Source organism: Plantactinospora sp. B24E8 (genome assembly GCF_039871735.1).
Lineage (GTDB): Bacteria > Actinomycetota > Actinomycetes > Mycobacteriales > Micromonosporaceae > Plantactinospora.
This window is the reverse complement of the sequence record NZ_JBDPMH010000040.1, coordinates 1-55,538: the sequence shown is the minus strand read 5'-3', so window position 1 is coordinate 55,538 and position 55,538 is coordinate 1. Positions and strand designations below refer to the sequence as shown.

The following is a 55,538-nucleotide window of genomic DNA, read 5'->3' as shown; positions in this document are numbered from 1 at the left end:
GGCGGGTCTGGCAACCGCCCAGGTGGCGGTGACCCGTGGCCTGTCGCCGGTGGTGTTGGATGCGTCGCCCGGGCCGGGTGGGTCGTGGCCGCGCTACTACGACAGTTTGACGTTGTTCTCCCCGGCCCGGTTCTCGTCGCTGCCGGCGAAGCCGTTTCCAGGCGATCCCGGACGGTATCCGGTGCGGGACGAGGTAATCAGCTACCTGACCTCGTACGCCGCACGGCTGGATGTTGATCTGCGGTGGGGTCGGCGGGTGGCGCGGGTCGCCCGGGTCGGGGACGGGTTCGAGGTGGTCACGGCGGACGGTGGTGTGCTGCGGACCCGGGTGGTGGTGGCGGCCAGTGGGGGGTTCGGCCGTCCGTACCGGCCGCCGTTGCCGGGATTGGAGACGTTCGCGGGTCGGGTGCTGCACTCGGCGGAGTATCGGGAGCCATCGCCGTTTTCGGGGGCTCGGGTGGTGGTGGTCGGGGGTGGGAACTCGGCGGTCCAGATCGGGGTGGAACTCGCGGCGGTGGCGCGGGTGAGCCTGGCGACGCGGGGACCGTTGCGGTGGCAGCCGCAACGCATCCTGGGCCGGGACTTCCACTGGTGGTTGACCCGTACCGGGTTGGATTCCTCCCGGTGGGGGCCGCGGCTGGTGAAGGGCACGGTGCCGGTGATCGACGATGGTCGGTACCGGGCGGCGGTGCGGGCCGGTCAGCCGGATCACCGGCCGGTGTTCGCCCGTGTCGACGGCGACGGTGTGGTGTGGGCCGACGGGGTGCGGGAGCGGGTTGATGTGCTGATTCTGGCGACCGGGTTCCGGCCCGACCTGGCATACCTGGCGGACACGGCGGCGGTGGACGAGCGGGGCCGGCCGCTGCATCAGCGGGGTGTGTCGATTACGGTGCCCGGGTTGGGGTACGTCGGCCTGGAGCATCAGCGCAGTTTCGCCTCTGCGACGATGCGTGGCGTGGGCAGGGACGCTGGCTACGTCCTTCGGCGGCTGGCCCGTTGAGGCCCTGCGCCGCAGGGTCGGTCACGCTGCCCCGGCCGCCGCAGTCTGGGGGCCGCAGCCACGGAACCGGTGGTCACCCTCTGGTCGGGTGGCCACCGGTTCCGTGATCGGCATGAGGTCAGCTGGCGCAGCAGCCGCCGGCGGATTCGTTGCCGGGTGAGGTGGCGACATCGACGAGAGTCAGAGGCGCGGCGAGGAGACCGCCGGAGATTCCGGTGGCGAGCCCGCGTCCGCTGGTGACCGGGGTGGTGTCGGCGGTCGGGGTGCCGCAGCAGCCGCCGCCGCTGTCGGTGGTGTCGTCGAGGATCGGGTTGCTGCTGCAGACGCCCGTTTCGGGCAGGTCGAGTTGGACGTCGCGGGCCGCCGTCCAGTCGCCGGCGAGGGCGGCGACCACGGAGCGGGCCTGTTCGTAGCCGGTGGCCATCAGGAACGTCGGGGCGCGGCCGTAGCTCTTGACCCCGATGGCGTGGTAGCCGGGTTCGGGGTGGGTGAGTTCGTCGACGCCGTGGGGCGGGACGGTGCCGCAGGAGTGCTGGTTGGGGTCGATCAGTGGGGCGAGGGCCCGGGTGGAGCCCATGATCGGGTCCAGGTCGAGCCGCAGTTCGGTGGCGATGGTGTGGTCGGGTCGGAAGCCGGTCGCCGAGACGATCCGGTCGATGGTGAGGGTCCGGGTTCCGTCGGACACCGTCACGGCGCCGTCGGCTGCCGGGGTGAGCTGGTGTACGGAGAATCCGGTGACGAGGTTGATGCGGCCGGCTTCGACGTGTTCGCGCAGCCGGGTGCCGAGGGCACCGCGGGCGGGTAGGGCGTCGGCGGCCTCGCCGCCGTAGGTCCGGGCCGGGCTGGTGGCCCGGATCGCCCAGCTGACCTTCGTGCCCGGTGCCTGCTCGGCAAGTTCGGCCAGGGCGAGCAGGGTGTTCGCGGCGGAGTGGCCGGCGCCGACGACCAGGACCCGCTTTCCGGCGAACCGGTCCCGATCGGCGTCGAGCACGTCGGGCAGCGCGTGCGAGATGACGTCGGTGGCGGTGGCTTCTCCGTGGGCGGGGACGCCGGCGGCGCCGAGGACGTTGGGGGTGTGCCAGGTCCCGGAGGCGTCGATGACCGCGCGGGCGAGCAGGTCCGTACCGGAGGCGAGCCGGATCAGGAACGGGGTGGTGTCCCGTCCGGTGGTGCGGAGCCGGTCCAGGCCGAGCCGGGTCACGGCGACCACTCGGGTGCCGTACCGGATGTTCGGCTTCATCGCGGGCAGGTCAGCCAGCGGGCGTAGGTAGTCCGCGACGAGTTGACCACCGGTCGGCAGGACGTCCGGGTCGGGTTCGACCCAGCCGGCGTCGCGCAGCAGTCCGGCGGCGGTCTGGTCGACGTTGTACCGCCACGGCGAGAACAGCCGCACGTGCCCCCACTGCGTGACGGCCGCGGCGGGTCCGTCGCCGGCCTCGAGCACGGTGAACGGCAGCCCGCGCTGGTGGAGGTGGGCGGCGGCGGCCAGGCCCACCGGCCCGGCGCCGATCACGACCACGGGCAGGTCTTCCAGACGGTCGTTCATGACATCTCCTCTATCTTGAAGATACTCGAAACAGCAGGTCGGGCGGTGCCAAAGCCCGGAAGTCGAGGGCTGGCGGGGTCAGGTGATGGTGGGGCTTCGGCGTTCGATCGCCACGACGTCGCGCCACCTGTTCCGGTGCCGGCCGATCCGCTCCCGGACGCCGATGATCCGGAAGCCGGCCCGCTGGTGCAGCGTCAGACTGGCGACGTTCTCCGGGAAGATCCCGGACTGGATGGTCCAGATCCCGGCGGCCTCGGTCGAGGCGATCAACGCGTCGAGCAGGGCCGCACCGACCCCGGCGCCTTGTGCGGTGGGATGGACGTAGACGGAGTGTTCGACGACCCCGGCGTAGACGGCACGGCTGGACACCGGGGAGACAGCCACCCAGCCGATCACGGTGCCGTCGTCGTCGACGGCGACCATGCGGTGGTCGGGCAGCTTGCCGGTGTCGAAGGCCGCCCAGGTCGGCGCCGTGGTCTCGAAGCTGGCATCGCCGCCGTCCAGACCGGCCTGGTAGATCGCCAACACCACGTCGGCGTCGGCGGGCCGCAACGGGCGGATCCGCATCAGCAGCCGCCGATCGGCGCCGGTGCGGGCCTGGCCATCACGACGTCGGCGGCGGAGGGGAAGCAGCTGATGCAGGCGTTGTTGATCCGGTAGTGGCGGGCGGTGCCGACCTGGTCGACGAGGACGAACCGGACGTCGGCGAGGATCTTCAGGTGCTGGGACACGGTCGACTGCGCGAGCCCGACGGCCGTCACGATCTCTCCGACGCTCATCGGTCGGCCCGCCCGGGCCAGGTACTCCACGATCTGCACCCGGCTCGGGTCCGCTAGGGCCCGGAACCAGGACGCGTACTGCGCCGCGACCGCCCGGTCCAGCAACTCCGCCACCACGAACCACCCTCATCGCCATCATCTATCGTCCATCGCCGATAGACGATTGAAGTGTAGTCGGTGCGGTGGAGGCGAGCCATACGGTCGCGACGACGAGCCGGGTGATCGCGGCCAGGGTGGTGGGCTCGACGCGCTCAGGTGTGTCGGCCGGGCTGTGGTAGCCGGCCATCCCGGCCCCGATGCCGAGCGCCGCGAGGCCGGCGCCGGCGTAGCGGCGGTTGTCCGAGGCGACCGGCCCCGCGACCAGGGGTACGCCGGTGTGCCGGCCGGCCTGGTCGAGGACGGCAAGCAGGCCGTACGCGGGGCCGCCGGCCTCCACGGCGGCGGCCTGGTGAAGGTGCCCGGCTCCGTCGACGTTGACCACGAGCGGAGTCGCGCCGGTCTCGGCCAGTCGGGCGGCGTGGTGGGCGGAGCCGAGCGCGCCGACCTCCTCGCCGTCGAGCAGCGCCACGGACAGACCGGCGCCCTCGGGCAGGGCGGTGGACAAAATCCGGGCGGCCTCGAGAACGACGGCGACACCGCTGCCGTTGTCGGCCGCGCCCGGCTGCCGCAGGCCCGGGTGGTCACCGACGCCGTCGAAGTGCGCGGTCAGCAACAGGTCCGGGTGTCCCGGTGACGGCTGCCGGAGCCGGCCGTACAGGTTCGTCGCGGTGACGTCGACGCGGCGGATCGGGGCGTCGGCCGCGAACCAGGCATCCCCGTCGCGTGCCGCCTCGTGTACCGCCTGGTGGATCGCGGCGGACAGGGCCAGGACCGGCACGGGGCCGGGGTTCGGACCGGACAGCATCGTGAACTGCCACCCGTCGCCGTCGACGTGGCGCGCAAGCAGGAGCCCGGCCGCCCGTTCGGCCTGGGCGTACGCGTCGAACAGGCTCATCCCGGCAGGCGCCACGAGCCAGCGACCGTCGGGGTCATCCGTACCCGCGATACCGAGGGGGCCGCGTCGGGGTGACGGAAGGTCGGCGGAGGCGAGGTGTGGTGCGACGTCACTGCCGAACGACAGATCGGCTGTCATGGTCCCGGTGCCCCACCGCGCGGTCGGCGCGGCGTAGATGACGGGCACCGCCCGTACCGGAAGGGAATCGCCCGTCACGGCCGCGCCGATGTCGGTCAGTTCTGTGCCGAGCCAGCCCCGGGCGGCGATGTTGCCCGGTGTGCCGACCCGGCGTCCGGTGAACGCGTCGCTGGCCAGCGCGGTGACCGTCGCGGTCAGCCGGTCCCGCGACACCCTGCCCAGCGTCGCGTCCAGGTCGGCGGTGGGCGCCGGACGGGCGGCAGGATTGGGGCGGGTGGTCATCCGCAGCACCCCGTCGCGGACGCGACGGCCTCGGCCTTGGCCGCCGGCGCGCAACAGGAGTTCGCGGCGACGGCAGCGGCCGGGGTACCGCAGCACGTGCCACTGGCCGGGTCGGCGGGGTCGGGCAGGGCCATCGTCGCCTGGGCGGGGTTGCCACAGCAGCCGGCGGAGCCGGCGACGTTCAGCGCGGCGGCCGGGTCTCCGGCGAAACCGCCGGTGCGCTCGTTTCCGGTCATGGCGGGACTCCTCAACTGTCAGCGGGGCAGGGTCAACGGGTAGATGTCGGTGTGGCCGCGGTCGTAGCGGCGCCGGGCGCGCTGTTCGGCGGTGGTCACCTCGGCGCAGCCGTCGCAGAAGCGGACCCCTGCGGCACGGAAACGTCGGCGGAACAGGCGGAGCATGGCGTCCTCCTCACGTCGAATCTGTCTCGACGTTCTTCGAATCAGAGAGTTGCACGCTGATTCGAGATCTGTCAACCTAGACGCATGTCGAAGCAAATGCCGGCGCTCACCCTGGCGGACCTCAACGCCGGGAAGCCCTGCTGTGCGCCGATCAGCGAACAGCGGATCCCGGCGGAGACCGCCGCCGTACTCGCCCCGGCCTTCAAGGCTCTCGGAGACCCGGTACGCCTCCGGTTGATGTCGATGATCGCCTCGGCGCCCGCCGGGGAGATCTGTGTCTGCGATCTCACCCCGGCATTCGACCTGTCCGGGCCGACGATCTCCCACCACCTCAAGACCCTGCGGGAGGCCGGCCTCGTCGACGCCGAGCGCCGAGGGACCTGGGTCTACTACCGGGCGTGCCCCGGGATCATGCGGCAGCTCGCGAGCCTGCTCCACGTCGGGACCCCGGCGGGCGTGTGACCGGCCGAGTCCCTGGTCGCGTCGGCGGCTCGTCGGGTTGCGTTCCGATGGCCCGTACACCTGATGTTCACTCCGGGCGACTGGACGGTTCCCGACCGCGTATGGTTGCATCAGGCCGTGCTGATATCAGACACGCCTGATGTGATCAAACTTCTGGCCGACCCGCTCCGGGCGCAGATCGTCGACCTCCTCGCCCAGGGACCGGCCTGCACCTGCCACCTGGTCGCCGACACCGGCGCGAAGCAGCCCAACGTCTCCGGACACCTGCGGCAACTGCGCGACGCCGGCCTCGTCGTCGCCGAACCACACGGCCGGTTCACCTACTACCGGCTACTGCCCGACGCCCTGGAAGCCGCCGCCACCCAACTGGCCGACCTCGCCGCCCAGGCCCGCGCCAACGCCGAATCCCGCCGGGAGTGCTGATGACCACCACCGCCCCCACCGCCGACGCGGCACCCGCGGTCGTCGCCCGGCTCTCCCGCCTCGACCGGTTCCTGCCCCTCTGGATCGGCCTCGCCATGGTCGCCGGACTGCTCCTCGGCCGCGTCATCCCCGGCCTGAACACCGCCCTGGAAGCGGTCAAGGTCGGCGGAATCTCCCTGCCCATCGCCGTCGGCCTGCTGGTCATGATGTACCCGGTACTGGCCAAGGTCCGCTATGACCGACTCGACACCGTCACCGGTGACCGCCGCCTGCTCATCTCCTCCCTCGTACTGAACTGGCTGATCGGCCCGGCGGTCATGTTCGCCCTGGCCTGGATCTTCCTGGCCGACCACGCCGAGTACCGCACCGGCCTGATCATCGTCGGACTCGCCCGCTGCATCGCCATGGTGATCATCTGGAACGATCTCGCCTGCGGCGACCGGGAAGCCGCCGCCGTCCTCGTCGCCCTCAACTCCGTCTTCCAGGTCCTCGCCTTCGGCGTACTCGGCTGGTTCTACCTGTCAGTCCTGCCGGACTGGCTCGGCCTGTCCGGAGCGGCGCTGCAGGTCTCCGGCTGGGACATCGCCGGCAACGTACTGATCTTCCTCGGCATCCCGCTGCTCGCCGGCTACCTCACCCGCCACCTCGGCGAACGTACGAAGGGCCGTACCTGGTACGAGGGCAAGTTCCTGCCGAAGATCGGCCCGGTCGCCCTCTACGGGCTGCTGTTCACCATTGTCATCCTCTTCGCGCTGCAGGGCGACGCGATCACCAGCCAGCCGTGGGATGTCGTGCTGATCGCCGCACCGCTGTTGGCCTACTTCGCGATCATGTGGGCCGGCTCCTACGGCCTCGGCCGGGCGATCGGGCTGAGCTACGAACGGACGACCACCCTCGCCTTCACCGCCGCCGGGAACAACTTCGAACTGGCCATCGCCGTGGCGATCGGCACCTTCGGCGTCACCAGCGGCCAAGCCCTCGCCGGTGTCGTCGGACCACTGATCGAGGTACCCGTCCTCGTCGCACTGGTCTACGTCAGCCTCGCCCTGCGCCGACGTCTGTTTCCGGCCTCGCCCGCCGAAGCGAGAAGTCCGTCATGACGAGGCTCCCGGGCCCGATGTGCAACGAGGCCACACCGGCCGGCCGGGCGTCCGTTCGGGTGAAGGACGACGTCACGGTCCACCTCCGCTCCGAAACAGTCGGCCGTCACATCAACGAGCCCTACGTCCCGCACTTCCGTACGGCGCGGCTGGATCAGCACCTGCCGCCGCTGCCTGAACGGGGTGCCGCGTGTCGAGACACCGTCTCGGCCGAGCCCCTCGCAACCATCGGCGACGGTCCTACCCGCCGTCCTCACCGCCTGATCTCGAAGGAACCGATCATGTCCGACAAGCCCAGCGTCCTGTTCGTCTGCGTTCACAACGCCGGCCGTTCCCAGATGGCCGCCGGCTGGCTGCGCCACCTCGCCGGAGACACGGTCGAGGTCCGCTCCGCCGGCTCCGCACCCGCGAACCAGATCAATCCCGCCGCCGTCGAGGCGATGCGCGAGGTCGGCATTGACATCACCGACCAGACCCCAAAGAAGCTCGAATGGGAAACCGCTGAATCCTCCGACGTGATCGTCACCATGGGCTGCGGCGACGCCTGCCCCGTCTTTCCCGGAAAGCGGTACGAGGACTGGCAGCTGGACGATCCGGCCGGCCAAGGCGTCGAGGCGGTCCGCCGGATCCGCGACGAGATCCGTACCCGGGTCGAGAAGTTGGTGGCCGAACTGGCAGCGGGGCGGGTAGCAGGCTGAGCCTGCTGCTGGTTGTTCAGCAGCAGGTGAGGAGGTACGTCCGGAGGTCGTCCAGGACCCCGAGGACGCCATCGCGGTCGGCACGGTAGAGGACGATCTTGCCCTCCCGGCGGGAGGTGAGGATGCCGCCGCGTCGTAGCAGCGTCAGCTGCTCCGAAGCTGTGGACTGTCCGATGCCGGCCCGCTCGGCGACCTCACCGACCGACAGTTCCGCACCCTGGGAGAACAGCAGCATGATGCGTTGACGGGACGAGCTGGCCAGCGCCTTGAGGAACTCGTGGGTCTTCTCCGACAACTCCGGCGGGCCGCCATCCTGAGCGCCGCACGCGCCGGGCTGTGCCTTGGACGCCTCCTGGCTGCCTGGTTCTGCCATGCCATCAGCCTAGAACAGACAGTCATATCGCGATTTCGCGAGATAACGATATGATCGACCTCATGAACATCGAATCACGACCCGTGGTCGTTGTCGGTGGCGGCCAGTCGGGTCTGGCAGCCGCCCGCGCGATACAGCAGGCAGGACTGCGTCCCCTGGTGCTCGAAGCCGCAGACCGGGCCGCAGGATCCTGGCCCAGCTACTACGACAGCCTGACCCTCTTCTCCCCCGCCCGATACAGCGGCATGCCGGGCATGCCGTTCCCCGGCGACCCGGATCGCTACCCGACTCGGGATGAGGTGGTGGCCTACCTCGAGCGTTACGCCGCCAGCCTGGACGCGGAGATCCGCACCGGCACCCGGGTCGAGACTGTGCAGCGGGGCGAGGGTGCCGGCGCGGGGTTTGTGGTGCGGACCGTCGGCGGCGAGAGCATCGAAGCGGCCGGCGTGGTGGCCGCCAGCGGCTCCTTCGGCAACCCGTACCTGCCCGTCCTGTCTGGTCACGAGGACTTCGCCGGTGAGGTGCTGCACGTGGCGGCCTACCGGGATCCGAAACCGTACGCCGGCAAGCGGGTCGTGGTGGTCGGGGGCGGCAACTCCGCTGTCCAGGTCGGCTACGAGTTGGCCGAGGTCGCGACCGTGGCTCTGGCGACCCGGCAGCCGGTCCGGTTCGTCCCGCAGGTCCACGGCGGCCATGACCTGCACCACTGGCTGGGGGTCACCGGGTTCGACTCGTTGCCACCGGCGTGGTTGGCGCACTTCGTCGACCAGACGCTGGTCCTCGACACTGGTACCTACCAGGACGCGGTGAACTCCGGCCGGCTCGCGCGGCGGCCGATGTTCACCGCGTTCACGCCCGAGGGTGTCCTGTGGCCGGACGGGGCGTCGGAGAAGGTCGACGTGGTGATCTTCGCGACCGGGTACCGGCCCCGCCTGGACTACCTGCGTCCGCTCGGCGCTCTGGACGCCTCCGGTGCACCTCTGCACGCGGGAGGCGTCTCGGTCACCCACCCCGGGCTGGTGTACGTGGGGCTGGAGTTCCAACGCTCCTTCTCCTCAAACACGCTGCGCGGCGTGGCCCGCGACGCCGAACACGTGACGGCACCGCTGGCGGCGTACGCCAGCGGCGCCGCCGCCCTCGTTGGCGCCTGACCGCTCTGTCACTCGTCGGTGCCATCGTCACCCGGAGTTTGATGTGTCCTTGGCCGCCGGGCCGGAGCCGGTGGCCAAGGACCGCATTGTGCCGGCAGGAAAGGCTTCGATGCTGGGGGGACCTTTTCGGGCCGTCGTGGGTCAGTCCTCTGGTCCGGTCGCTGCCGCATGCCGCCCGTGTCTTGTCCGCTGTTCCACCGTGGTGCTGACCCGTAGGGTCCGGGCGATGCACAGGCACCGCGGGCCGGACGCCGCCGAGCCGTTCGTTCATCGCTGCCGCTGGCGTTCACGGCCGGCGCGGTCGGGGTACTCGGCGGCATGATCGGCCTCGGCGGCGCCGAGTTCCGGCTGCCGCTACTGATCATGCTGTTCGGGTTCGCCGCCCTGCAGGCCGTCATTCTCAATAAGGCGCTCAGCCTGGTCGTGGTCCTCACCGCCCTGCCGGCCCGCCTCGCCGCAGTTCCCGTCTCGGCGCTGACGCCGCACTGGACCGTGGTGGTCAATCTGCTGGTCGGCAGCGTGGCCGGGGCATGGGTTGGCGCGTCGTGGGCCACCCGGATGCGCGTCCACCCTCTACCGCCTCCTGGCCGCGCTCCTGGTGCTCATCGCTGTGGTGTTGATCGGCAATCACGCCGGCACGTTTCGTGCTCTCTCTGGCCCCAGCTGCGGTCATCGCGGCCGGCGTGGTCGCAGGCTTCTTCATCGGCGTGGTAGCCGCGATCATGGGCGTTGCTGGCGGCGAACTACTGATCCCCACGATCGTGCTGCTGTTCGGCACCGACATCAAGATCGCCGGGAGTCTCTGCCTGATCGTGTCGCTGCCAACGATGCTCGTCGCGTTCGCGCGCTACAGCCGCGATGGAAGCTTCATCGTTCTGCGGCGCCACGCCCGCCTCGGCGCTCGCCTCGCGGTTGAGACGGATCAGACTCGGATCGAGTCCAGCGACGAGCGACAGGCGGACCTGACTACTCCATCGCCTCGTTGACTTCTGATGATGCCTCAAGCATCATTGACTCAATGAATACTGAGCTATCATCTCTGGAGTTGCGTGCCCGAGTGCATGCCGCCTTGGGGGACCCGGCCCGGTTGGCGATCGTCGACACTCTGATCTTGGGCGACGCGTCACCAGGCGAGGTCGGCGAGGCACTGCGCATGCCGACCAACCTGGTCGCCCACCACCTGAAGGTCCTCCAGGACACCGGGCTGGTCGTCCGTACCCGCTCGGAGGGCGACCGCCGTCGTACCTACCTGCGACTCGTCCCGGAAACCCTGGCGGTGATCGCGTCGTCGACTGTTCCAACCGTCCCACGGGTGGTGTTCGTCTGTACCCACAACTCGGCCCGCTCGCAGTTGGCCGCCGCCCTGTGGGCAACCCGCAGCCGGGTGCCGGCCGAGTCTGCGGGTACGGAGCCGGCCGAGCGGGTCCACCCCCGGGCGTTGCGGGTGGCCCGCCGGCACGGCCTGCACCTGGACCCGGCCCGCACGGCCCACGTCGGCGACGTGGTTCGGGACGACGACCTGGTGATCGCGGTGTGCGACAACGCGCACGAGCATCTGCCCGCCCCTACCCGACCGCGGCTGCACTGGTCGGTGCCGGATCCCGCGCGCGCCGACACCGACGCCGCGTTCGAGGCCGCGTTCGCCGACATCGCCGCCCGCGTCGAGCGGCTGGCGCCCATCCTGCCCAGTGGAGGCGACCATGACTGACCTCACCGCTAACCGCCGCCCCGGCGTCTCGATCGACCAGCAGCTCGCCCTGCACACCGCGGCCGTACGGCTCGGCGACGAGTTCACCGGCGTCTACGGCGTCGAGACGATCGAACGGTTCCTGTACACCAGCTACGACCAGTTCGCGCTGGCCAGCACCGTCCCGCACTTTCTGCCGCTGCTCGCCGAACGGTTCGCCCGGCAGCGGCTGTACGCCCTGGCCCGGATGGAGGGCCTGCATCAGGACGGTCGGCCCGTTGTGCTGTTCCTGTGCGTCCACAACGCCGGGCGCAGCCAGATGGCCCTGGGGTTCTTCCAACACCTGGCCGGCGACGGCGCGGTCGCCTGGTCCGGCGGCTCCGAGCCGGGCATCGAGGTCAACCCCGCCGCGGTCGCCGCGATGGCCGAACGCGGCATCGACATCGCCACCGAGTACCCGAAACCGTGGACCGACGAGGTTGTCCGGGCCGCCGACGTCGTGGTCACCATGGGCTGCGGGGACGCCTGCCCGATCTTTCCCGGCGCCCGCTACGAGAACTGGGACCTCGACGACCCCGCCGGCAGGACCGCGGAACAGATCCGCCCGATCCGTGACGAGATCGAGCGCCGGGTCCGCCGTCTGCTCGACCAGCTTGCCGTACCCACCGAGCACTGACCTCTGCCGCAGTCCGAACGGACCTCGGGCGCCCGATGAGGCACCTCGCGCCCAGGATCTAAGGCCGGGGCAGTCCAGACTGCGGTCCGGATTGGACGGTGTCCACATCTTGCCAATCGGGGTTCCACGAGACGGGTCTGAGTGTGTGCTCGCCAGCACCCCCGAAGAGTGAATCAAAAATGAACGAACAATGACTTCAAGTGAAGTAGCGCGTCTCTGACCTGGTGATATAAACGGGTCTTTATGTTCACGTGCCGTTCATCTGGCAGCTGGAATCGGATCACATAAGCACCTTCTTATGAGCGGTGTCGGCGGGTCACTGCCGGCCACGAGGAAGCGTCCGGCAGGGACACTGCCGGACCGTCTGAAGAGGACTGATTGTGATCAAGACGGTGCGTGGACTGGGCGTCGCATCAGCCGCGCTGGTCCTGACGGTGGGTTTGGCCGCCTGCGGTAGCGGTGGCGATGACAACGCGGCGGGCGGAGACACCGGGGCCGAGTTGTCCGGTGAGGTGAAGGTCGACGGCTCGAGTACGGTCGGCCCGTTGAGCAAGGCGGCGGCGGACATCTACGCCGATGAACAGCCGAAGGTGAACGTCACGGTGGGTATCTCCGGCACCGGTGGCGGGTTCAAGCGGTTCTGCAACGGCGAGACGGACATCTCCGACGCCTCTCGTCCGATCAAGGACGAGGAAAAGGCCGCCTGTGAGGCCAACGGCGTCAAGTACGTCGAGCTGATCGTCGCCAACGACGCCCTGTCAGCGGTGGTCTCCAAGGAGAACACCTGGGCCGACTGCCTGACCGTGGACCAGCTCAAGAAGATCTGGGAGCCCGGCTCGAAGGTCAACAACTGGAACCAGGTGGACCCGGCGTTCCCGAACGAGCCGCTGAAGCTGTTCGGGGCGGGCACCGACTCGGGCACCTTCGACTACTGGACCGACGCGATCAACGGTGAGGAGGGCGCCCACCGCACCGACTACACCCCGTCCGAGGACGACAACGTCATCGTTCAGGGTGTCAGCGGGTCCAAGGGTGGCCTCGGCTACTTCGGCTTCACCTACTACGAGGAGAACGCCGACAAGCTTAAGGTCCTCAAGGTCGACGGTGGCGCGGGGTGCGTCGAGCCCAGCGTCGCCACCGCCCAGGACAACTCCTACAAGCCGCTGTCCCGGCCGCTGTTCATCTACGTCTCCGACAAGGGTGTGGCCAAGCCGCAGGTCAAGAACTTCGTCGACTTCTACATCGCGAACATCGACGAGGTGGTCAAGGAAGCCAAGTACGTGCCGCTGACCGAGGCGCAGAAGACCACGCTGAAGTCCGAGTACGACTCGCTGCCGAAGGCTTGAGATAAGTGTCCATCCTGTCCGGTTCCAACGTCCCCGCCGCCGCCGTGCGGCGGGGGCGCCGCCGAGTCGGCGAGCGGATCATCGAAGCCCTGCTGGTGATCGCGGCGGTCGTGTCGATCGCCACCACCATCGGGATCGTGATCTCCCTCGCGGTGCCGACGGTGGAGTTCTTCGGCGAGGTCAGCATCGTCGAGTTCTTCACCAACACGCAGTGGACCGCGCTGTTCGCCGACAAGAACTACGGCGTGGCCCCGCTGCTGGTCGCCACCCTGTGGGTGACCGCGATCGCCACGCTGATCGCCGTACCACTCGGGCTCGGTGCCGCGATCTACCTGTCCGAGTACGCCCGCCCGGGCACCCGCAGGCTACTCAAGCCGATCCTGGAGATTCTCGCCGGCATCCCGACGGTGGTGTACGGGTTCTTCGCCCTCACCTTCCTCAACCCCGGCCTGGTGGAGCTGTGGCCCGGCGCCACGAAACCGGAGTTCCAGAACCTCCTGGTCGCCGGAATCGCCATGGGCATCATGATCGTGCCCACCGTGGCCAGCCTCTCCGAGGACGCGATGAGCGCGGTGCCGCACGCGCTGCGGGAGGGCGCCTACGCCCTCGCCTCGACGAAGATGCAGGTCGCCACCCGGGTGGTCGTACCGGCCGCGCTGTCCGGGATCGTCGCCGCGATCGTGCTCGGGGTCTCCCGGGCCCTCGGGGAGACGATGATCGTCACCATCGCCGCCGGTCTGAAAACCGCCGGGATCCCCGCCTCCCCGACCGAGGGAGCGGCGACGATGACCGGCTACATCGCTGGCGCCGGTCAGGGCGACCTGCCGGTCGACTCGCTGGACTACCTGACCATCTTCGCCGTCGGCGCCACCCTGTTCGCGTTCACGTTCGTGCTCAACGCGATCTCCATCCGGCTGGTTCGCCGCTTCCGGGAGGTGTACGAGTGAGCACCACAACCACCACCGGCACGCCCGCTGCCGTCGGCGACGACGTCGCCCGGGTCCACGCCGCCCTGACCAGCCGCCAGAACCGTCCCGCCGAAGTCCTGTTCAAACTCGCCCTGCAGTTCTGCCTGCTGGTCGCGTTCGCGTTCCTGATCGCACTGATCACCTTCGCCCTCTACAAGGGCTGGCACCGGCTCGACGCACGGCTCTGGGAGAACATGCCCACCGGCCGGGCCTCCCGCGCCGCGCAGGCCGGCGTGCAGTCCGCGATCACCGGCACCCTGTGGGTGATCGGCCTGACCGCGCTGATCTGCCTGCCGGTCGGGATCGCCTCCGCGATCTACCTGGAGGAGTACGCCGACAACACCCGCTGGTACAACCGGCTGCTGGAGCTCAACATCCAGAACCTCGCCGGCGTGCCGTCGATCGTGTTCGGCATCCTCGGCCTCGGCCTCATCGCCCGCGTCATCGGCCTCGGCTTCACCGTCATCACCGCCGCGATCGTCCTGTCGCTGCTCGTGCTCCCGACCGTGATCATCGCCTCGCGGGAGGCGCTGCGGGCGGTACCACAATCGATCCGGCACGCCTCCTACGCCCTCGGCGCCACCCGATGGCAGACCATCTGGCGCCAGGTCCTGCCCGCCGGCGTGCCGGGCATGGCGACCGGAGCGATCCTCGCCCTGTCTCGCGCCCTCGGGGAGGCCGCCCCGCTGATCCTGCTCGGCGCCGTCACCTTCATCCGCTTCAACCCCGACAGCCTGCTGTCCAGCTACACCACCCTGCCGATCCAGATCTACAACCTGATCAAGGAACCGCAGGCCGAGTTCCAGGAACTCGCCGCCGCCGCCATCGTGCTGCTGCTGGTCATCCTCCTGCTGATGAACTCCGCCGCGATCGGAATCCGCAACCGGTTCCAGAAGCGCTGGTAGCCGCGATGAGCAGCCACGACCCGAAGGACCCCGACATGAACGACACCACGGTGAACACCCGGCCGGCGGCAGGGCCCGTCACCCTGACCATCCCCAACCCGAGCCAGCGCGAACGCGCCAACAGCGAACCCGTACTGCAACTGCAGGGCGTCTCCGTCTCCTACGGCGACTACCAGGCCGTCCGCGGCGTCGACATGACCATCGGCCGCAACGAGATCACCGCCCTGATCGGCCCGTCAGGCTGCGGCAAGTCAACCGTGCTCCGCTCCCTGAACCGGATGAACGACCTCATCCCCGGCGCCCGCGTCGCCGGCCGCATCGCCTACCACGGCCAGGACCTCTACGCCCGCGACGTCAACCCGATCGACGTACGCCGGCTCATCGGCATGGTATTCCAGAAGCCGAACCCATTCCCCAAGTCGATCTACGACAACATCGCCTACGGTCCCCGGATCCTCGGCTGGCGAGTCCCCGACATGGACGCCCTGGTCCAGCAGGCCCTGACCAGCGCCGCCCTGTGGGACGAGGTCAAAGACAAGCTGAAGACCTCCGCCCTCGCCCTGTCCGGCGGACAGCAGCAACGCCTGTGCATCGCCCGCACCATCGCCGTACGCCCCGAGGTCATCCTTATGGACGAACCCTGCTCCGCGCTCGACCCGATCGCCACCGGCAAGATCGAAGACCTGATGCACGAACTGTCCCGCAGCTACACCATCGTCATCGTCACCCACAACATGCAGCAGGCCGCCCGGGTCTCCCACCGCACCGCGTTCTTCACCGCCGAGGTCGACCCCGCCGGCGTCCGGCACGGCCGCCTCGTCGAGTACGACGACACCAACAAGATCTTCACCAATCCGGCGGAGAAGCGTACCGAGGACTACATCACCGGACGGTTCGGCTGATGCCCGTGACCCACGACAGCCACGGCACCCCCGTGCAGTCCCAGACCGAGAACCCACCCGCCTGTCGGCCGCTGGCTCCCCGCACCGTCCGGGCCCGATTCCTGCTTCTCATCGTCGACCCCGACGTCACCGCGGCCAAAACGGTTGCCGCCGCCCTGCAGGACCGGCAGATCGACGTCGTCTGCACCGACGACCCGGCCGACGCCCTATTGCAAGCCGGTGCTCTGCTGCCCGACGCCGTCCTCACCGCCGCCGACGTCCCACCCATGCGAGGCTCCGCCATCGCCCGCGCCCTACACAGCCGCAGCTGCATCCCCACCCTCGTCGGCGTCGGCGAACACGACGGCCCCGAAGCCAGCCTCGCCCTCGCCAACGGCGCCACCGCCTGCGTCCCCCGCCCCTACCGCATCGGCGACATCCTGCCCATCCTCCGTGCGATATCCCCCGACACCGCCGCTGACTTCCACGCACCGATGCAGGTCGGTGCCCTACGTCTCGACCCCGCCGCCGTCGAGGTCCGTTTCCACGGCCGGCGCGTCGACCTACCCATGCGCGAGTTCCAACTCCTGCACCTGCTCATGCTGCACGCCGGACGGGTCGTCACCCGCGCCCAGATCAACCAACTCGTGTGGAGCCGCGACGACGAGGCCTCCAACACCCTCAACGTCCACATCCGCCGCCTCCGCACCCGCCTCGGCGACGACCTCCGCGACCCGAAGATCATCGTCTCCGTCCGGGGCCTCGGCTACCGCCTCGACGCCCCCGGCCGCAAGACATGATCAGCGTCATTCTCTGTTCACTCGGCGGTCACTCCACCGGCGTTGGACGGTTCCTACACTCGCCCCATGCCCGCCGCTGACCAGGCCACACCACCGCACACCTGCCTACCCGACCCCATCCGCCCACCCCTGGCCCGCGCGGACGCCGAACAGATCGCCCGACTCCTCAAAGCCCTCTCCGACCCCACCCGACTGCAAATCCTGTCGATCATCGAGGCAACCGGCGAGGCCTGCGTCTGCGACCTCACCGCACCATTCGACATGACCCAACCCGCGATCAGCCACCACCTCAAGATCCTCGTCGACGCCGGAGTCCTGCAACGGGACAAGCGCGGCAGCTGGGCCTGGTACTCACTCAACCCCAGCCAGCTCGAACCGGTCCGGCACCTGCTGCCGGGTCCCCAGTTCCTGCAACCAGCCGCCGTCTAACCAGCAGGCGACACCCGCCGACCGTGGATGGCATCGGTGTCCGCCTAGAACCACTGGTCAAAGCCTCCACCCGTCCAGCAGTTCCGCCAGCCACCCATCGCGAAGCGGCCGAGGGTCTGCGCCCCTTCCCCGGTGGGAGCGACGCACCGACGGCAGCACGTCAGGCGGTTGCCAGGCACGTCCGACCGCCCTGAACGCCCCCATCGACTCGCAACGGCCTCGGCCGGACTTGCGTGCCAGCGAGCCCTCCGAATCTTCGGATCCCTTCGGTGAGTGGTGACAGGCTGCCCCGCGAAGCTGCGATGTCGGGGCCTCAATGAGCCGATAGGCGGGCGCGGATCATCCGATCTACCGTTCCTGCGGTGACCGGAGGCCCTGCGTCGTGGCCGAGGCTCCGGATGGCTGGCCAGGCATGTACAAGGTCGTACTCACCGAAGCCGTCACGGTTGGCGACCTGAACACCTGGCTCAACGCGGACCTGCTGCTGTGGTTCTGGCCCGACCTGTGGCTGCCACCCCGGCTACGTGAGCGGTGGAAGGAAGCCTTTCCCGAACTCGCCGCGACCCGCGCGAGTGCCGCAAAGGCATGGATCCCTTTCACGAGTCCGGTACTCAAGATCGGCAAGGTCATTGGCGCGTACCTCGGCCCGTACCCCTGACACGACTTTGCTGTTCGTGGGATCCCGCAGCGAAAATACATCTATGATTGTCAATGTGTTCGCGCGTGTGTTCCGTCCCATCCATCCGAGTCAGGACAGGCCCATGAAACACATCCCACTGAGAGCCATCCTCCCCGTCGGGCTCGCGACCGTTTTGATCGCCGGTCCGCTGGAGGCGTCGGCCAGCGCGCAGGCGACCGTTCCGATCACGCTGACCGGCGCCACTGCCACCAGCCCCAGCGCCGACGTCAGCATCGCCGGGCGGGTCGTGACCATCACCGCGCCAGGCACCTACGAGATCACCGGCACCCTCAACGACGGCTACCTGACCGTCGACACCTCCGCCTCAGGCACCGTCGAACTGATCCTCAACGGCGCCACCATCACCAACTCCAGCAACGCGCCGCTGCAGGTCGCCGACGCCGACCAGGTCGTGATCACACTCGCCGCCGGCACCACCAGCCGACTCACCGACGCGGCCAGCTACGTCTATCCGGACCCGAGCACGGACGAACCGAACGCCGCCCTGTTCAGCACCGCCGACCTGCGGATCACGGGAACCGGGGCGCTGGCCGTACGGGGCAACGCGTACGACGGCATCACCAGCAAGGACGGGCTGGTCATCGAGTCGGGGACGATCACGGTGAACGCGGCCGACGACGGCATCCGGGGCAAGGACTTCCTCGACATCGCCGGGGGAAGCGTCGACGTGACCGCCGGCGGCGACGGCATCAAGTCCGACGACACCGAGGTCGACCGGGGCCGGCTAGCCATCACGAACGGCACCGTGCGGGTGAACGCGGGTGACGACGCCGTCAAGGGCGAGAACACCGTCAACATCTCCGGCGGCAGCGTCACCGTCACCAACTCCCTGGAGGGGATCGAGAGCCGGCAGGTCACCATCGGCGGAGGCACCGTCAACGTCACCGCCCGGGACGACGCGATCAACGCCGCCGAGGACGGGTACGGCGACTTCGACGTGGCGCCGAACGCGTTCGTCCGCTTCACCGGCGGGACGACCGTGGTCAACTCCACCATCGACGGCATCGACTCGAACGGCTCGGTGACCTTCGCCGGTGGCACGGTCGTGGTCAGCGGGCCGAGCACCGGCAGCCCCGGCGAGGGTGCGATCGACTCGAACGGTCCGGTCCACTTCACCGGCGGCACGGTGCTCGGGGCGGGATCGACCTCGATGGCGGTGCTGAGCCTGCCGCCGACCTCGGGTCAGGGCTGGGTGGCCCCCCAGCTGTCCAGCGGCCAGCCGGCCAATGCCCTGCTCCACCTGGTCTCCGGCGGCCAGGTGCTCGCCTCCTACCGCGCCCCGAAGAACTTCCGGGAGGTGGTCTTCTCCTCCAACCGGATCCAGCACGGGCAGACCTACGAGGTCTACCTGGGCGGCAGCCTCTCCGGCTCGACGATCGGCGGCATGGCCACCAGCGGGGGCAGCATCGCGGGAGCCACCCGACTCATGACCGTCACCGCCGGGCAGTACCGTGGCGGCCTCATCGGCTGGCCGCCCGGCGGACCCGGCTGGCCGCCACCGACCACGCCAGCACCCACCACCCCACCCCCGAATCCGACCGCGCCGCCGCCGAACCCGACGACCCCGCCGCCGGGCGCCGGCGGTTGCACGGCGACCTACTCCGTCGCCGGCCAGTGGCAGGGCGGCTTCCAGGGTGACGTACGGGTCACCGCCGGCTCGTCCGCGATCAACGGTTGGCGGGTGACCTGGAGCTTTGCCAACGGCCAGACGATCAGCCAGTCCTGGAACGCGACCATCAGCGCCAGTGGTTCGGCGGTGACCGCGACCAACGTCTCCTTCAACGGCGCACTCGGCGCCGGGGCCAGCACCACGTTCGGATTCCTCGGCACCTGGAACGGCAGCAACACCGTCCCGACGCTGACCTGCACCGCGACCTGACCGGGTAACCCCGTTTCCCGATCGCGGCGCCCCGGTGGAGCCCGGTACCAACTGGTACCGGGCTCCACCGGTGATGTCGGCGACCACGACGACCGCGCCGGTCCGTCGAGCGGGCGGCCCGATTATGCGTACGTCGATGTTAGCGCCAACAACACGGCTGGCTCGGCGATCGACGCCGCATCTGGGTCGGCGGATCGCTGGCGGACCGCTCGATGACCACGGGAGGGGTGGGCGCGTCCCGAGCCGTGGTGCGTCAGCGGTGGATCGACGTTGAAAGTTACGACTTGACGAACGACATGTTATCGCTCACAGTCGATGGTCAAGGACGGCGATTCCGGTTGCTCACCGGGCGAGCCCGGATCGCCGGACCGTGGATCAGGCGTGCGTCCCGGGCGTGGCGGACGCTTTGTTAGCGCTAACACTTCGGATGCACGCGCCTGGCCGTGCGTCCCGGTACGCCCGTCTCCGGCCAGGCGGTTCGGTTCCCGGTCTGGAGGAGGATCATGTCTGCCCTCGATAGGTCTCCGTCCATCACCTCGCCGCCACGGCGACGCGGGTGGCGGCGGTTCGCCGCCGCCGGCCTGATGACGGTGGTGGTCGCCGGCGCGGCCGCAGCGGTGGTGTCGACCCCGGCCGCCGCGGCCACGGTCGATACCAGCGCGTGGTACGTGCTGGTCAACCGCAACAGTGGCAAGGCGCTGGACGTGTACAACCTGGCCACGAACGACGGCGCGCGGATCGTGCAGTGGGCGCGGAACAACGGCAACCAGCAGCAGTGGCAGTTCGTCGACTCCGGCGGCGGCTACTACCGGTTGAAGTCGCGGCTGTCCGGCAAGGTGCTGGACGTATACAACTGGTCGACCGCCAACGGCGCCAGCATCGTGCAGTGGGCCGACACCAACGGGGCGAACCAGCAGTTCCGGCTGGCCGACTCCGACGTTGGCTACGTCCGGCTGATCAACCGGAACAGCAACCGGGTGGTGGAGGTGCAGGGCGCCTCGACCGCCGACGGCGGGAACATCGTGCAGTACGACGACTGGAACGGCAGTAACCAGCAGTGGCAACTCGTCCGTGTCGACGGCGGGGGCAACCCGACCACGCCACCGACGACGCCACCGCCGACCGGCACGTGTGACCTGCCGTCGACCTACCGTTGGTCGTCGACGGGTGCGTTGGCGCAGCCGAGGTCGGGGTGGGTGTCGTTGAAGGACTTCACCCACGCCCCGTACAACGGTCAGCAGTTGGTCTACGCGACGACGCACGACACGGGTACGACGTGGGGGTCGATGAACTTCGGCCTGTTCTCGAACTGGAACCAGATGGGTTCGGCCAGCCAGAACCAGATGCCGTTCGCCGCTGTCGCGCCGTCGCTGTTCTACTTCGCCCCGCGCAACGTCTGGGTGCTCGCGTACCAGTGGGGTGGGCCGGCCTTCTCGTACCGGACCTCGACCAACCCGACCAACGTGAACAGTTGGTCGGCGCACCAGACGCTCTTCACCGGCAGTATCTCCAACTCGGGTACCGGGCCGATCGACCAGGCGTTGATCGGTGACGACCAGAACATGTACCTGTTCTTCGCCGGGGACAACGGTCGGATCTACCGGGCCAGCATGCCCATCGGGAACTTCCCGGGCAGTTTCGGCTCCAACTACACGACGATCATGACCGACTCGACAAACAACCTGTTCGAGGGTGTTCAGGTCTACAAGCTCCAGGGCCAGAACCGGTACCTCATGCTGGTCGAGGCGATCGGCGCGAACGGGCGCTACTTCCGTTCGTTCACGGCCACCAGCCTGGGCGGTTCGTGGACGCCGCAGGCCGCGTCCGAGAGCAACCCCTTCGCCGGCAAGGCCAACAGCGGCGCGACCTGGACCAACGACATCAGCCACGGCGAACTGATCCGCAGCAACGCCGACCAGACCATGACCGTCGACCCGTGCAACCTGCAGCTGCTCTACCAGGGACGGTCCCCCAACTCCGGCGGTGACTACGGGCTGCTGCCGTACCGGCCAGGGCTGTTGACGCTGCAGCGCTGATGGTGTGACGGAGTCCGGCACGGGGGCAACCGGAGCGGCGGGCTCGGCGCAGGCCGAGCCCGCCAGCCCGGGCTCGGCCCGGCTCAGTCCGGGGCGGTCCGGGGCGGGCCGAGGGCCTGACCGCTGAGGGCGATGCCACCGAAATAACCGCCGATGACCAGGCCGACTGCCAGGTAGAACGGCACCACGCCCCGGGGGTCGTCAGGGTCGACGGGTACGGCGTCGGTCACGGTGAGCGGCACCTGGGTGCGTTCTGCCGCGATCGTCAGGGTGCGCGTGATCAACTCACCGGCCAGCGGTGCGGCGGCGCTGGCGGTGGTCAGGGTCAGGCCGGGCGTTCTCGTCTGGCCGGCCAGCACCGCGTAGACGTCACGTCGGTCCAGGGCCCGGTCGGCGTCGGCGTGGCTGTGGTACTCGACTGCCTTGAGCTCCCGGCCCTGGGTCCGTACGGCGGCCAACAGGCCCGCTGCGACCTGCTCGCCGCGCACCACGCCGACCGGCACGTCCTTCGGCCTGGGGTGGTGCAGGGCGCCGACATAGGCGGCGACGAACCCGGTCCCGATGACCAGCGCGACGAGCAGCGGGCCGACGGCACTGGTGATCGCGCGGCGCAGGGGCATCGGTGCGGGCGGCTCGCGGTGCGGGCGGACGGTCTCCTCCACACGCTCCCGCTGGCCGTCGGGCCGCTCCGGCTCCGGATCGGCTCTGTGCATATGGTCATGCTATGGAGCTAATTATCCAATCAGCTGATTAATGCGAATCATCCGACTTCGCATCGCGTCGCGGATGCGTGGGGAGGGTCGACTCGGCGCGCTGGCGGGACCCGTGCTCACCGGGTGGTACGCGTGCGCCGTGCGGCGACGTAGCGCCGGATCTTCTCGGCGGTTCCGCAGTCGTCCATGCTGCACCAGCGGCGGCTACGGTTCTTGCTCTCGTCGACGAAGACGAAGCGGCAGCCGCCGCATCCCTTGATCCGGTCCAGGGTGCCGGTGGTGAGGAGTTGGACCGCCGCGTGCACCACCGGGCGTAGCGGTCGGACCAGCGTCCGGTCGTCGTGCCAGGTCCAGGCGTACGGGGTTCCCGGGTCGAGTTCTGCGTGCGCGAGCGCGTCCGCTTCGTCGTCCCGTAGTCGGGCCAGTGCGGAGGTGCTCGGGTTCCCGTCGGCGGCCAGTGCCCGGAAGATCTCGTCGAGGAGGTCGCGGGTGCGCAGCGACCGCGCGAAGACGGCCTGGGCGGCGTCGGGATCCTCGCCGGCCAGTCGGTCCAGCGTCGCTGCGGCTGTGGTGTCGAGGACGCCCGCGTACCGGCCCCAGGCGACCAACTCGGGGTAGCCGGTGAGCGTGTCGTCGTCCGGTGGGCCGTCAGGCGGTCCGCTGCGGGTGTTGACGAAGTCCAGGGCGGGGTTGCCGCCCACCAGGCGCATCCGTCTGACGTCCCCGACTGTTTCCATCAAAACTCACTTTACCAGTTGCCCCGGATCGGAGGGCGTCACTACGATGTTGCCATCGTAAGCGATTTAGGGGGTAACTATGGCAGGGTCGGGTCCGCGCTGGCGGGCGGTGGGGGCACTGATCGGCCTGTCCGCCGGGACGTTCCTCTACACCACCGCCGAGGCGCTGCCGATCGGGTTGCTGCTGCCGATGGCCGGCGACCTGGCGGTGCCACCGTCTCAGGTGGGCATGCTGGTCACCGTGTACGGCGCGGTGGTCATGGTCGCCTCGGTCCCGTTGACCGCGCTGGTCCGGCGGGTCCCACGTCGATGGCTGCTCTCGGCGCTCCTGGCCGGCTTTGTGGTCAGCAACGCGGTCACGGTCTTCGCGGACACGTTCACACTGATGCTGGTGGCCAGGATGGCGACCGCCGCGACGCACGCGTTGTTCTGGGCGGTGGTCGTGCCGGCCGCCGCCGAACTGTTCCGACCCGGACTGCGCGGGCGGGTGGTCTCGGTCGTGTTCGCCGGGGGCACCGTCGCGCTCACCCTGGGCGTTCCGGCCGGCACCTGGCTGGGTGAGCGGGCCGGTTGGCGGGCGTCGTACCTGGCGGTGGCCGGACTCGGTGCGGTCGTGCTGGTCACGGTGGCGTCGCTGCTGCCCTCGGGACGGCCGGAGGAGGGCCACGCCGCCCGAGGAGCGACCCCCGACGTCCGTCGATTCTGGTTGCTGGTGACGGTGGCCGTGCTGGCGACCGCCGGTGCCATCGCCGCCTACACCTATGTCGCCCTGTTCGTCACCGAGGTGAGCGGGTTCTCCGCCTCGTCGATCGGGGCCATCCTGTTGGCGCGCGGCATCGCCAGCGTGCTCGGCATCCTGGTCATCGGCGCAGCGGTGGACCGCAACCCGTGGCTCGCCCTGACCGCGACCGTGGCGGTGCAGTCGGCGGCGCTCCTCGGGCTCTACACGTTCGGTCAGACACCGGCGGTCGCCGTGGGCCTGATAGCGCTCGCCGGGCTGGCGTTCGCCGCCTTCACCGCCACGCTCGGCGGTCTTGTGCTGCAGGTGGCACCCGGGCGCTCCGACCTCGCCGCCGCCACGGTCTCCGCGGCGGTCAACGTCGGCATCACCGGTGGCGCCTTTGTCGGTGGCCTCGCGCTGCCGAGGCACGGCGTGGCCAGCACGGTGCTGATCGGCGCGCTGATCGGCGCCGTCGCCCTGGCGCTGGCTCTCGGTGAACGACTCGTCCGACCCGCCGCCCCTCACCGGGCCGGGTCCGACGCTGCCGACGTCGACGCCGGCATCAGCGTCGACGCCGGCATCAGCGTCGACGCCGGCATCAGCGTCGGCGTCGGACCTGCCGGTGGAGACGCCGGCGTCGGACCTGCCGGTGGCGGTCGGCCCGGGGCGTCGGTCGAGGAGCGGGGGCCCGGCCGGCGGCGGACAGTGCGGCCACCGGCCGTCGGACCACGTTCTGTCGGGACGGACGCCCGCAGCCCGGTCAGCCGGTGACGGCGGGGAAGCGGTGGATGTTCTGCTCCACCCACACCCGCAGCCGGGTCAGGGGTTCGCAGGCGTCCCGGCCGAGCGGGGTGAGGGCGTACTCGACGTGCAACGGGACCGCCGGATAGACGGTGCGTTCGACCAGACCGTGCTGCTCCAGGCGGCGTAGCGTCTGGGTGAGGACCTTCGGACTGATCCCCTCCAGCCGGTCCCGGATGGCGCCGAACCGGCGCGGACCCTCCTCCAACGCGCCGAGGGCGAGCGCGCTCCACTTGTTGGCGAGCAGGTCGAGCATGTCCCGGCAGGGGCAGGCGGCGGCGTACACGTCGCGGGGTCCGCAGGTCTCGGGCATGTCCACCACCGTACTACCCGTTGGGAACTACTGTCCCTTGACGGTAACCACCAATCGGGGCATACCGTGCGGGTATGACCGAACTGATGCCGGCGGTCGGCTACCGCCGCAGCCTTCCTGTGAACGATCCGGAGAGTCTCGTCGACACCGAGCTCCCGGTGCCCGTACCCGGCCCGCACGACCTGCTGGTCCGGGTCGAGGCGGTGTCGGTGAACCCGGTCGACACCAAGGTCCGGGCCAACGTCGCCCCGGCGGGCGACGAGATCAAGGTGCTCGGCTACGACGCCGCCGGTGTGGTGGTGGCGGTCGGGTCCGAGGTCACCCGGTTCCGGGTCGGCGACGAGGTCTACTACGCCGGCTCGATCGGCCGACCGGGCAGCAACTCCCGCTTCCACGCCGTCGACGAGCACGTGGTGGGGCACAAGCCGACGAGCCTCAGCTTCGCCGAGGCGGCGGCGATCCCGCTGACCGCGATCACCGCCTGGGAGGCGCTGTTCGACTCGTTCGCCCTGACCAGACAGAGCACCGGCACCCTGCTGGTGCTCGGCGGGGCCGGCGGCGTCGGATCGATGGCGATCCAGCTCGCCCGTACCCTCACCGACCTGACCGTGGTCGCCACCGCGTCCCGGCCCGAGTCCCGGCAGTGGGCCACCGACCTCGGCGCGCACCACGTGGCCGACCACCGGGACCTGGTCGAGTCGGTCCGCGCCGTCGCCCCGGCCGGGGTGGACTACCTGATCAGCCCGTTCACCGCCGGCAACATCGAGCGGTACGCCGAGATCGTCCGTCCCCGGGGCCACATCGTCGCCCTCGACGAGCCGGCGGGCCTGGAACTGCTACCGCTCAAGGCCAAGAGCATCGGCTGGCACTGGGAGTTCATGTTCACCCGACCGCTGTTCCTGCCCACCGACCCGACCCAGCACGACCTGCTGGAGCAGGTGGCGCGACTGGTCGACGAGGGGCGGATCCGGACCACGCTGACCACACAGCTCGGCCCGATCGACGCGGCGAACCTGCGTCACGCGCACGAACTGCTGGAAAGCTCCACGACGATCGGCAAGGTGGTCCTCGCCGGCTTCTGACCGCCGGCGCCGGGCGTCACCCGCCGAATCCCCCGGACGAGTGTCGTCGGGCAACCGTGGTGGTCGATGCGACGTACCATCCGGGTGTCCGACGAACCTCCGCCCGGCCGAAGGAAGACCGTGGACTCGTCCCTCGTGATCCTTGTCGGCGGCACCGCCCTCTTCGCCGGCGCCGTCGCCTACCTGGGTCTGCTGCGTGACCTCGGCCGGCGGCGGGCGGGGTGGGCCGCCGCCGGTGCGACGGCGGCCGTCGCGGTGCTCTTCGCGCTCATGATCTATCTCGCCCACCTGGCGCTGCCCGCCGTGCTGGGCGTTGTCGCCCTGTCCAGCAGCGCGCTCGCCTACCTGGTCCTGCAGCGTGACCTCGGCCGACGGCGGGCGGTGCTGGCCGCCGTCGGCGCGGCGGCCGTGGTCACCGCCAGTTTCCTGCTGGTGCTCTACCTCGCGGTCATCGCCTTCATCGGAGCCGTCGGCGTCTACCTGGTGGCGCGGACCCGGCTCCGGACCGCCCCGGCACTCGCCTTCATGGGCAGCACCCTCGGTGGCCTGCTCGCCGCCTCCGTCCTCGTCTTCTGGGCGAGTCTCACCTACATGATGTGAGCCCCACGCCGAAAGGCCGGGTGGGGGCACCGCGCGGCGATGCCCCCACCCGACGCCTCAACCGGCGCGTACCTCGCGTGCGGCGGCGACCAGGTGTCGCAGTGACGCCTCGACCTCGGGATAACCACGGGTCTTGAGGCCGCAGTCCGGGTTCACCCACAGTCGCTGCGCGGGCACGGCGGCGACCGCCCGGCGTAGGGCGTCGACCACCTCGTCGGGCGACGGCACCCGCGGTGAGTGAATGTCCCAGACGCCCGGACCCACGCCCCGGGAGTAGCCGACCGCCGCCAGGTCGTCGAGCACCTCCATCTTCGACCGGGACGCCTCGATGCTGGTGACGTCCGCGTCCAGGGCGTCGATGGCGGTGATGACCTCCCCGAACTCGCTGTAGCAGAGGTGGGTGTGGATCTGCGTGTCGTCGGCGACACCGCTGGTGGCCAGCCGGAACGCGCCGACCGCCCAGTCCAGGTACGCCTTCTGGTCCGCAGCCCGCAGCGGCAGCGTCTCCCGCAGCGCGGGCTCGTCGACCTGGATCACCCCGATTCCGGCGGCCTCGAGGTCGTGACACTCGTCGCGCAGGGCGAGGGCGACCTGGTCGGCGGTGTCGGCGAGCGGCTGGTCGGTACGGACGAACGACCAGGCCAGGATGGTGACCGGGCCGGTGAGCATGCCCTTGACCGGCTGCTCGGTCAACGACTGGGCGTACCGGGACCACTCGACCGTCATCGGAGCCCGGCGGGCCACGTCGGCGTGGATGATCGGCGGGCGGACGCAGCGCGAGCCGTACGACTGCACCCAACCGTGCTCGGTGGCGGCGAACCCGGCCAGTTGCTCGCCGAAGTACTGGACCATGTCGTTGCGTTCCGGCTCGCCGTGTACCAGCACGTCCAGGCCCAGCCGTTCCTGCAGCCGGATCACCTGTTCGACCTCGGTACGCATCCGCTGGCGGTAACCGGCCTCGTCGAGCCGGCCGGCCCGGAACTCGGCGCGGGCCCGACGCAACTCGTCGGTCTGCGGAAACGAGCCGATGGTGGTGGTCGGCAGCGGCGGCAGCGCGAGCCGGGCCTGCTGGGCGGCAGCCCGCTCCGGGTACGGGCCACGTCGCCGGTCCGCCGGGGTCAGGGTGGCCAGCCGCGACCGTACCGTGTTGTCGCGCCATTCGGCCGGAACGGCCGGCAGCGGCTCGGGCAGCAGGGTGGTGCCGTCGCGCAGCGCGCGGCTGAGCAGCACCACCTCGTCGACCTTCTGCCGGGCGAAGGCGAGTCGCCGGCGCAGGTCGGGGTCGAGTGCCGTCTCGGTGGCGAGGTCCACCGGCACGTGCAGCAGCGAGCACGAGGTGGCGACGGCGACGTGGTCGGCGAGTCCGGTGACGACAGCGCCGGCGGTGATCGCGGCCCGCAGGTCGGTACGCCAGATGTTGCGGCCGTCGACGAGTCCGGCGACGATCGTCCGGCCGCGCAGCGGGCCGGCACCGGCGAGCCTGGTCAGGTTGCCGGGGCCGCCGGCGACCAGGTCCAGGCCGATCGCCTCGACCGGCGTGTCGAGCAGGGCGGGCAACGCGTCGCCGAGTTCGCCGAAGTAGCTGGCGACGAAGATCTTCGGTCGGTGTGGCGCGGCGCAGAGTCGGGTGTAGGCGTCGCGCAGCGCGCTGATCTCGGCCGGGCTGCGGTCGGCGACGTAGCCGGGCTCGTCGAGCTGCACCCACTCGACGCCGGCCCCGGCCAGCACCCGCAGGATCTCGGCGTACGTCCCGACCAGGTCGTCGAGCCGGTCGAACGGGTCACCGTCCGGGGCGGTGGGCTTGGCGAGCAGCAGGAACGTGGCCGGCCCGACCAGTACGGGCCGGGTTCGTATTCCCAGCTCCCGGGCTTCGGCGTACTCGGCCAGCGCCTTTGCCGGGTTCGCCGCGAAGACGGTCTCCGGGCCGATCTCCGGCACGAGGTAGTGGTAGTTCGTGTCGAACCACTTGGTCAGCTCCAGCGCCGGCTCGGCCGCCACCCCACGAGCCATCGCGAAGTACGTGTCCAGCTCGCCCAGTCCGAGCCGGGCGAACCGGTCCGGCACCGCGCCGACCGCCACCGCGGTGTCGAGCACGTGGTCGTAGTAGGAGAACGTGTTGGACGGGATCGAGTCGAGGCGCGCGTCACGCAGCGTCTGCCAGACCTCGGCACGCAGCCCGGCCGCGGTGCGCTCCAGCGCGGCGGCGTCGATCCGGCCCGCCCAGTACGCCTCGACGGCTCTCTTGAGTTCGCGGTTCCCGCCGATGCGCGGGTAGCCGAGCACGGTGCTCTGTCCGAATCCGGTGGTCACAAAGGATTCCCTCCCTCGAAGTGCCCGACGGTCGCTCGGCACGGGCACGGGGGAAGGGCACGCCAGGCGCGCTTCCGCCCTGGCCCTCCCGAGAGGCCGTCGGCGGCGCACACCCTCGGTGTACGCGGTGCGGGCAGGTCTTCGGACTCGTGGGCGCGACCGGCGTACCGGTCTCCTACTGGCCGTCGCTTCCCAGACCCCGTACGGGGTCCAGTGCTCGATGACGGCGGTCGTTCCCACTCACCGCTGCGGGGCAGTCCCGGACTCGCACCGGGTTCCCTCTTACGACGCCCCGACTCGGAAGACGGGGCGAACCAGCACTGTCGAGCATCGTACGTCGTCGCCGTACCGGAGTCGGTGAACCGCACCGAGGTCGGTGAACCGCACCGAGGTCGGTGAACCGCACCGAGGTCGGTGAACCGCGCCGAAGACAACGGTCATCCGGCGGAACCGTTGTCCCGTGAGGGAGGGTTCCGCCGGATGACCGTGGTCCACCGCTGGTGGGTGGGGTGCCGGTTGTCGTCGGCACCCCACCGCACGCGTCAGGTCAGCCGGACGCGCAGGTCGCCGTTGGTGTGGTGTTGTTGCCGTTCTTGTAGAGCGTGATGCCGAAGTTGTTGCCGTTGCCGTTCGGGCGTGCGGTGAGCGTGCCGCTGGTGCCGCTGATCGACGCGTTCCAGCTGTTCTGCAGGCTCTGGCCGCCGTTGGTGCGGATGGTGACGACCCAGTTGTTGGTGCCGCTGACCGAGAAGGTCGTGTTGAACCGGTCGCTCCAGTCCTCGGCGCGGCTCACGCTGACCGAGCAGCTACCGCCACCGTTGCCGGGCGGCGTGGTGGTCGGGTTCGGGTTGGGGTTGCCGCCGCCGCTGCCCTCGCGGACGGTGATGTCGGAGCTTCCCTGGCTCTGGTAGCCCTCGGTCGCCATGACCTGGTAGGCCCAGCTGCTGCCGAGGTTCAGGCCGGCGCGGGCCCAGGCGTCGAAGTGGTTGGCGAGGGTGATGGTGCCACTGCTCCGCTTCGACTGGCGGACGCTCCAGAACTGGTAGAACGTGGCGGTGCCGTCGATCGACGGCTGGTTGACCCGCTGGCTGCGCAGGATGTTGTAGGTGCCGCCGTCGGTGGTCACCGTGCCGAACTGCTGGGCGCCGCTGCTCGGGTTGTAGTTGCCGAAGTTCTCGACGACGTAGTACTCGATGAGCGGGTTCCGCGTCCATCCGTACAGGGCGAGGTAGGTGTTGTTGTTACCCGGGTTGTAGGTGCCCGAGTAGCTGACCGTCCGGCGGCTACCGGTGGCCCAGCCCTTGCCGCCGACCCAGTTGTTGGTGCTCCTGCTCCACGAGCTGGAGTACCGGCCGTTCTCGCGCAGCACCATGCAGGCGTCGCCGCTGTCTTTCCAGAACGAGAAGTAGAACCCGTTGTGGTTGCCGGTGGTGTTCGAGCAGACCTGCCGGTCGGCCTCGGCCTGGGCGGGGCTGCTCACGAGCGTGGTCATGCCGGCGGTGACCAGCGCGATGGCGCAGGCACTGCCGATGAGCATCCTGAGGCGTCCGCGTCTGCGTCCGCTGGACTGGACGGGGGGTGCGTTCATGTACTGCCTTCCTCCTCGTGACGGCTGGCCGGGGCCAGCAGCGCGGGCGACCCGCCGAGGGGCTGCCGGTGGCCGGGGCGACCGCCGGATGTCGGCGTCGTACCGCGCGGTGGTGGTGGGGCCGGTCGCCCTGCTCGACGACCGGAGGAGTAGGTCGCGGTGGGTGGTATCGGCGGTGATTGAGAGCCGTCGATGGCGACAGTATTGGCTTCGCCTCGTTGCCTTGTCAACAACTATCGGAAACGTTGTGGAAACCCGGCCCTGGCCTCGGAATTTGTCCTGAGTGGCAGCTGACCTGGTCAGCAGTCGTGCGGAGCCGGGTCGGACCCGGGGTCGGAGCGCCGAGACTCCGGGGGACGGATCCGGGGTGGTGCCGCCGAAAGTTCCGGAGATCTTCCGGAGCGTGGTTGCCCGGGTGCTGTCGCCGGGGACCGCACCCGTCCGGTCCGGGGCACTCCTCCCGTCGTACCGCATCGCAGGTGCCGGCGGCAACGCCGGCAGACGGGTCCGGCCCCGACACCGGGGGTGTCGGGGCCGGAAAATCTGCCGTGCGGCCGGGACGGGGCTACCAGGTCGCCCGGTCGAGCCAGGACCGGATGCGCCCGGCGGTCTCCCGCCACCGGGGCTCGAGGATCATGCTGTGCCCGCGGTCGTTGAGGGCCAGGTAGTCGGCGCCGAAGTAGCTGGCGCCGCCAGGGCGCCCATGCTGTGCGCGACCAGCACCGGTGGTTGTCCGGCCTGTCCGGCCACGATCTCCAGTTCCTCGGTGACGGCCGCGATGGACCGGGCCAGGAACTGCTCCTCCGGCAGCTTCCGCGACCCGTTGTGGTTGAACCAGCTGAACGCGAGACAGGTCCGGCCGGTGGCGGCGAAGTACGGCAGCCAGTTGTCCCAGAGCCAGGTGCCGTGGCTGCCGCCGTGGATGAAGACGATCGGCGGCGCCGTCGGCTCGCTGTCGGGCCGGGCCCGTTCGATGTGGACCCCGTCCACGTTCAGTTCGTCACGAGTGAACACAAGACACCTCTGGTTGAGCGCTGGGACGGCGCCACCGCCAGCCTCGCGATCCGGGCGGGACCGGGCCGAACGGTGGCGCCTCATGTGCGGCGGGGCCGGCCGGGCGGCCGCTCGTCGCGCGTACCGGTTCAACCGGTACGCACTGACGATAGTGTTGCCCCGCCGGTGCGGGTGCAGCGGCCGGACCTGCGGGCGGAGCGGCGACTACCAGGCGCGGGCGGCCCGGAGGATGACGTCCCGGACCCGGGTCGCCGCCGGATCGGGTACGGAGTTGGCACGTTCGACAATGAAGCCGGTGTTGATCGGCGGCTCCTCGGGTTCGAGGAGCGGGACCAGGGCCCCGGTGCGCAGTTCCTCGACACAGAGGTACCGCGGCAGGACCGTGACCCCGGCACCCGCCACGGTGGCGGCCAGTACGCCGCGCAGGTCCGGGACCACCAGCGCGGGCGGGCTGGTCAGCCGGTTGCGAAACACGTGTCGCCAGTAGCGGCGGAGGATCGGCAGATCCTCGGCGTAGGCGATCAGTGGTACGTCGTCCAGCGGCGCCGGATCGTCGGCGGCCAGCGGGCCGATCCGGGCAGCCCAGGTCGGGGCGGCCACCAGCACGAACTCCTCGTCCATCAGTGGAGTGGCGACGACCGAGCGCCCACGCGGACGGATCGCGGACAGGACGAGGTCGAGCCGACGGGCGCGGAGACCGTCGAGCAGGTCGTCGGCGAGCCCGGCGCTGACCCGTATCCGTACGCCCCGGGCGACCAGCGGAGCGAGGACCGGCAGCACTCGGACGGCCAGCAGCTCGGCCGGGCCACCCAGGTGCACGGGCTCGGCCGGTGCCGTGGTGGTCCGGTCCGCCACCAGGGCGAGCTGGTCCATCGGCGCCGAGATCCGGGCGGCCAGGTCGTGTGCGACGGCGGTGGGGGCCACGCCGCGCGGCAGCCGTTCGAACAGCTGGTGGTCGAGCTGCTGCTCGAGCGAGCGGATCTGACCGGTCACCGTCGGCTGGGCCAGCCCGAGCCTGCGGGCCGCCTCGGTCAACGAACCGGCCCGGTAGACCGCCAGGAAGGTCCGCAACTGGGTCAGATCGAGCGGCCGGCGGCTTGCCGAGCCATCGGAATTCCTTGGGTCCACGCCAGTAATCCTATTGGTTTGCCGAGGGGGCGCCGGCCTACCGTCGGGACCGTCAGACCGGCGTACGCGTACCTGCGCCGCTGGTCAGGAACCCTCCGGCCACCCCGGCCGGAACCGACCGACGGAGTACACGACATGGCCAAGATCCTGTTTGTGATGACCGGCGCCGACCACTGGACGCTGGCCGACGGGCATCGGCATCCCACCGGCTTCTGGGGCGAGGAGTTCGCCGCCCCGTACCGGGCCCTCACCGACGCCGGATACGAGGTGGTGGTCGCCACCCCGGGCGGTGTCGTCCCCACCGTCGACCAGGCCAGCCTGACCCCCGACCGCAACGGCGGTCAGCAGGGCGCCGACGCGGTCGTCGCACTGCTCGACGAGACGGAGGCGCTGCACCGGCCGATCAACCTGGCCGACGTCGACCCCGCCGACTACGTGGCGGTCTTCTACCCCGGCGGCCACGGTCCGATGGAGGACCTGTCCGGCGACGCCGACTCGGCCCGGGTGATCACCGAGACCCTGACTTCCGGCCGGCCGTTGGCGCTGGTCTGTCACGGGGTGGCGGCGCTGCTGGCGACCGGGACGCCGGACGGCGGGTCGCCGCTGCGCGGCTACCGGGTGACCGGTTTCACCCGGATCGAGGAGACCCAGGCAGGTCTCGCCGACCGGGCCAGGTGGGTGCTCCAGGACCGCCTCGTCGCGCTCGGTGTGCAGTTCAGCGAGGGCGCCGCCTGGGCGCCGTACGTGGTCGTCGACCGCAACCTGATCACGGGGCAGAACCCCGCCTCGTCGGCCCGACTGGCCGCCACCCTGCTGGAGCGGCTCGGTAGGGCCGACTGACCCCGGGGCCACCCGGCTCCTTCCGTGGCCGGCGGTCGCGCCTTCTCGCGTGGCCGGCGGTCGCGTCGAGCCCGTCGAACATCGCGAAGGTCCGAACTCTCATGGCAACCGAATTGGAAACCACGCGCCGGACCCGGGTACCCGGCCTGGTCGAACCGCCGCACCGACGGGTACCGCGGTGGACCACTGGCCCGGGCACGTTTGTCATCGAGGTCGTCTCGGCGGTGGCCCGGCAGATCGGCGGCTCCCGGGTCGGGATCCGGCTGTCGCCCGGACTCAACATCCAGGACGCCCCGGAGCCCGACCCGGTGGACCTGCACGCGACGTACGGCGCCCTCGCCGACGGGCTCGCACCACTGCGTCTCGGCTATCTCAGCGTCGTGCACCCCCGGCCCGCCGCCGCGATCGTCCAACAGTTACGGGCGCGGGCCGGCGTACCACTCGTCGCGAACACGGGATTCTCGACGACGAGCACCAGGGACCGGGCGGCGGCACTCGTCGCGGAGGGTGTGGCTGACGCGGTCGCGGTCGGCCGTCCGGCGATCGCCAATCCCGACCTCGTGCGGCGCTGGCGCGACGACCTGCCGGAGACCGAACCGGACACGGCGACCTTCTACACCGGCGGCGCCAGCGGTTACACGGACTATCCGACCCACCGACAGCAGTCGCTCAGCCGAGCCAGACCACGATCCCGGTCAGGTCGTTGAGTACGGCCGCGACGCCCGCCCTGATCGCGTCGGCGCAGCGCTCGGCGGTGAACGAGGCGGGGTCGTAGGTCGAGGACATGCCGAGGCCCTCACCCCGGAACGACGCGCCGGACCAGTCGACCGCCGTGACATTGTGGGTCGGCTCGGCCAGTTCCGCCCCGACCACGAGGAACTGCTGCGCCAGGTGGCTCGCGGTGACCAGCGCGAGGGGGTCGACCAGGTTGTTGCCCGCGCTGACGATCAGGTCCGGCCGCATGTCGATGGCCTGGGTGATGCTGGGCACCAGGTCCTGGTCATCCTTGGCGACCACCGTCCGGAGGTCGACCTCCTCGTCCTCGGCCCAGTCGCCGACCGCCGCCACGACGGCCTTTGTCGGGGCGTCGTCGCCTGTGGTCAGCAGCACCACCCGGTAGTGCTTCGACGGGTGGACCCCGTTCCAGGAGCCGGGTTGGGGCGTGACCGTCGCCTCCGGGGTCGGTCTGGTGGTGGGGTGGACGAATCCCGGGCCGAGCGTGCCGACGGCGCTGGGCTTGGCATGCGGCCGGGACCAGTCGTCACCGGAGCCGCAGCCGGTGATCAGCACGGCGGTCGCCGCCAGTACGGCGACGGCCCGAAGCGGGGGGCGCAAGTGGTCGTCCTCTCGGGTGGTGCGGAAAGCATGCGTGGCTCTCCGTATTCCTATCCCAGTTCGGAGTGCACTCCATACGCCGGGTGCCGTCCCGGACCTTTGTTCTCCAGCGGTTCGCCGACGGTCGGGTTGCTGTTCACCCGGGACGTGCAACGTGCACTGGCTGAATCGAAGGAGCCGCAATGTTACCGCGCGTTCGTCGTGCCGTTATCGGCATCATCGTCGGAATCGCCGCCGCAGTGGTCGCTTTTCTGGGCGCCGCTCCGGCCTATGCCCACGGCTTCACGTCGACCGTTTACGTCGATGTGACCGGAGGCGACGAGGATCACATTCGTACGAAGCTGGAACTCGAATACGACCTCTTTGTCGTCTCGGCCGCCGACTACGAGGACGACGACCCGCTCTTCCGGGCCGGCACCGCCGCGTTCGACGCCGACGACGCCGTCGCGGCGGCTGCGGCGCTGAACACCCACGCGGAGACGGCTGTCCGGTACGTCACCGAGCGCTTCTCGGTCGCCTCGGCCGGCACCGTGTGTACGCCGACTCGGGTCGGTGACTTCACGATCGGCCAACGGGACGGCGTCCCCTACACCGACCTGCTGCTCGACTGGGCCTGTCCGGCCGGAGGTGACTCGCACGAGGTGCGCAGCGGGCTGTTCCCCGACGCCGAGGGCTACGTCAAGGGCACCAAGACCATCGTCACCTACCAGCTCGACGGCCACTCCGGCAGCGCCGCGATCGACGCCGAGCATCCGTCCTTCTCCACCGCCCAGGCGTGGTACGAGCGGTTCTGGGAGTTCTTCCGACTGGGCGGCGAGCATCTGCTGACCGGGATCGACCACATCCTGTTCCTGCTGGCGCTGATCGTCGGCTCCCGGCGGCTGCGGGAGATCGTGCTGGCCGCCACCAGCTTCACCCTCGCCCACTCGGTGACCTTCATGCTTGCCGCGCTCGGGCTGGTCGACGTACCCGGTGCGGTGGTGGAGCCGATCATCGCGTTCTCCATCGCGGTGGTCGCCGGCTGGCACCTGTGGCGGGTCTGGCGGCGCGGCGACCACGCCGCCGACCTGGAGCCGGTTGGGGGTGGCCACCTCAGCCTGGACCGGGCCGGCTGGATCCGGCTCGGAGTGGTGTTCTGCTTCGGTCTGGTGCACGGCCTGGGCTTCGCGGGCGCGCTCGGGATCAACGAGGCGTGGTCCTGGACCCTGCTTTGGTCCCTTCTGGTGTTCAACATCGGCATCGAGACCGTTCAGTTGGCGATCATCGCGATTGTCTTCCCGTTGTTGTTCGTATTGCGCCGCCGTTCGCCGAAACTCGGCACCTGGGCCACCGGCGTTGTTTCCGCAGGGGTGTCCGTTATGGGGCTGGTCTGGTTCGTGCAACGCCTGGTCGGCGCCTGAGAACGCCGCAGGAATTGCGTGAAGTGCAACCGGCCGCAAGATCGCGTTCATGGCGGGTTCATCATGCGGCGAAAGGTTGAGAACGCTTCTCCGCAAAATGGGAAAGCTTTTCCATATCTCTTTATCGGAAGAGGGAACAAAGTCGATGGCATTGAGTGACTCAATGCGGACCCCCGGGCTCACGCGGCGCCGCATCGCCGTCGGAGCCAGTGCGGGATTTCTGGGCCTGTCCCTGGCCCTCGGCAGTGGTCTGTCGGCCACCGCCTTCGCCGCCGAGCCCGCCACGTTCACCGGCATCGTCCTCGGCGTGGGCGCCGACGAGACCCAGCGCATCGTGACCTGGTACACCTCGGCCGACATCGCGCAGAAGGTCCAGCTCGCCCCGACCTCCTCGATCGTGGACGGCGAGTTCCCGGCAGACGCGATCACCTTCGACGCCGTCGGTGCGGCGAACACCTCCACCACCGGCTTCAACCGGCACGCCACCCTCACCAACCTGCGGGAGAACACGGCGTACTCCTACCGGGTCGGTGGCGAGGGCAACTGGTCCACGGCGTACTCGTTCAAGACCCACGACTTCGAGGGCGACTACGACTTCCTGTTCTTCGGCGACCCGCAGATCGGCTCGTCCGGCGACATCGCGAAGGACCAGGCCGGCTGGGCGGAGACCCTGCGCTACGCCACCACCGCGAACCCGGACATCGAGCTGCTGGTCTCCGGTGGTGACCACGTCGAGTCCGCGAACAACGAGGCCCAGTGGGACGCGTTCCTCGCCCCCGACCAGCTGCGGCAGTACCCGGTTGCGGCGACCATCGGTAACCACGACGTCGGCGGCAAGTCCTGGGAGCAGCACCACTTCACCCCGAACACGGACCGGTCGAGCCAGTACTACAACGGCGACTCGGCGACCCGGTCCGGCGGTGACTTCTGGTACATCTACAAGGACACGCTGTTCATCGACCTGAACAGCAACAGCTACGTCAACCCGACCGACGGCTCGCTGGGTGGCGACAAGGCGCACGTCGCGTACGTCACCGACGTCGTGAAGAAGCACGGCGCCGAGGCGAAGTGGACGGTGCTGGTCTACCACCACGCGATCTACTCGGCGGCCAGCCACTCCACCGACGGGGACAACAAGCAGCGGCGGAAGGACTTCACCACCGCCTTCTCCGACCTCGGCGTCGACCTGGTACTGCAGGGCCACGACCACGTCTACACCCGCAGCTACTCGATCAAGAACGGCCAGAAGGAGAACCCGGACGAGCAGCCGGGCGCCGACGAGGTCTTCCCCGGCCCGGGTGGCGTCATCTACGTGACGGCGAACTCGGCCTCCGGTTCGAAGTACTACGACATCAAGAAGCCGGACAACTCCGGTACCGGTGTCGAGGGCCTCGGCCCGGACCCGCTGAACCCGGACAACTACTGGTTCAACTCCGCGCAGAACCAGGAGCACGTCCGCAGCTACGTCAAGGTGGGCGTCAAGTCCGACAAGCTGGTCGTCGAGAACATCCGCAGTGGCACCTGCGCGGCGCCGAACGCCGCCGTCGAGAAGGGCCTCTCCTGCGTCAACACCCCCGACGGTCAGCCGGTCGGCTCGATCGTCGACAAGGTGACGGTGCACCCGTACCACGGCGACGGCCAGGACATCCAGGTCAACGTGCCGAACGCCGCGCCCGGTGAGTTCGGCTGGACGATCGACGGCTACAACGGCCTGGTCGACCTCGGCACCGCCAGCGAGCACAACGGCGAGTTCTTCGAGGCCACCGGCAAGATCAACCCGATCCTGGTGACCGACAGCCGCCGCTCGCTCGCCCCGTGGTCGATCTCGGCCAGCGTCGGCGACTTCACCGACGGAGCCAAGACCCTCTCCAGCACCTACCTCGGTTGGACGCCGTACCTGCTGGACGGCGGGGCCGGTGCCGAGGCCGGTGCGCCGGTCCTCTCGGCCTACGACGACCAGGGCAAGGGCCTCTCGGTCGCGAGCGCGCTCGCCGCGGCCGCCCAGGGCCACGCCAAGGGCGGCGCCAAGCTCGGTGCCGACCTGGACCTGAAGTTCCCGACCGAGATCGAGAAGGGTAGCTACCGCGCCACCCTGACGATCACCGCGCTGAGCAGCTGAGCAGCCGAGCGGCTGACGCGGATCTGTGCCACCCGGTGGGGCAGGTGCCTTCGGGCGCCTGCCCCACCACCGCTCCGACCCTCCCCAAGATCACGCAAGGAACCGAGATGCACGCGCCCACCACGCGCTGGAAGACCCGGATCGCCACGGTGCTCCGTACCACCACCCTGTCCCTGCTCACCGCCGCCACGGCGGTCGGCGTCGGGATCGGGCCCGCCCACGCGGAGGACGGCGACGTCGGCTGGGCGGTCCGTACGGCCTCCAACAGCTACGGCGCGTCCCGGTCCAGCTACAGCTACTCCGTCAACCCCGGCGGCACCGTCGAGGACGCGATGGTCGTCGTCAACCGCGGCCCCGTGCCGCTGAACCTCACCGTGTACGCCGCCGACGGCTTCACCACCGACGCGGGCCAGCTCGACCTGGTCACCAAGGACCAGAAGTCGGTCGCGGTCGGCGCCTGGGTGCACGCCGACCAGGGCAGCGTCACGGTCCAGCCCGGCAAGACCGCCCAGGTCCCCTTCACCGTCACGGTCCCGACCAACGCCACCCCCGGCGACCACGTCGGCGGCATCCTCACCTCGTTGACCCAACCCGACCAGGCCGCGGGCATCAACGTGGACCGCCGCCTCGGGATCCGGATCAAGCTGCGGGTCGGTGGCGAGCTGACCCCGCGCCTCACCGTCGAGGACCTGCACGTGGCGTACGCCGGCACCGGCAACCCGTTCGGCAGGGGCGACGCCACCGTCCGGTACACGATCCACAACACCGGCAACACCACCCTGTCGAGTCAGCAGGCCGTGTCGGTCTCCGGCCCGTTCGGCTGGCTGCGGACCGGCGCCGGCGAGGTCCCCGCCGCGCCCGAACTGCTGCCGGGGGAGAGCTGGCAGGTGAGCGTGCCGGTGCACGGGGTGAACCCGGCGGTCCGGCTGGCCGCGACCGCGACCCTGACGCCCCTGCTCACCGACGCGTCGGGGTCGATCACCCCGCTCCCGGAGGTCCGGGCCACCACCCACGGCTGGGCCGTCTCCTGGACGTTGCTGCTGCTGGTCGTCGTACTGATCGCGGTTGTCGTCGGGGTGATCCTCCTGCGGCGTCGCAACCGGGTGCGCCGGGCGCGGCGCGAGGACGCCCGGGTGGAGGAGGCCGTCAAGCAGGCGCTCCGGGCCAAGGAGACGCGAACCAGCTGACCGTCCGTCCGTCCGTCCGTCCGCCCGGTCGGGACGGCGGCGGAACTGGCGGAACCGGTTGCGGGTCAGGACCGGTTCCGGGCCGGTTGCCGCTGCCAGGGCGCCGGGTACGGAACCCGTCGCCACCACCACCGGTCACGTTCGACGGGTACGGGGTGCGCCGCACCCAGCTCCGTCGACAGGGCGGCGCCCCCGTCGTCCCCGGTGCGGGTGACGAACCGTCGGTCGAGGTCGGCGAGGGCCGCCGCGAACGGTGCCCGGACCGGCTCCGGCAACTCCCGGTCGGCCCGGGCCAGCTCGTCCCGGAGTTCGAGGTCCTCCCGGTAGTGCTCCGCCGGATACCAGCCGTCCGGTGGCCAGCCGTCGGTCATCCGGGCGACCAGGCCCTCCCAGGCGCCGAGCCGGTTCCAGACCCGCCACGTCACCTCCGCCACCGCCGGTACGTCGACGCCGTCCACCTCCGCCGGTAGCCAGGGCCGCAGCTGCGTCCGGAGCCGGTCGGTGACCGGGGTGGGCATCCGGTGGTCCCGGATCACCTCGGGTATCGCCGCGAAGGGCAGGTCCGGAAGTTCCGCCACCGGATGTTCGACCGCGTCGATCCGGTACACCGGTTCATCCTGGTCACCGTCCCCGTTCTCCCAGCCGTCGTCGTAGAGCCGGGCCCGGATGTGCCGGCCGTCCGGACCGACCAACCAGTACGCGCTCGGCCGCAGCTCCTGTCCCGGATAGAGCACCACCGTGCGGAGTTGCTGGGCCAGCCATGCCGCGACCGCTGCCTCGCTGTGCGTGGTGACCCGCTCGGCGAGGTAGATCTCCAGCTGCCAGTCCGGTTCACCGGCGACCGGCCAGACGGTGCAGAGGACCGCCGCCGACCAGTCCCGGTCCACAACGCCCTCGTCGGCGATGCTGACCTCGTCAATGGGCCGGGACACCAACTCCGCCAACGCCGCGCGGAGCCGGTCCCGGTACAGCGGTCCGAAGATCAGCAGGTAGTACGGCATGCCTGGCACATCCTGTCCATGAGGTCCGTCGCCTGCACGCCCCGGCCACTGCGGTCGGCCCGGTGCACCGCACGCTCCCGGGTCACCGCGCTCGGCCCGGTGCAGCGGGGGACACCGCCCCGGCGATCCGGAGGAACTGTCGGGCGACCGGGCCGAGCGGGCGGTCGACGGCGGTGGCGATGGCGATCTGGTACGTCGGCCGGTTCGTCCGGATCCGGAGGAAACGCAGGTCGGCGGTCTGGTCGGCGATGGACCGGGGGACGAAGGCGACGCCGAGCCGGAGCCGGACCAGGTCCAGGATGGTGGAGAGGTCGTTCATCTGGACGGTGATCCGCCGCTGCTGGACGCCGGCCGAGACGAACGCCTGGTCGACCGCGTTCCGGACGCCCCAACCCGGCGGGAACTCGATGAACGGCTCCTCGACCACCTCGGTGAGGTCGACGCCGTCCCGACCGGCCAGCGGATGGTCTGGGGTGCAGGCCAGCACGACCTCGTCGGTGGCCAGCACCTGGCGGCGGATGCCCGGCACCGAGCCGTGGGTGATCACGACCGCCAGTTCCAGGGAGCCGTCCCGGAGGCGTTCCAGATGATCGAGGGAGCCGCCGGTGCCCGGCGCGGTCAGCCACATTTCCACCAGCGGAAACTCGGCCCGGAAGGCGGCCAGCGCCTCGCGCACCCGACCCGGGGTCAGGCCGTAGAGGATGCCGAGGCGCAGCCGACCGCGCAGTCCCTGCCCGGCCTGGGTGACCACCTCCCGGGCCGCCTCGACGGCCGCGAGGATCCGGACCGCCTCGGGCAGCAGGGCCCGTCCGGCCTCGGTCAGCTCGACCCGTTGGGTGGTCCGGGCGAACAGTGTCGCGCCGAGTTCGCGTTCGAGTACGCGTACGGCGGTGGAGACGGCCGACTGGGCGACCCGGAGCCGCTCGGCGGCCCGGGTGAAGCTGCGTTCCTCGGCGACGGCGAGGAAGACCTCGATCCGGCGGATCTCCACCGGCCAATCATCTCACAGACAGATAAACCCATCCGGTTTTTATATTGGAGAGGGATGGTTCCCGGACCAGACTCGGCGCCATGTCTCGCACCACCCACCGGGTCGGATTCGCGCTGGTCGCCACCGCGTACGGCGCGACGATGGCGGCCGGCTCCGTACCGACCCCGCTCTACGTCCTCTACCAGCACCGGAACCACTTCGGTACGACGATGGTCAGCGTCGTCTCCGCCGTCTACGTGGTCGGCGTGGTGGTCGGACTGCTGCTCGCCGGAGCCCGGGCCGACCGGGTCGGACGCCGTACGGTGCTCGGCGTCGCCCTCGTCGTCCAACTGCTGGCCTGTCTCGTTTTTGTGCTCTGGCCGGCGCTGTCCGGCATCCTGCTCGCCCGGGTCCTCTCCGGGTTGTCGATCGGCCTGCTCTCCGGACCGGCCACCGCGTACCTGATCGAACTGCACCGCGCCGCCCGCCCGGAGGCCGCCCGGGAACACGCCGAGATCGTCGCGACCGCGGCCAACCTCGGCGGCATCGCGGCCGGCCCGCTGCTCTCCGGTCTGCTCGCCGAGTGGGCCCCGGCGCCGCTGCGGCTGCCCTTCGTCTCGATCGGTGCGGTGCTGGCGCTGGCCGCGCTGCTGGTCGCCGTCGTACCGGAAACCGCCCGGCCGGTCGTCCGGCCCTGGTCCCGGCCGCTCGCCCTGGCCCCGGAACGCCGGCTGCTCTTCCTCGCCTCCTGCCTGGGCGGTCTCGTGGCGTTCGCGATGTTCGGCCTGTTCAGCGCGCTCAGTCCGTCGTTCCTCGCCGGCACGCTGGGGCACACCTCGCACGCCCTCGCCGGCCTGGTCGCGTTCCTCGGCCTGGGCGCCGGTGCCGTCGCCCAGCTCGGCCTGCGCCGACTGCCGCCGCGCCGGGCGATGACCACGGTGGTGGTCCTGATGCCGCTCGGCCTCGGCCTGGTGGTCGGCGGGGTGTGGGCGACGGCGCTCGTCCCGTTTGTCCTCGGCGGGGTGCTCACCGGTGCCGGCGCCGGGCTGCTGTTCCGGGCCTGTCTCACCACGGTCGTGCAGCTCAGCCCGGTCGAGCGTCGGGCCGGAACGCTCGCTACCCTGTTTGTCACCAGTTATGCCGGTCTGGCCATTCCGGTGATCGGGCTCGGGATCGCCAGCCAGCTCGCCGGACCGCGTGGCGCCCTCGCCGGCTTCGCCGCGCTCGCCCTGGTCGGCCTCGCCGCCGTCGCCACCGTCCGGCTCCGTCCGGACCCGCCACCGCTCTCCTCCGCCGGTGCCGCGCTCTAGCGGCATCCGGCAACCGATCCCACCTCACAACTGGAGTTCCTCCGTGTCCCGTACGGTCATCCGCAACGCCCACGTGGTCACCCTCGACGACCAGCTCGGCGACCTGCCCCGCGCCGACATCGCCATCGAGGACGGCACGATCACCACGATCGGCGCCGATCTCGACACCACCGGTGCCACCGTGATCGACGCCGCCGGCAAGGTCGCGCTGCCCGGCCTCGTCGACTCCCACCGGCACGTCTGGCAGGGGGCCATCGGCGGCGCCGGCGGCAAGGTCTCGCTCGGTGGCTACTTCGGGATTGTCCTCGCCGGCCTGCTCGACAGGTACGAGCCCGCGGACGTCTACGCCGGGGTGCTCTGGGGCGCCCTGCAGGCGATCAACGCCGGCATCACCACCGTCGCCGACTGGTCCCACATCGTCACCACCCCGGAGCACGCCGACGAGAACGTCCGCGCGCTGCGCGACTCCGGCATCCGGGCACTGTTCCTCTACGGTCCGCCGGTCGGCCAGGGCGTGATGCGCTGGTTCCACGAGAGCACCGAACGGCACCCGGCCGACGTACGTCGGATGCGGAACCTGCTCGCCGACGACAGCGCCCGGGTCACCATGGGCCTGGCCCTGCGCGGCCCCGAGTTCGCCACCCCGGAGACCACCGAGTACGACTTCCACCTCGCCCGCGAGCTGGGGGTGCCGATCAGCATCCACTCCGGCATCCCGGGCTACTTCCTGAAGTACCGCACCATCGAGACCCTGGACCGGCTGAACCTGCTCGGTCCCGACGTACACCACGCGCACGGGGCGCAGTTCGGCGACGCCGACCTCGCCCGGATCGCCACCACCGGCGGTGCGATCACGCCGTGCCCGACCGTCGACATGTCGATGGCGATGGGGACCTTCCCGGTCACCGGCCGGGCACTCGCCCAGGGTCTGACACCCGCGCTCGCCACCGACACCGTCGCCGGAGCCGGCACCGACCTGTTCAGCGAGATGCGGGTGGCGCTCGCCGCCGAGCGCAGCCGGGCCAACGCGGCGGCCCTGGAACGGGACGAGCCGCCGGCCACGGTCGACCTGGACCAGCGTGACGTGCTGCGGTTCGCCACCGTCGCCGGCGCCGCCGCCTGGGGCATGCAGGAGCGGATCGGCACGCTGAGCCCCGGGAAGCGCGGCGACGTGATCCTGATCGACGTGGACCGGCCGCACCTGGCGCCGCTGAACGACCCGGTGACCACGATCGTGCTCAACGCCGGTCCCGCCGACGTCGACACCGTGCTGGTCGACGGGGTGGTGGTCAAGCGGGCCGGCCGGCTGGTCGGCCCGATCGCCGAGCGGGCCCGGGAACTCATCGCCGACTCCCGCCACCGGCTGTTCGCCCGGGCGAACCTCGCCGACGTGCTCGGCCCGAACTGGGCTGCCTGAGCGGCGAGCTTGTGGCGTCGACGACGGCGGTCGGGGCGCGCAGCCCGCGTACCCGTAACCGCAGCACCGCCTCCCGCATGGCGGCACCGTCCACGAAGAACGACACCCGTACCGCCCCGATCCGTTCGGGTACCGGAAGATGGAGCACGCCGCCCCGCTGGCGGCGGGTGGCCTCGATCGCCTCCTGCACCAGTTCGGGGGTGAGCAGTTCGTGGCAGAGCGGGGCCCGGACCGCGCGGATGGTCTCCTGCGCCCGTTCCCGCTCGTGTTCGGCGAGCAGGCCGAGGACGGCGGCGTACTCGAGCATCAGGGCCAGGTCGATGCCGACCGCGAGGCCGTGCGGCAGCCGCGCGCGCATCTCCAGTGGCCCGACCAGCAGGTGTCCGAGGTCGACCGGCCGGCTCAGCTCGTGCTCCCGCAGGTTGGGCTGCAGGTGCCCGAGCATCGCGGTGATGGCGGCCCGGGTGACCGGCACTGCGTTCGGGCCCTGGAATCCGGTCGCCAGGAGTTCGGGTGACCACCGCTCGTACAACTGCCAGAGCTGGCCGCCGTCGATGAGGGCCATCTTCATGACCTCCATCAGCCCGGCGCGGGTCACGTCCGGCGGACAGCCGCGTAGCAGCGCGAGGTCGAGGGCGACGAGCAGGGGTGGGTGGTAGACGCCGATGCTGTTCTTCCGGTCGTCGAGGTTCAGCGCGCCCTTGACGCCGATGCCCGCGTCGACGTACGCGGTCGGGGTGGTCGGGACGACGGCCAGCGGCAGGCCCTTCCACAGCCAGGCGGCGACGCAGCGGGCCAGGTCGGCGACCGCGCCGCCACCGACCACCACCACCAGGTCGCGACGGTGTGCGTGGACCTGGATGGCGTCACAGAGCCGTTGCAGCTCACCCAGGGTCTTGCAGCCCTCGCCGCCGCGTACCGGATAGCTCCGGTGCACGACGCCGTGCTCGTCGAGCAGTCGGGCCAGCGCCCGCCCGTGGTGTTCCGCACCGGAGTCGACGATCAGGTGCTGCCGGCGGGCCAGCGCGGGGATGTCGTCGCGGTGCAGCAGGCCGGGTGCCTCGCGGATCGTGTATTCCATGCCCTCGCCGCGGTGCCGTACGCACCATTCGCGTTCCGGACCCGATCGGATGTGTACGCCGTCCGGACCGCGTACGGGTGCGCCGAAATTCGCCGCGTCAGGGACGGAAAAACGGCGGCGAAAATTGATCCGCATCATTGCGCGGATGCTAACACCGGCCCGTGTGAGACGTCCAGAGGTGGTTGTCGATGTCATTTCTGGTGGCCTCTGCGGCGCGAATGCGGCCGGAACGAACACGGCGGACGGTTGTACCGGGTGGTTGCGGGTAAGCAGCGGCGACCCCGAGTCGGACAGGAGATCCAGCATGCGGACCAGACAGCTCGGCGACAGACTCGAGGTCTCCGCTCTCGGACTGGGCTGCATGGGCATGAGCGACTTCTACGAGCCAGGGGACGAACAGGAGGCGATCGCCACCATCCACCGCGCGTTGGACGCCGGTTGCGTCTTCCTCGACACCGCTGACGCGTACGGGCCGTTCCGCAACGAGCGGCTGGTCGGCCGGGCCGTCACCGGACGGCGGGACGAGGTCGTGCTCGCCACGAAGTTCGGCATCGAACGCGACCCGGAGAGCGGCACCCGGAACATCAACGGCCGGCCGGTCTACCTCCACGCGGCCTGTGACGCGAGCCTGCGACGGCTCGGCGTCGACCACATCGACCTCTACTACCAGCACCGGGTCGACGTCACGGTGCCGATCGAGGAGACCGTCGGCGCGATGGCCGAGCTGGTCCGGCAGGGCAAGGTACGGCACCTCGGCCTCTCCGAGGCCTCGCCGAGCACCATCCGGCGGGCGCACGCCGTGCACCCGATCACCGCCCTGCAGACCGAGTACAGCCTCTGGTCGCGCGACCCGGAGGACGAGATCCTGGCGACGGTACGGGAACTCGGCATCGGCTTCGTCGCCTACAGCCCGCTGGGCCGGGGCTTCCTGACCGGCCGCTGGCGCAGCCCTGACGACTTCGCCGCCGGCGACTTCCGGGCCGGCAACCCCCGCTTCCAGGGCGAGAACTTCCAACGCAACCTCGACGTCGTGACCCGGGTCCACGAGATCGCCGAGGAGAAGGGCTGCACACCGGCCCAACTCGCGTTGGCCTGGGTGCTCGCCCAGGGCGAGGAGATCGTGCCGATCCCGGGCACCAAGCGGATCGGCTATCTGGAGGAGAACCTCGGCGCGCTCGACGTCACGCTGGCCGCGGCGGACCTGGCCCGGATCGAGGAGGTCGCGCCGAAGGGCTTCGCCGCCGGCACCCGCTATCCGGACATGACGTCGGTCAACGGCTGACCGCCGCCCGGCGGGCGGTACCCCGTGACGCCGCGCAGCCGGGTCACCTCGTGACGGAGATCGTCTGCTTCGCCAACTGGTACGCCGGGAGCATCGCCTCGAACTCCTCGGTGTCCATGCCGCCCAGGGTGATCAGCACCGTTCCGTACCGGGTCGCCGCCACCAGGGCCCGACCCCGCTTGGACTCCCCGGTCAGCTCGCTCCCCTCCAGGTACGTCGCCTCGGTGGCACGCAGCGGACCGGCCAGTGTGTCCCGGTACTGCAGGTCGGTGAGCTTGCCCTGGGCGGCGAGGAACTCCTCCAGTCCCTTGCGGGCCCCGATCACGGCGCCCCGGTCGACGATCCAGACCCGCAGGAAACCGATGTTGCCGGCCGGCTTGGCGTCGATCTCACAGACGGCGGTGGAACCACCCTGCTGGATCAGTTCGGCGAGCTCCGGGTGGAACTCGATCGGCTTCGGCTTCCACTGCGCCGGCAGGTCGAAGGTGACGGGCAGTTCGCAGCCCGCACCCTTGGGGCCGACCTTGGTCGCGGCGGCGGCCGGGGCGACATCGTCGTACCAGGGGGCTCCGGGGGCTGTCGAGGTCGCGGTCGGGTTCGCCGCGGCCGCCGCGTCGCCCGGCGACGGTTTCGGATCGTCGGCGCAGCCGGCCACCAGCCCGACGGTGAGGGCGGCCAGTACGGCCACCCGGAGATTTCTCGGCACGCTCTGCGCTCCTTGTCGAGTTCGGCCGGGAAAGCAAACCCGAGCGCTTGTCGCCGAGTCAAACGGGTTGCCCGGAGATCAACGGGTGCCCGGAGACCCGACGACGGCGACCACGGCGACGACGGCCGGCCCACCCCCGGGACGATCGACGGCGGCGGCTACCGGTCCTGCCCGTTCCCGGACGTGCCGGTGGCGCGGGGACCGCCGGGCCGGGAGTCGCCGGTCGGCCACGCCGCCCGGGTCAGGGCCGGCAGTTCCCGACGGCGGTGGACCAGCAGCACCAGGGCCAGCGCGGCGTACGCGATCGCGACCAGGTACCGGACCGTCTGGGTCGGGATCGCGAACTGCACCGCGAAGAGCACGAACAGCAGTGCCGCCTCCAGGCGGGAGATCCGCAGGTTCATCAGGATCGCCACCCCGAGCAGGGTCTGTGCGGTGGTGAGGTACAGCTCCTCGGTCTGCCGGGCGTCCAGCGGCAGCCCGTCGAACTCGCCGCCGCCGAGGTAGAAGGCGAGCGGCAGGCAGGCGATGAGCAGCGTCCACTGGTTGAGCTTCGCGGCCAGCAGCGCACCGAGCCCGTCGTCGGCCCGCCCTCGCAGCGCGAACGCCACCGCCACGATCACCTCCGGTGCCTCCGAGGCGACCGGGGCCAGCCACTGCACCAGCAGGAACTCGTCGATGCCGAGCGCCGAGCCGGCCTCGACGAGGGACTTGCCGAACGGCTCGGCCGCGCTGAGCACCACCACGGCGGCCGCGACGAACAGCACGATCACCGTCGTCCGTCGCCGTACCGTCGGCTGGCCGGCCAGGGTGGCGGCCACTCCGACCAGTGCCTCCTCGGTCTGCGCGGTCCGGCCGATCCGGGACAGGTAGAGCGCGAACAGGCCGCCGAGCACGATGCTGTCGTACCAGGCGAGCCTTCCGGTGATCGGGATGACCAGGGCGTAGACGGTCGCGATCAGCAGGTAGACGGTCTCGGTCCGGCGGTGCGGCGCGAGCCGTACGCCGTTGCGGTCGCCCGGCTGGCCGCGTCGGCGTACCGCCCAGATGGCGAAGAAGACCAGCAGCGGCCAGGCCACGCCGATCAACAGCCGGTTGGCGCCGGTCATGTTCGCCAGGGCGAAGGCGGAGTACGCCGGGTCGGAGCCGGCCACGTAGGCGAAGTAGATGTCGATGGCGTACTCCGGAAGCACCGCCACCAGCGCGAGCAGGGCGAGCGCGAGATTTCCCGGAAGGTCGACCCGGGCGATCTCGGACGCCCACATCAGCAGGGCCACCGCCGAGAGCACCGCGATCCCGAAGACCGCCATGCCGACCAGCGCCGGAAGGTGCCGACCGGAGAGCCGGAGGGCGACGGCGGGTACGGCCACCGCGACCGCGATGCCGACCCGGAGCAACGCCGTCCGGTTCGACATCGTGACATCGAGCCTCACCCGCATCGCCGCCACCCCCGTCGGCATCGAGCCTGCCGGACCGGGCGGTCGGGTTGTGGCGGAATCGGCCAGATCGACGGTTGACCCGGGTGTCAGGCGCCGAGCCGGGACCGGTTGGCATCCCGGCCCCGTCCCGGCGCGGTCGTCCCGGGTTCAGCTCTGCGACAGTTCGGTCACGTCCCGGAGGTTCGCACCGGTCGGCGGCGCGAACGCCTTGCCGTCGACCTTGTCGGAGTACCTGACCAGTTCGAGCGAGACCTCCTCGCCGGTGTTCGCCGTGCCCCTGAACGAGGCCAGCACCCCGGACTCGGTGACGCAGACCGAGAAGTCCCGCAGCGAGCCGACCTGATCGCCCTCGGCCTCGCTGATTCCGGTGACGGTGGCACAGAGCGACGGTTGACCCGCGATCGTCTTCTCACCGGTGTCGACGTCGGTGCCGGGCACGATCGCGGCGGCGGCGACGAGGGCGAGCGCGAGTTCCGGGGTGAGATATCCGGGCCCGCCGACCGTGGCGACCAGTTCGGCGTCCGGGCCGGTCGTGCCGCCACCCTGGTTCGCCAGCCGCTGGCACTCGTCGGCGGCACAGACGGTGACGTGTTCCGGTGTGTGGATCAGCCACGAGTCGCCGTTGCGGGTCGCCGAGTTCGGCGGCTGCTGGGCGTACGTGACCTTCTCCGTCCGGCCGGTTTCCCTGTCGGTGGCCCGGTACTCGGCGGTGTAGGTCAGCTCGGCGGCCCGGCCGAGCCGGTCGGCGAAGCTGGACAGGGCGTTCGCGGTGTCCACGACGTTCTGGACGGTGTCGATGACGCCGCAACCGGCGCCGAACAGGACGAGGGTCGAGAGGGCGACCAGGTGGCCGGCGACGCGGCGACGGAGCCGAGTCATGCGACGTGGCGAAGTCATGGCATCACTGTGTGACCGGTCGGCCGGCCGGGGGTGTGGTCGACGACGCAGACGGCACGAATCCGGTAGGTGCCGGTGCCGTACCGCCCCGGGTCGGCCGTGCGGTAGGTTGTCCGGGTTCGGCCGCTACGACCCGAGGAGGTGGGACCGATTTTTGCCGTGACCGGCGCGGTGCTCCCACCACGCGGGCCGCTGCCCCTTCGGGGTTGACCGGGCCGCGGTGACGCAGGAGTGCCGCCAGGCCCCTAAGGATCACCCATGTACCGAACCGGTTCTGCCAGTTCCCGCGGTTGTCGCACCGCCGGACCCGACGTGTCCGCCGACCCGCGTGTCGATCCCGTTCCGGCCACGGCCGCCGCCGACCTCGGGCTGACCGCGGCCGTCGTCGACCGGCTGCGGGCCGCCGGGTGTGTCTTCGCCGAGGACGAGGCCCAGCTCCTGATCGACGCCGCGTCGAGCCCGGCGGTGCTCCGGCAGATGGTCGACCGCCGGGTCGCCGGCCTGCCGCTGGAACACATCGTCGGCTGGGTCGACTTCTGCGGTCTGCGGATCGCCGTCGACCCCGGGGTCTTCGTACCGCGTCGCCGTACCGAACTGCTCGCCCGGCAGGCGGCGACGCTGGCCAGGCCGGGTGCCACCGTACTGGATCTGGGCTGCGGGTCGGGAGCGATCGGGGTGGCGGTGGCCAGCCTGGTCGCCGGTGTCGAACTGCACGCGTCGGACGTCGAGCCGGCCGCCGTACGCTGCGCGGCGCGCAACCTCGCCCCGCTGGGCGGTCAGGTGTACGCCGGCGACCTGTACGACCCACTGCCCGCCGGACTCCGTGGCCGGATCGACGTCCTGGTGGCGAACGTCCCGTACGTGCCCAGCGGCGCGGTCGGGCTGCTCCCGCCCGAGGCGAGGATCCACGAGCCGCTGGTGGCCCTCGACGGTGGCCCGGACGGCCTCGACGTGTTGCGTCGGGTGGCCGCCCGGGCCCGGGAATGGCTCGCGCCCGGCGGTCACCTGCTGCTGGAGACGAGCCGGGCCCAGGTGGAGACCGCACTCGGGGTGCTGACCGCAGCCGGGCTCGCCCCGCGGATGGTCGACGACGAGGAACTCCTGGCGACCGTGGTCATCGGCCGCCACTGACCCGCGACCGGCATCCGGCCGGCACCCGGGGCGCCCGCCGCCGGGTGCCGGCCGCCGGGTGCCGGCCGTGCTCGTCGAGAGGACCGTGGTCGGCCGCCCCTGACCAAAGGCCGCGTCGGCCCGTCCTCGGTCAGCCGGCCGTCGCCGGTGCGCCCTCGGCGGCGCCGAGGGCGGCCAGGACTGTCGAGATCGTCGCCGCGTCTCCGGCGAGGTGCGCGGCGAGCAGTTCGGCGAAACGTTCCGCCGGCAGCACCGGTACGCCGAGTGTGGTGGCCTTCTCCGCCTTGCTGCCGGCACCTTCACCGACCACGACCAGGTCGGTCCGCTTGGAGACCGAGCCGGACGAACGGCCGCCGAGCCGCTCGACCGCCTCGTTGCCCTCGTTGCGGGTCAGCCCCGGCACCGAACCGGTGACCACCACCGTCATCGGGGTACCGTCCGGCCGGCGCAGCGGCAGCGCGTTCGCCGCCGGGGTACCGGAATCGCCACCGTCGGTGTCGCCGCCTCCGGCGGCCCCGGACGGTGGGCCGGAGACGCCCGGCTCGGTCATGTTCACCCCGTGCCCGGCCAGCTTGTCGATCACCGGGGTCAGCTCGACCAGCTCTGCCGCGATGGTGACAGCCCGCTCCGGCCCCACCCCCTCGACCTGCTGCAGATCGGTCACCGAGGCGCCGAGCAGCGCCTCCATGGTGCCGAAGTGCCGGGCCAGCCGGCGTGACATGGAGCGGCCGGTCATCCGTACGCCGAGGCCGGTGAGGACCCGGGACAGCGGCTGCGCCCGGGAGACGTCGATGTTCGCGACGAGCTTGCGGGCCGACACGTCCCCCAGCCGGTCGAGGGTGACCAGCACCTCCGGGGTGAGGGCGTAGAGGTCGCCGGGATCGGTGACGAGCCGGGCGCCGACCAGCAGGTCGATGATCTTGCTGCCGAGTCCCTCGATGTCCATCGAGTCCCGGGCCGCGTAGTAGGCCAGCGACTCGCGGGCACCGCAGGCCCGCCCCTGCAGACAGCGCCAGCGCTTCTGCGAGCGGTCGATCTCGCCGCCACAGCGCGGGCAGTCGACCGGCGGCTCGTACGGCGTCGAATCCGCCGGCCGCTCGTCCAGCTTGGCACCGGTCACCTCCGGGATCACGTCGCCGGCCCGCCGGACGAAGACGGTGTCCCCGGCCCGAACGTTGCGGCGTACCAGGTCGTCGAAGTTGTGCAGGGTGGCCGAGGTGACCGTCACCCCACCGACCTGCACGGGTGCCAGCACCGCGACCGGGGTGATCACGCCGGTGCGCCCGACCTGCACCTCGATCCGCAGCAACGTGGTCGTCCGGGTGTCGGCCGGGAACTTGTACGCGACTCCCCAGCGGGGCGCCCGGGTCCCGGACCCGGCCAGCTCCCGGTCCGCCGGCGCGTCGGCCTTGACAACCGCGCCGTCGATGCCGAAACCGAGCTCACCACGGCGGGCGTAGAGCGCGTCGACGGCGGCGAGGATCTCCTCCAGGGTGCCGCAGAGCGGCATGCCGGCGGCCGAACCGGCGGTGGTGGCGACACCGAGCCGCTCGACGTACGCCATGATCGCCGAGTGCGGCAGCGGGTCGGTACCGGCGGCCCCCTCGGGCAGGCCGTGCACCGAGTAGGCGAGGAACGACAGCGGCGCGTCGTACGCCCGGTCCTGCGCCCGCAGCGTGCCGGCGGCGGCGCTGCGCGGGTGGGCGAACGGCGGCTCGCCGTGCCCGGTCCGCAGTTCGTTGGCGAGGGCGAAGTCCGCGTCGGTCATGAAGACCTCGCCCCGGATCTCCACGGTCAGCGGCTCGCCGAGCTGCTCCGGCAGGCCGACCGCCCGACGGGCCTGGCTGGTGACGTCCTCACCGGCCCGGCCGTCGCCCCGGGTGGCCACCTGGGTCAGCCGGCCGTCGACGTACCGGGCGGCGATGGCGAGACCGTCGATCTTGGGCTCGACCGTGTAGCCGGCGACCGGCCGCCCGAGCAGCTTTTCCAGCCGGGTCGCCCAGCGGCCCAGCGCGTCGGCGCCGAAGACGTTGTCGAGGCTGAGCATCGGTTCGCTGTGTACGACGTCGCCGACCATGCCGACCCCGGCCGCGACCAGGTCGCTCGGCGAGTTGTGTGCCTTCCACTCCGGCCGGGCGGTCTCGGTGGCGACCACCCGGGCCAGCAACGCGTCGTACGTCGCGTCGTCCATCGCCAGATCGGCCCCGTTGTAGTACGCGGCGGCGGCCGACCGGATCCCGGCGAGCGCCGCCGCGTAGTCCGCCGGATCGTCGAACGGCGTCGCCCGCCCGGCGTCCACCACCGGCTCCGCGACCGGCACCACCACCGGCTCACCCGTATCGAGCACCGTCGACTCCGCCGGGTCGACCACCAGCTCACTCATCCCCGTACCCCTCCTCCGTCCGGCCGCGCCCAGCCTAGAGACCGGGTACGACGACCCCCGCCCAGCCACGGCCGGGGTTGCCACCGTCCGGGCCGTACGCGGACGGCCGCCGGTCGCCCATCTGTTGTTGCGGACGTCGGCCTGTCGACCCTGGTCGGCGACCTAGTCTGAGCTCATGTCGGAGCCCGGACAGCGCCCGGAGAGCGTCGGCACCGTGGTGGTGGCGGGGCTGGCCAACCTGGTGGTGGCCGTGGCCAAGGCCGTGGCCGGGGTGCTCTCCGGCTCGGCGGCCGTACTCGCCGAGGCCGCGCACTCGGTCGCCGACACGACCACCGAGGTTCTGCTCTTCGTGGCGTTGCGCCGGGGTTCCAGGCCGGCCGACGACCAGTACCCGTTCGGGCACGGCCGGGAGACCTACCTCTGGGCGTTCACCGCGGCCGTCGTCACGTTTGTCGTCGGTGCCGGTTTCTCCATCCTGCAGGGCGTGGAGGCGATCCAGTCCGGGGAGGAGCAGATCGACCCGCTGGCCGCGTACCTGGTCCTGGCCTTCTCCTTCGTCGCCGAGGGAATGTCCCTGCTCCGCTCGGTGCGGCAGGTGCGGCACCGGGCGCACCGGTGGCGGCAACCGTGGCTGCAGGTTGCCCAGCACACCCCGAACACCACGCTGAAGGCGGTGCTCCTGGAGGACAGCGCGGCGCTGGTCGGTCTGGTGCTGGCCGCCGCCGGGGTGGGGTTGTCCGAGCTGACCGGCAGCGCGTTCTGGGACGGGCTCGCCTCCATCGCGATTGGCGCACTGCTGCTGGTGGTGGCGACCACGCTCGCCTACAGCAACGTGGTCCACCTGGTCGGACGCTCGGCCCGGGCGGTGGTCCGGGAGGAGATCCACGGGGAGCTCTCCGCCGTACCGAACGTGCGCGGGGTGGACCAGTTGCTGACCCTGCAGCTCGGCCCCGAGGACATCCTGGTGGCGGCGAAGGTCAACTTCGCCGACGAGGCGAGCCGGGGCGAGATCGAGATCGCCGCGGACGAGGCGGAGCGCCGGCTGGTCGCCCGCAACCCCGCGATCCGGTACGTCTTCCTCGACCCGACCCGGCGTATCCGCTGACCCGCCCGGCAGTCGGGCCGGCGCGTCCGTCGACGGCCCGACGGCCGGGCCCGGTCAGCCGGAGTAGCCGCGGGTGGCGGCCCAGTTCGCCAGGTTGATCGTGCTCATCCAGTACGAGCTGGCACCGTTCACGTTGGCCGGGTCGGCGATCTTGACGGTACGGCCGTCGTCCCGGTACCCGACCACCGTCAGGTAGTGACCGCCGTCGTACGAGTGCGGCACGCCCGCCGTGTCGGTGGCGGTGCCGATCACGTTCACCACGACCGGGTGGTCCGTGGCGACGGCCCGGGTCACGTCCGCCTGCAGCCGGTCCATCTCGGCCGGGGTGGCGACCTGCTGCGGGATCGGTCGGGTGCGGTAGAAGTCGGTTCCCCCGACGCTGTTCAGCACCCGGGTGGTGTCCTCGGCCGAGTCGGTGCCGTTGACGGTGGTACCGAGCCGGTTCGCGATCTCGTCCTGGCTCGGCGCCGGGCCGTGTGCGCTGAGCGCGATCCGGGTGGCGGCGGGGCCGCAGTAGTAGAAGTTCGGCTGGGCCTGGTAGTCGACCGTCAGCTCCTTGGCCGGCGGCGCGGCGACGGCGGTCCCGTCCTGGCCGCCGAGCGCCAGGGCCGGGCCGGCCACCGAGCCGGCGACGACCGCGAGCCCGGCGACACCGAGTGCCGCTGCGCGCGTGGTGGGCGGGGTGATGGCGGTCAGCCACCGGACCCCGCGAACGAGGGTGCTGAGCATTCCGGCTCCCTTCCGGTCGCGTGTCGGTGGGGGGCCGTCACGTCCGGTGGCGGTCGCGGAAGCGCTGCCACCGGGTACGGCTGGCCCGCCTGATCGGGGCGTACCAGGGGGCCAACGCCGATCGGGAGTCCGACATTCCCGCATTTGTCCGGGCGATTGACGAGGGTGGCAACCCCGATTTGGCGTACGGGTTCCGGGCGTGTAACTTTCTCGCTCGGCAGGGAACCGGGCGAGCCAAGCGGGAAACCGCGGCGGCCGGCCTGCCAGCCCCGAAGGACTTCAGCGGTCACTCCGCTGTGCCCAGAGGGGTGCAGGGCCCCGCCGGGGAAGCACGACAAACCGGGAGATACCGGTTTGACGAGGCGAAAACGGTCGGGTAAGGTTTACGAAGCGCCCGGGGGAAACGCCGGGGGCGGGAGCAAGAGCCCCGAGTGGTTGGTCTTAGGATCTGCTGGTCGGTGTGTGTTTGTTCTTTGAGAACTCAACAGGGTGCTTGATAAGCCAGTGCCAAATTGTTTGTTTGGCAGCAAGTGTTTAATTTGTTG

At 70.7% G+C, this 55,538-nt stretch carries 54 protein-coding genes, 1 pseudogene and 1 riboswitch (1 of these 56 running past the window's edge); of the genes and pseudogenes, 32 read left to right on the top strand and 23 right to left on the bottom strand.

The features are described 5' to 3' along the window. Window positions 1-1,000 carry the 3' portion of an NAD(P)/FAD-dependent oxidoreductase gene (locus tag ABGB21_RS32685; protein WP_347654543.1) on the top strand. 38 nt of this gene lie to the left of the window's left edge, so 1,000 of the gene's 1,038 nt are visible here — the last part of the coding sequence; the start codon falls outside the window, past its left edge; it ends in the stop codon at window positions 998-1,000. A gap of 118 nt (window positions 1,001-1,118) precedes the next feature. Here the strand turns inward: ABGB21_RS32685 and ABGB21_RS32680 are convergent, their stop codons facing one another. The 6 genes from ABGB21_RS32680 to ABGB21_RS32655 all read right to left on the bottom strand — a co-directional run bounded on the left by ABGB21_RS32680 (window position 1,119) and on the right by ABGB21_RS32655 (window position 5,140). After that, window positions 1,119-2,546 (bottom strand): FAD-dependent oxidoreductase, encoded by a 1,428-nt coding sequence (locus tag ABGB21_RS32680; RefSeq protein ID WP_347681103.1) that lies wholly within the window; start codon window positions 2,544-2,546, stop codon window positions 1,119-1,121. Between the two features lie 78 nt (window positions 2,547-2,624). Next, window positions 2,625-3,113, bottom strand: coding sequence for an N-acetyltransferase family protein (locus tag ABGB21_RS32675; protein ID WP_347654545.1), 489 nt, complete (start codon window positions 3,111-3,113; stop codon window positions 2,625-2,627). Continuing rightward, on the bottom strand, window positions 3,113-3,442 hold the full coding sequence (locus ABGB21_RS32670) for a metalloregulator ArsR/SmtB family transcription factor (RefSeq protein WP_347681101.1): 330 nt from the start codon (window positions 3,440-3,442) through the stop codon (window positions 3,113-3,115). The genes ABGB21_RS32675 and ABGB21_RS32670 overlap by 1 nt, the downstream gene beginning before the upstream one ends. Before the next feature lie 22 nt (window positions 3,443-3,464). Then, the gene (locus ABGB21_RS32665; RefSeq protein ID WP_347681099.1) at window positions 3,465-4,739 is read right to left on the bottom strand and encodes a M28 family peptidase; all 1,275 of its coding nucleotides are present in this window, start codon (window positions 4,737-4,739) and stop codon (window positions 3,465-3,467) included. Further along, a complete protein-coding gene (locus tag ABGB21_RS32660; protein WP_347654547.1) occupies window positions 4,736-4,975 on the bottom strand; it encodes a hypothetical protein in 240 nt (79 codons plus the stop codon). Before ABGB21_RS32660 ends, ABGB21_RS32665 begins: the two co-directional genes overlap by 4 nt. 18 nt (window positions 4,976-4,993) lie before the next feature. Beyond that, the gene (locus ABGB21_RS32655; protein ID WP_347654548.1) at window positions 4,994-5,140 is read right to left on the bottom strand and encodes a hypothetical protein; all 147 of its coding nucleotides are present in this window, start codon (window positions 5,138-5,140) and stop codon (window positions 4,994-4,996) included. A gap of 84 nt (window positions 5,141-5,224) precedes the next feature. Here ABGB21_RS32655 and ABGB21_RS32650 point away from each other — a divergent pair, with 84 nt between their 5' ends. The 4 genes from ABGB21_RS32650 (at window position 5,225) to ABGB21_RS32635 (ending at window position 7,823) form a co-directional block, all read left to right on the top strand. Beyond that, the gene (locus ABGB21_RS32650) at window positions 5,225-5,602 is read left to right on the top strand and encodes a metalloregulator ArsR/SmtB family transcription factor (protein WP_347654549.1); all 378 of its coding nucleotides are present in this window, start codon (window positions 5,225-5,227) and stop codon (window positions 5,600-5,602) included. Window positions 5,603-5,719: 117 nt separating this feature from the next. Next, on the top strand, window positions 5,720-6,025 hold the full coding sequence (locus ABGB21_RS32645) for a metalloregulator ArsR/SmtB family transcription factor (protein WP_347654550.1): 306 nt from the start codon (window positions 5,720-5,722) through the stop codon (window positions 6,023-6,025). Continuing rightward, window positions 6,025-7,125 carry an ACR3 family arsenite efflux transporter gene (gene arsB, locus ABGB21_RS32640; protein WP_347654551.1) on the top strand — a complete coding sequence of 367 codons (1,101 nt, stop codon included), beginning with the start codon at window positions 6,025-6,027 and terminating at the stop codon, window positions 7,123-7,125. The genes ABGB21_RS32645 and arsB overlap by 1 nt, the downstream gene beginning before the upstream one ends. Window positions 7,126-7,406: 281 nt before the next feature. Beyond that, window positions 7,407-7,823 (top strand): arsenate reductase ArsC, encoded by a 417-nt coding sequence (locus ABGB21_RS32635; protein ID WP_347654598.1) that lies wholly within the window; start codon window positions 7,407-7,409, stop codon window positions 7,821-7,823. A gap of 16 nt (window positions 7,824-7,839) precedes the next feature. On the opposite strand, the gene ABGB21_RS32630 is transcribed toward ABGB21_RS32635, so the two are convergent. Then, window positions 7,840-8,196: a metalloregulator ArsR/SmtB family transcription factor gene (locus ABGB21_RS32630; RefSeq protein WP_347654552.1), complete on the bottom strand. Its 357-nt coding sequence runs from the start codon at window positions 8,194-8,196 to the stop codon at window positions 7,840-7,842. A gap of 62 nt (window positions 8,197-8,258) precedes the next feature. On the opposite strand from ABGB21_RS32630, the gene ABGB21_RS32625 reads away from it, so the two are divergent. The 14 genes and pseudogenes from ABGB21_RS32625 (at window position 8,259) to ABGB21_RS32560 (ending at window position 21,654) form a co-directional block, all read left to right on the top strand. Then, window positions 8,259-9,347: an NAD(P)/FAD-dependent oxidoreductase gene (locus ABGB21_RS32625; RefSeq protein ID WP_347654553.1), complete on the top strand. Its 1,089-nt coding sequence runs from the start codon at window positions 8,259-8,261 to the stop codon at window positions 9,345-9,347. Between the two features lie 264 nt (window positions 9,348-9,611). Next, window positions 9,612-10,061 (top strand): annotated as a pseudogene (locus ABGB21_RS32620) (sulfite exporter TauE/SafE family protein); the annotation flags it as partial. Then, the gene (locus ABGB21_RS32615) at window positions 10,031-10,333 is read left to right on the top strand and encodes a sulfite exporter TauE/SafE family protein (RefSeq protein ID WP_347654554.1); all 303 of its coding nucleotides are present in this window, start codon (window positions 10,031-10,033) and stop codon (window positions 10,331-10,333) included. The pseudogene ABGB21_RS32620 and the gene ABGB21_RS32615, both read left to right, overlap by 31 nt. A gap of 59 nt (window positions 10,334-10,392) precedes the next feature. Then, a complete protein-coding gene (locus ABGB21_RS32610) occupies window positions 10,393-11,055 on the top strand; it encodes a MarR family transcriptional regulator (protein WP_347654555.1) in 663 nt (220 codons plus the stop codon). Further along, the gene (locus ABGB21_RS32605) at window positions 11,048-11,710 is read left to right on the top strand and encodes an arsenate reductase ArsC (RefSeq protein ID WP_347654556.1); all 663 of its coding nucleotides are present in this window, start codon (window positions 11,048-11,050) and stop codon (window positions 11,708-11,710) included. The genes ABGB21_RS32610 and ABGB21_RS32605 overlap by 8 nt, the downstream gene beginning before the upstream one ends. A 422-nt stretch (window positions 11,711-12,132) precedes the next feature. After that, window positions 12,133-13,056 (top strand): PstS family phosphate ABC transporter substrate-binding protein, encoded by a 924-nt coding sequence (locus tag ABGB21_RS32600; RefSeq protein ID WP_347654599.1) that lies wholly within the window; start codon window positions 12,133-12,135, stop codon window positions 13,054-13,056. 5 nt (window positions 13,057-13,061) lie between these two features. Next, window positions 13,062-14,003, top strand: a complete 942-nt coding sequence (pstC, locus tag ABGB21_RS32595) for a phosphate ABC transporter permease subunit PstC (RefSeq protein ID WP_347654557.1) — start codon at window positions 13,062-13,064, stop codon at window positions 14,001-14,003. After that, window positions 14,000-14,929 carry a phosphate ABC transporter permease PstA gene (gene pstA, locus ABGB21_RS32590; RefSeq protein ID WP_347654558.1) on the top strand — a complete coding sequence of 310 codons (930 nt, stop codon included), beginning with the start codon at window positions 14,000-14,002 and terminating at the stop codon, window positions 14,927-14,929. Before pstC ends, pstA begins: the two co-directional genes overlap by 4 nt. Before the next feature lie 5 nt (window positions 14,930-14,934). Then, window positions 14,935-15,831 carry a phosphate ABC transporter ATP-binding protein PstB gene (gene pstB / locus ABGB21_RS32585; protein ID WP_347681097.1) on the top strand — a complete coding sequence of 299 codons (897 nt, stop codon included), beginning with the start codon at window positions 14,935-14,937 and terminating at the stop codon, window positions 15,829-15,831. Then, on the top strand, window positions 15,831-16,610 hold the full coding sequence (locus ABGB21_RS32580; protein ID WP_347654560.1) for a response regulator transcription factor: 780 nt from the start codon (window positions 15,831-15,833) through the stop codon (window positions 16,608-16,610). The genes pstB and ABGB21_RS32580 overlap by 1 nt, the downstream gene beginning before the upstream one ends. Before the next feature lie 66 nt (window positions 16,611-16,676). After that, window positions 16,677-17,039, top strand: a complete 363-nt coding sequence (locus ABGB21_RS32575; RefSeq protein WP_347654561.1) for a metalloregulator ArsR/SmtB family transcription factor — start codon at window positions 16,677-16,679, stop codon at window positions 17,037-17,039. Window positions 17,040-17,421: 382 nt separating this feature from the next. Then, window positions 17,422-17,697 carry a hypothetical protein gene (locus ABGB21_RS32570; protein ID WP_347654562.1) on the top strand — a complete coding sequence of 92 codons (276 nt, stop codon included), beginning with the start codon at window positions 17,422-17,424 and terminating at the stop codon, window positions 17,695-17,697. Window positions 17,698-17,800: 103 nt separating this feature from the next. Next, window positions 17,801-19,618 (top strand): carbohydrate-binding domain-containing protein, encoded by a 1,818-nt coding sequence (locus tag ABGB21_RS32565; RefSeq protein WP_347654563.1) that lies wholly within the window; start codon window positions 17,801-17,803, stop codon window positions 19,616-19,618. Window positions 19,619-20,121: 503 nt separating this feature from the next. Then, complete coding sequence (locus ABGB21_RS32560; protein ID WP_347654564.1) at window positions 20,122-21,654, top strand: non-reducing end alpha-L-arabinofuranosidase family hydrolase; 1,533 nt, start codon at window positions 20,122-20,124, stop codon at window positions 21,652-21,654. Between the two features lie 83 nt (window positions 21,655-21,737). Here the strand turns inward: ABGB21_RS32560 and ABGB21_RS32555 are convergent, their stop codons facing one another. Then, window positions 21,738-22,367 (bottom strand): hypothetical protein, encoded by a 630-nt coding sequence (locus ABGB21_RS32555; protein ID WP_347681095.1) that lies wholly within the window; start codon window positions 22,365-22,367, stop codon window positions 21,738-21,740. Window positions 22,368-22,483: 116 nt separating this feature from the next. Then, the gene (locus ABGB21_RS32550; RefSeq protein WP_347681093.1) at window positions 22,484-23,104 is read right to left on the bottom strand and encodes an ABATE domain-containing protein; all 621 of its coding nucleotides are present in this window, start codon (window positions 23,102-23,104) and stop codon (window positions 22,484-22,486) included. Between the two features lie 79 nt (window positions 23,105-23,183). Here ABGB21_RS32550 and ABGB21_RS32545 point away from each other — a divergent pair, with 79 nt between their 5' ends. After that, window positions 23,184-24,596: an MFS transporter gene (locus ABGB21_RS32545; protein WP_347681091.1), complete on the top strand. Its 1,413-nt coding sequence runs from the start codon at window positions 23,184-23,186 to the stop codon at window positions 24,594-24,596. Here ABGB21_RS32545 and ABGB21_RS32540 read toward each other — a convergent pair. Further along, window positions 24,586-24,939: a helix-turn-helix domain-containing protein gene (locus ABGB21_RS32540; RefSeq protein WP_347654568.1), complete on the bottom strand. Its 354-nt coding sequence runs from the start codon at window positions 24,937-24,939 to the stop codon at window positions 24,586-24,588. The two genes, ABGB21_RS32545 and ABGB21_RS32540, sit on opposite strands and share 11 nt — an antisense overlap. A 74-nt stretch (window positions 24,940-25,013) precedes the next feature. Here ABGB21_RS32540 and ABGB21_RS32535 point away from each other — a divergent pair, with 74 nt between their 5' ends. Both ABGB21_RS32535 and ABGB21_RS32530 read left to right on the top strand, forming a co-directional pair. Then, complete coding sequence (locus ABGB21_RS32535) at window positions 25,014-26,021, top strand: zinc-binding alcohol dehydrogenase family protein (RefSeq protein ID WP_347654569.1); 1,008 nt, start codon at window positions 25,014-25,016, stop codon at window positions 26,019-26,021. Window positions 26,022-26,141: 120 nt separating this feature from the next. After that, window positions 26,142-26,621, top strand: a complete 480-nt coding sequence (locus ABGB21_RS32530) for a hypothetical protein (RefSeq protein ID WP_347681089.1) — start codon at window positions 26,142-26,144, stop codon at window positions 26,619-26,621. Between the two features lie 57 nt (window positions 26,622-26,678). On the opposite strand, the gene metE is transcribed toward ABGB21_RS32530, so the two are convergent. The 4 genes from metE to ABGB21_RS32510 all read right to left on the bottom strand — a co-directional run bounded on the left by metE (window position 26,679) and on the right by ABGB21_RS32510 (window position 32,661). Further along, a complete protein-coding gene (gene metE, locus ABGB21_RS32525) occupies window positions 26,679-28,931 on the bottom strand; it encodes a 5-methyltetrahydropteroyltriglutamate--homocysteine S-methyltransferase (protein ID WP_347654571.1) in 2,253 nt (750 codons plus the stop codon). 114 nt (window positions 28,932-29,045) lie between these two features. Continuing rightward, window positions 29,046-29,265: riboswitch (cobalamin riboswitch) on the bottom strand. Window positions 29,266-29,478: 213 nt separating this feature from the next. After that, window positions 29,479-30,519 (bottom strand): glycoside hydrolase family 11 protein, encoded by a 1,041-nt coding sequence (locus ABGB21_RS32520; protein WP_347654572.1) that lies wholly within the window; start codon window positions 30,517-30,519, stop codon window positions 29,479-29,481. Between the two features lie 633 nt (window positions 30,520-31,152). Next, window positions 31,153-31,533 carry an alpha/beta fold hydrolase gene (locus ABGB21_RS32515; RefSeq protein WP_347654573.1) on the bottom strand — a complete coding sequence of 127 codons (381 nt, stop codon included), beginning with the start codon at window positions 31,531-31,533 and terminating at the stop codon, window positions 31,153-31,155. Window positions 31,534-31,737: 204 nt separating this feature from the next. Further along, window positions 31,738-32,661 (bottom strand): LysR family transcriptional regulator, encoded by a 924-nt coding sequence (locus tag ABGB21_RS32510; protein ID WP_347681087.1) that lies wholly within the window; start codon window positions 32,659-32,661, stop codon window positions 31,738-31,740. 135 nt (window positions 32,662-32,796) lie between these two features. Between ABGB21_RS32510 and ABGB21_RS32505 the strand changes: the two genes are divergently transcribed. Then, window positions 32,797-33,501: a type 1 glutamine amidotransferase domain-containing protein gene (locus tag ABGB21_RS32505; RefSeq protein WP_347681085.1), complete on the top strand. Its 705-nt coding sequence runs from the start codon at window positions 32,797-32,799 to the stop codon at window positions 33,499-33,501. Between the two features lie 101 nt (window positions 33,502-33,602). Continuing rightward, window positions 33,603-34,208, top strand: a complete 606-nt coding sequence (locus tag ABGB21_RS32500; protein ID WP_347681083.1) for a hypothetical protein — start codon at window positions 33,603-33,605, stop codon at window positions 34,206-34,208. On the opposite strand, the gene ABGB21_RS32495 is transcribed toward ABGB21_RS32500, so the two are convergent. Then, window positions 34,171-34,836 (bottom strand): hypothetical protein, encoded by a 666-nt coding sequence (locus ABGB21_RS32495; RefSeq protein WP_347681081.1) that lies wholly within the window; start codon window positions 34,834-34,836, stop codon window positions 34,171-34,173. The genes ABGB21_RS32500 and ABGB21_RS32495 overlap by 38 nt on opposite strands. 182 nt (window positions 34,837-35,018) lie before the next feature. Here ABGB21_RS32495 and ABGB21_RS32490 point away from each other — a divergent pair, with 182 nt between their 5' ends. From ABGB21_RS32490 to ABGB21_RS32480, 3 genes are all read left to right on the top strand, one after another. Continuing rightward, window positions 35,019-36,236, top strand: a complete 1,218-nt coding sequence (locus ABGB21_RS32490) for a HupE/UreJ family protein (RefSeq protein WP_347681079.1) — start codon at window positions 35,019-35,021, stop codon at window positions 36,234-36,236. Between the two features lie 163 nt (window positions 36,237-36,399). Next, window positions 36,400-38,355, top strand: a complete 1,956-nt coding sequence (locus ABGB21_RS32485) for a metallophosphoesterase family protein (protein WP_347681077.1) — start codon at window positions 36,400-36,402, stop codon at window positions 38,353-38,355. A gap of 107 nt (window positions 38,356-38,462) precedes the next feature. Further along, the gene (locus ABGB21_RS32480; RefSeq protein ID WP_347654580.1) at window positions 38,463-39,542 is read left to right on the top strand and encodes a DUF916 domain-containing protein; all 1,080 of its coding nucleotides are present in this window, start codon (window positions 38,463-38,465) and stop codon (window positions 39,540-39,542) included. Window positions 39,543-39,607: 65 nt separating this feature from the next. Here ABGB21_RS32480 and ABGB21_RS32475 read toward each other — a convergent pair whose 3' ends face one another. Together ABGB21_RS32475 and ABGB21_RS32470 are read right to left on the bottom strand one after the other, a co-directional pair. Beyond that, complete coding sequence (locus tag ABGB21_RS32475; RefSeq protein ID WP_347681075.1) at window positions 39,608-40,543, bottom strand: hypothetical protein; 936 nt, start codon at window positions 40,541-40,543, stop codon at window positions 39,608-39,610. 82 nt (window positions 40,544-40,625) lie between these two features. Next, the gene (locus ABGB21_RS32470; protein ID WP_347681073.1) at window positions 40,626-41,534 is read right to left on the bottom strand and encodes a LysR family transcriptional regulator; all 909 of its coding nucleotides are present in this window, start codon (window positions 41,532-41,534) and stop codon (window positions 40,626-40,628) included. Between the two features lie 80 nt (window positions 41,535-41,614). On the opposite strand from ABGB21_RS32470, the gene ABGB21_RS32465 reads away from it, so the two are divergent. Together ABGB21_RS32465 and ABGB21_RS32460 are read left to right on the top strand one after the other, a co-directional pair. Next, window positions 41,615-42,823 (top strand): MFS transporter, encoded by a 1,209-nt coding sequence (locus tag ABGB21_RS32465; protein ID WP_347681071.1) that lies wholly within the window; start codon window positions 41,615-41,617, stop codon window positions 42,821-42,823. A 43-nt stretch (window positions 42,824-42,866) separates the two neighbouring features. After that, the gene (locus ABGB21_RS32460) at window positions 42,867-44,240 is read left to right on the top strand and encodes an amidohydrolase family protein (RefSeq protein ID WP_347681069.1); all 1,374 of its coding nucleotides are present in this window, start codon (window positions 42,867-42,869) and stop codon (window positions 44,238-44,240) included. Here the strand turns inward: ABGB21_RS32460 and ABGB21_RS32455 are convergent. Further along, a complete protein-coding gene (locus tag ABGB21_RS32455) occupies window positions 44,164-45,321 on the bottom strand; it encodes an iron-containing alcohol dehydrogenase (RefSeq protein ID WP_347654585.1) in 1,158 nt (385 codons plus the stop codon). The two genes, ABGB21_RS32460 and ABGB21_RS32455, sit on opposite strands and share 77 nt — an antisense overlap. Before the next feature lie 304 nt (window positions 45,322-45,625). Between ABGB21_RS32455 and ABGB21_RS32450 the strand changes: the two genes are divergently transcribed. Beyond that, window positions 45,626-46,603, top strand: a complete 978-nt coding sequence (locus ABGB21_RS32450) for an aldo/keto reductase (protein ID WP_347654586.1) — start codon at window positions 45,626-45,628, stop codon at window positions 46,601-46,603. 43 nt (window positions 46,604-46,646) lie between these two features. On the opposite strand, the gene ABGB21_RS32445 is transcribed toward ABGB21_RS32450, so the two are convergent. From ABGB21_RS32445 to ABGB21_RS32435, 3 genes are all read right to left on the bottom strand, one after another. Further along, complete coding sequence (locus ABGB21_RS32445) at window positions 46,647-47,309, bottom strand: lipoprotein (protein ID WP_347654587.1); 663 nt, start codon at window positions 47,307-47,309, stop codon at window positions 46,647-46,649. 158 nt (window positions 47,310-47,467) lie between these two features. Further along, on the bottom strand, window positions 47,468-48,748 hold the full coding sequence (locus ABGB21_RS32440) for a sodium:proton exchanger (protein WP_347681067.1): 1,281 nt from the start codon (window positions 48,746-48,748) through the stop codon (window positions 47,468-47,470). A 147-nt stretch (window positions 48,749-48,895) separates the two neighbouring features. Continuing rightward, a complete protein-coding gene (locus ABGB21_RS32435; protein WP_347681065.1) occupies window positions 48,896-49,645 on the bottom strand; it encodes a hypothetical protein in 750 nt (249 codons plus the stop codon). A gap of 369 nt (window positions 49,646-50,014) precedes the next feature. Between ABGB21_RS32435 and ABGB21_RS32430 the strand changes: the two genes are divergently transcribed. Beyond that, window positions 50,015-50,776 (top strand): putative protein N(5)-glutamine methyltransferase, encoded by a 762-nt coding sequence (locus tag ABGB21_RS32430; protein ID WP_347654600.1) that lies wholly within the window; start codon window positions 50,015-50,017, stop codon window positions 50,774-50,776. Between the two features lie 130 nt (window positions 50,777-50,906). Here the strand turns inward: ABGB21_RS32430 and ligA are convergent, their stop codons facing one another. Further along, window positions 50,907-53,159, bottom strand: a complete 2,253-nt coding sequence (gene ligA / locus ABGB21_RS32425) for an NAD-dependent DNA ligase LigA (protein ID WP_347681063.1) — start codon at window positions 53,157-53,159, stop codon at window positions 50,907-50,909. 175 nt (window positions 53,160-53,334) lie between these two features. On the opposite strand from ligA, the gene ABGB21_RS32420 reads away from it, so the two are divergent. Further along, entirely contained in the window at window positions 53,335-54,264 is a 930-nt protein-coding gene (locus ABGB21_RS32420; RefSeq protein WP_347681061.1) for a cation diffusion facilitator family transporter, read from the top strand. A gap of 54 nt (window positions 54,265-54,318) precedes the next feature. On the opposite strand, the gene ABGB21_RS32415 is transcribed toward ABGB21_RS32420, so the two are convergent. Then, window positions 54,319-54,993 carry a C39 family peptidase gene (locus tag ABGB21_RS32415; RefSeq protein WP_347654592.1) on the bottom strand — a complete coding sequence of 225 codons (675 nt, stop codon included), beginning with the start codon at window positions 54,991-54,993 and terminating at the stop codon, window positions 54,319-54,321. Window positions 54,994-55,538: the final 545 nt, after the last annotated feature.

Coding starts and splice junctions, on each gene's coding strand:
- ABGB21_RS32680 (WP_347681103.1), bottom strand. CDS start 2,546: ATGAACGACCGTCTGGAAGACCTGCCCGTGGTCGTGATCGGCGCCGGG.
- ABGB21_RS32675 (WP_347654545.1), bottom strand. CDS start 3,113: ATGCGGATCCGCCCGTTGCGGCCCGCCGACGCCGACGTGGTGTTGGCG.
- ABGB21_RS32665 (WP_347681099.1), bottom strand. CDS start 4,739: ATGACCACCCGCCCCAATCCTGCCGCCCGTCCGGCGCCCACCGCCGAC.
- ABGB21_RS32660 (WP_347654547.1), bottom strand. CDS start 4,975: ATGACCGGAAACGAGCGCACCGGCGGTTTCGCCGGAGACCCGGCCGCC.
- ABGB21_RS32655 (WP_347654548.1), bottom strand. CDS start 5,140: ATGCTCCGCCTGTTCCGCCGACGTTTCCGTGCCGCAGGGGTCCGCTTC.
- ABGB21_RS32650 (WP_347654549.1), top strand. CDS start 5,225: ATGTCGAAGCAAATGCCGGCGCTCACCCTGGCGGACCTCAACGCCGGG.
- arsB (WP_347654551.1), top strand. CDS start 6,025: ATGACCACCACCGCCCCCACCGCCGACGCGGCACCCGCGGTCGTCGCC.
- ABGB21_RS32635 (WP_347654598.1), top strand. CDS start 7,407: ATGTCCGACAAGCCCAGCGTCCTGTTCGTCTGCGTTCACAACGCCGGC.
- ABGB21_RS32630 (WP_347654552.1), bottom strand. CDS start 8,196: ATGGCAGAACCAGGCAGCCAGGAGGCGTCCAAGGCACAGCCCGGCGCG.
- ABGB21_RS32625 (WP_347654553.1), top strand. CDS start 8,259: ATGAACATCGAATCACGACCCGTGGTCGTTGTCGGTGGCGGCCAGTCG.
- ABGB21_RS32605 (WP_347654556.1), top strand. CDS start 11,048: ATGACTGACCTCACCGCTAACCGCCGCCCCGGCGTCTCGATCGACCAG.
- pstB (WP_347681097.1), top strand. CDS start 14,935: ATGAGCAGCCACGACCCGAAGGACCCCGACATGAACGACACCACGGTG.
- ABGB21_RS32580 (WP_347654560.1), top strand. CDS start 15,831: ATGCCCGTGACCCACGACAGCCACGGCACCCCCGTGCAGTCCCAGACC.
- ABGB21_RS32575 (WP_347654561.1), top strand. CDS start 16,677: ATGCCCGCCGCTGACCAGGCCACACCACCGCACACCTGCCTACCCGAC.
- ABGB21_RS32565 (WP_347654563.1), top strand. CDS start 17,801: ATGAAACACATCCCACTGAGAGCCATCCTCCCCGTCGGGCTCGCGACC.
- ABGB21_RS32560 (WP_347654564.1), top strand. CDS start 20,122: ATGTCTGCCCTCGATAGGTCTCCGTCCATCACCTCGCCGCCACGGCGA.
- ABGB21_RS32555 (WP_347681095.1), bottom strand. CDS start 22,367: ATGCACAGAGCCGATCCGGAGCCGGAGCGGCCCGACGGCCAGCGGGAG.
- ABGB21_RS32550 (WP_347681093.1), bottom strand. CDS start 23,104: ATGGAAACAGTCGGGGACGTCAGACGGATGCGCCTGGTGGGCGGCAAC.
- ABGB21_RS32545 (WP_347681091.1), top strand. CDS start 23,184: ATGGCAGGGTCGGGTCCGCGCTGGCGGGCGGTGGGGGCACTGATCGGC.
- ABGB21_RS32540 (WP_347654568.1), bottom strand. CDS start 24,939: ATGCCCGAGACCTGCGGACCCCGCGACGTGTACGCCGCCGCCTGCCCC.
- ABGB21_RS32535 (WP_347654569.1), top strand. CDS start 25,014: ATGACCGAACTGATGCCGGCGGTCGGCTACCGCCGCAGCCTTCCTGTG.
- ABGB21_RS32520 (WP_347654572.1), bottom strand. CDS start 30,519: ATGAACGCACCCCCCGTCCAGTCCAGCGGACGCAGACGCGGACGCCTC.
- ABGB21_RS32505 (WP_347681085.1), top strand. CDS start 32,797: ATGGCCAAGATCCTGTTTGTGATGACCGGCGCCGACCACTGGACGCTG.
- ABGB21_RS32500 (WP_347681083.1), top strand. CDS start 33,603: ATGGCAACCGAATTGGAAACCACGCGCCGGACCCGGGTACCCGGCCTG.
- ABGB21_RS32490 (WP_347681079.1), top strand. CDS start 35,019: ATGTTACCGCGCGTTCGTCGTGCCGTTATCGGCATCATCGTCGGAATC.
- ABGB21_RS32485 (WP_347681077.1), top strand. CDS start 36,400: ATGCGGACCCCCGGGCTCACGCGGCGCCGCATCGCCGTCGGAGCCAGT.
- ABGB21_RS32480 (WP_347654580.1), top strand. CDS start 38,463: ATGCACGCGCCCACCACGCGCTGGAAGACCCGGATCGCCACGGTGCTC.
- ABGB21_RS32475 (WP_347681075.1), bottom strand. CDS start 40,543: ATGCCGTACTACCTGCTGATCTTCGGACCGCTGTACCGGGACCGGCTC.
- ABGB21_RS32465 (WP_347681071.1), top strand. CDS start 41,615: ATGTCTCGCACCACCCACCGGGTCGGATTCGCGCTGGTCGCCACCGCG.
- ABGB21_RS32455 (WP_347654585.1), bottom strand. CDS start 45,321: ATGGAATACACGATCCGCGAGGCACCCGGCCTGCTGCACCGCGACGAC.
- ABGB21_RS32450 (WP_347654586.1), top strand. CDS start 45,626: ATGCGGACCAGACAGCTCGGCGACAGACTCGAGGTCTCCGCTCTCGGA.
- ABGB21_RS32440 (WP_347681067.1), bottom strand. CDS start 48,748: ATGCGGGTGAGGCTCGATGTCACGATGTCGAACCGGACGGCGTTGCTC.
- ABGB21_RS32435 (WP_347681065.1), bottom strand. CDS start 49,645: ATGACTTCGCCACGTCGCATGACTCGGCTCCGTCGCCGCGTCGCCGGC.
- ligA (WP_347681063.1), bottom strand. CDS start 53,159: ATGAGTGAGCTGGTGGTCGACCCGGCGGAGTCGACGGTGCTCGATACG.
- ABGB21_RS32420 (WP_347681061.1), top strand. CDS start 53,335: ATGTCGGAGCCCGGACAGCGCCCGGAGAGCGTCGGCACCGTGGTGGTG.
- ABGB21_RS32415 (WP_347654592.1), bottom strand. CDS start 54,993: ATGCTCAGCACCCTCGTTCGCGGGGTCCGGTGGCTGACCGCCATCACC.